Origin of the sequence: Lysinibacillus sp. NPDC093688, assembly GCF_050280145.1 — a bacterium.
Classification (GTDB): Bacteria; Bacillota; Bacilli; order Bacillales_A; family Planococcaceae; genus Lysinibacillus; species Lysinibacillus xylanilyticus_B.
Window position 1 is genome coordinate 104,574 of record NZ_JBNNUX010000009.1, and the last position, 47,761, is coordinate 152,334.

The following is a 47,761-nucleotide window of genomic DNA, read 5'->3' on the forward strand; positions in this document are numbered from 1 at the left end:
TCAGTCACTTTGGCTCTTCTATCCGTCGCTTCGCCTTTTCTTTCCGTCGCTCCGACTTCTTTCCATCGCTAGTGCTTTGCCATCCGTCGCTTTGACGGTTCTATCCGTCGCTTTGCCTCTTCTATCCGTCGCTTCGCCGGTTCTTTCCGTCACTTTGCCTCTTCCATCCGTCGCTTTGACTCTTCTATCCGTCGCTTTGCCTCTTCTTTCCGTCACTTCGCCTTTTCTATCCGTCGCTCTGATTTCTTTCAGTCACTTTGGCTCTTCTATCCGTCGCTTCGCCTTTTCTTTCCGTCGCTCCGACTTCTTTCCATCGCTAGTGCTTTGCCATCCGTCGCTTTGACTCTTCTATCCTTCGCTTTGCCTCTTCTTTCCGTCACTTCGCCTTTTCCACCCGTCGCTCTGACTTCTATCCGTCACTTTGCCGGTTCCATCCGTCACTTTGGCTCTTCCATCCGTCGCTCTGACTTCTATCCGTCACTTTGCTGGTTCCATCCGTCACTTCGTCTCTTCCATCCGTCACCCCAAGCTATCTATCCACCCCTGTTTGTTTGCTTTAAAAAAACAGCAACCAAAACGGCTGCTGCTTCATTTTAAACGGCAATTGGTGCTTTAATTGTTGGGTGTGGATCATAGCCCTCAATTGAAAGATCTTCGAGCTCTATGTCGAAAATTGACGCTTTATATGGATTGATTTTTAAGGTTGGTAGGTCCTTAAGTTCGCGTGAAAGCTGTTCTTTTACTTGCTCCACGTGATTTGAATATATATGAGCATCCCCAATGCTATGAATAAATTCGCCTACCTCTAAACCACATTCGTGTGCAATTAAATGTGTCAGTAATGCATATGAGGCAATATTAAATGGGCAGCCTAGTAATGTATCGAGGCTTCTTTGCATTAGCTGACAGCTCAATTTACCATTTGCGACATAAAATTGGAACATTACGTGACACGGAGGTAGTGCAGCTTTACTGCCCTTCGCTCCTGCATTAATAACATCTTCTGGATTCCATGCATTGACAATAATGCGTCGTGAATCTGGATTGTGCTTGATTTGATGGATTATATCTTGCAATTGATCGATGCTTTCCCCTGTTGATGTTGTCCAATTACGCCATTGCTTGCCGTAAACATTTCCAAGTTCGCCGTATTTACTTGCAAATTCATCATCTGTTAATACACGCTCACAAAATGAAGCTAATTCTTTTTGATAGTCAGCATTGAAAGATTCGTCCGCTAAGCAACGACGACCAAAGTCTGTCATATCGGGACCTGAATATTCATCAGACTCAACCCATTTTTTAAAAGCCCATTCATCCCAAATGTGATTATTGTTTTGCAGTAGATAGCGAATATTTGTATCCCCTTTAATAAACCAAAGTAGCTCACTTGCTACAAGTTTGAATGGTACACGTTTCGTCGTTAAAAGAGGAAAGCCTTCGCTTAAATCAAATCGCATTTGATAGCCAAATACACTATATGTACCTGTTCCTGTACGATCTTCCTTTTTAACACCATTATCTAATATATGTTGTAATAAATTTAAGTACGCGATTTCTGGATGCGCCATGTTCACCAACAGCTCCTTCAAGTATGCTGTTGACCATTATATCATCTAATAACTACATGTGAATGCCAAAAAATAAAAACAATATTTACCGGTCTGAGCTAAAGGTATTGTGTTCTAGCTCCCTTGCGATTTCACTCTCCGTCGTGACAAAAAACATTGGCAACAAAATAATATTAAATAAAACGGGGGCAATAATAAACAAAAGATCAACCATTGGGTTAAAATAGAGACCAAACGCAGTCAGTAACCCTGACATGATTAGAAAAACAATTTGCACACCGATAATTATGAATGGAATGATTTGATACATATAATTAAGCTTTCGGAACTGATGCATGTTTTCTGGGTTTTTAATAATTCTCTTTTTTAAACGCCTCGATAATATGAAACAGGCAATAAGCTGCGCCAAAATAAAGCTAAAATAAATAACAATATATAGTACCATTTGCCTTTTCATAACCGAGCCATTAAAATGGCCTACTCGCTGATGTAGTAGCTCGTTGACCTCACCCTCATACACATATTCCTGCTCACTAAAATAAGTAGGCGGTTCCACAAAGCCGAGAGTTGCCAAATCCATTGAGTTGGCTTGCCAGTCGATTAGTTTGCTGGCCATAATCCGTAATTGAATGGCATCGTTTTCGCCAAACATCCCTATTAAAAATGTATATGGAATCGCTACCTTTATTCCCCCATCTTGTTTTTCATTAATTAAATCTTTAATCGAAAAAATATACGCAACTTCTGTCTGGTGGGCTTCATAACGAGCATCCTCGATCTTCCAATGACTCGCTAAGGAGGATTCAATTTTATTCATCATTTCAATATACGGCGTATCATTATGTAAATTCTTTGGAATCTTATAAACAAAACGATTGTCACCCCCAATAATGGAAATATCTACTTTTACCGCATCATTCTCAAAGTTCTTAGCGATTGTTGTCATTGGGTACGACATTATGACGACTAGAAAAAGGACAAGTGACAATCCTTTCTTTGTCATGCAACGCTCCCCCTTTTCGTCACATATGATAGATTTACACTATCATAGGCTATACCGAAAAAACTACTTCGTTATTCCGAAAAAGCTATAGTGGTTTTCCGAAACAACTTTTTCGGTATTCCAAAATTACCAAAAATTATGGATAATATAGTAGTACTTAAGATTGAAATGGGGCATTTTTATCATGCAAATAATTGAGAGAAAACGATGAGTAAATGGACATATAGTATTTTCATAACCTACCTACTCCTCGGTATTTATGTACTTGTAGTCGCATCGAAAATACCTTATATCGGCATTTTGGTAGACACAACTAGCGACCAACTTGTCATGACCGAGTTCTATTATCCAAATTGGGCACAGCAAAATAATATCGAAAAAGGTGATCTACTACTGACAATCGATGGCAAGTCCGTTAGTTCTAATCAAATCGATTCTTACGTTCGTTGTGCAAAAGAACTAACATTTATGAAACCTAATGGGGATGTTCATGCTGTTTCAATTAAGCATAAAGATATTCCGGAAGAATTTTATTTGCAAATTATTTTTCCACTTTTTTATTTTGTTCTATCTTTTGGCGTTGCTAACTATTTATGGCGAAGAAATAAGGATAATCCACTAACTAGTCTACTTACATTATTTTTATTAACCTGTTCATTGGCTTATGTAAGCACGGGAGCTTCAGTTAGAGGAAGTCTAATTGGATCATTAGTAATAGGGACCGGTATCGTTTTATGTATAGTGCTTTTCATCCACTTTTTACAATTTTATTTCCGCTACCAACGTATAGAATGGCCCTACATTAATACCAAGTGGCTATATGTAACGCTACTATTTATCCCTTGCTCTGAGTTCATTATAAATGTGAATTCTGACTTTGGTACGAAAGCAGCATTAATTAACTTAGGAATGTTTGCTGTACTAGTTCTCTATGCCATCTATATTTTATTAACGAGTTATATACGAACTAAACTGGAAAAAATCCGTTTAATCACTATTGCATTTATCACGCCTTTCTTGCCGTTTTTACTGTTTTTCGTCATACCTGTATTATTAGGGCAGAACCCTATTTTACATGCCGAAGTAGCCGCCTTATTTTTATTGTTTATTCCTTTTTCTTTTATCTTCATTCAAGTGAATGAACGATTATTCGATATTGAATATCAATTATCTCGTTTACGTTATTATTCAACACTTGCTTTTTTTAGTGCATTACTATTAACTACGGGTATTACCATCCTGTTAATTGACAAATTATCGATTGTTAAAATTACGAGTGTCTTTATACTAGTATTCCTCGTCATCATTGCTAGTTTCTATATAAAAGAGCAGCTTGATTTTAAATATCGAAAGATTATTTTTTCATCCACTGGCAATTATGTACATAATTTATATGCTGCGGTTAATCGTATGGGTAAAGCAAAAAATCAGCAAGAATTACTGGATCAATTTAAGTATGAAATAACAGAAAAGCTTGGTACAACAGCCTTTACGATTACAAAAATAAAAGAAGATGCGCATGTCACTTGTGATGAAGTCAACATAGGGAATCACCTATTATTACATGATACAGGCGAAGAAAAAATCATGTTAACCATTAGACATGTATTACAAAAAGAAGAGCTTCTTTGGCTAGAGTTACTCGCCCTCTATGTCTCGATGTTTATTGATAATTTAAAGCTCATTGAAGATTTAGTATGTGAAATAAAGCTTATGAAGGATCACAATGATACACAGCTTCCTTGGCTCGACAAATTATTATGGAATATCATCGAAAAGGAGAAAAGTATTTTAGCACAGGAATTACATGATACTATTTTGCAAGAGCAACTTCATTTAGCGAGAGAGTTAGATGTACTTGCTAGCTCGCCTATTATAAAAAAAGAAAAGGTATTAAATATTCGTGAGCAGTTGCTGGATGCATCGAAGGACTTACGTGAGTATTGTGAGAATTTAAGCCCTCCTTTGCTAGACACATTTGGGCTACAAATCGCCTTAAAGAAACTAATGCAAAAGGTAAAAATACGAGCAGACTTTTTGTTAAAAGCTCAAATAGAACGTGTCCAATTTCAAGATGTAACTTTACATTTAGTCGTCTATCGCCTAGTGCAGGAGCTCTTAAATAATGCCATTAAGCATGCTGGGGCAACCGAAGTTTCACTAAAACTACTAGCGATAGATCGTGGCTTCATCCTCCAATACGATGATAATGGTATTGGCTGTAATATTGAAGGTTTAATGCACTCTTCAGCTTCTATGGGCATTAATGGTATTCGAGAACGAGTCCGTGCTTTTAATGGGGATATCACGATAACCTCCAATTTAAATGAAGGAATGCATATATTTATTCAAATACAAGAGGACGTGGATTCAGATGATTAATATTCTTATTATAGATGACCATCCTGTCGTTTTAGATGGTACAAAAACGTTATTACAAGATTTAACAAATGTCCATATAGACACGGAACAGGATAGCGTCGCTGTTCTGTCGAGAATGGATGCTCAATCTTTTCAATTATTTTTGATCGATATTAATATGAAGCCCATCAATGGTATTCAGCTTGCAGAAATGATTAAGAAAAAGCAACCAGAAGCACTTATTTTACTCTATACAGGATATGAGGTTTCCGATTATTACGAACTACTTATCGAGAAAAAAATCGATGGACTATTATCCAAACTTGCCACGAAACAGCAAGTGATTCAAACCATTGAAGCTGCACTAAGGGGCGAGATCCTACTATCAGCTGATTTTTTAGATTTCGTACAGCAGCGGACCAATCTTCCAAATATGCAGCAAGATGTTTTACTAAGTGACAAGGAGCAAGAGATTTTACAGCTTGTTGCACAAGGTTGTACAAATAAAGCAATTGCTTCAGCCATTGGGGTTACACAGCGCACTGTTGAAAATTATTTATCTAAACTTTTTGTCAAACTAAACGTAGAATCACGTGCAGAGGCTGTAATTGTCGCTAAAGAAAAAGCATGGTTAAAATAGAGGTAATGTAAATTTTATATTACTAAATTCGGAATATACTGGATAAATGTCTGGAACTGTTATATAATAAAAACAATAATTACATTACTTCATCTTAGCCGCTAAAAACACGTATTCAAAAGTATTACGAGCTATTGAGTATGTGAATTTTTTTGCAAGCGATCGAAGCAATATGATTGTTTAATTTTTTTGGGAGGTTTTTCACATGACACAAGGTACAGTAAAATGGTTTAACGCAGAAAAAGGTTTTGGTTTTATCGAGGTAGAAGGTGGAAATGATGTATTTGTACATTTCTCTGCTATTCAAACAGATGGCTTTAAAACTTTAGATGAAGGCCAAAAAGTAGAGTTCGGCGTTGAAGAAGGTAATCGCGGACCTCAGGCTACTAATGTTGTAAAGCTTTAATTTATAGCTTTAACATGTAGAGTGCAAAATTCAAGAGACATCCAAATTGCGGATGTCTCTTTTTTAGTTAACTATATTCAGCTTAGGAAATTAGCAAGCTCTCTTACGCGTAAGAATGTAAACCTGCAATTACTAAATTAACAAACACTTGATTAAACACGATAATTCCAAATCCAATAATCGCTAACCAAGCTGTCTTTTCCCCTTCCCAGCCTTTTGAAAGTCGGAAATGAAGGAAAGCGGCATAAAATAAAAATGTAATAAGTGCCCACACTTCTTTAGGATCCCAACCCCAATACCTACTCCAAGCAATCTGTGCCCAAATCATAGCAAACAACAGACCTCCTAGGGCAAATAATGGGAAACCTATGACAACAGCTCGATATGTAATTTCATCCATTAATGCTGGCTGTACACGGTTTGTTAATGGCTTTAACAAAACAATTAATCGTTTTCTCGTAATGAGTACAATCACCCCATATAAAATCGTGCCAACGATAAATGACCAAACAATCGTGTTCAATTTCTTCGCATCTAGCTTATTAGTAATCTGCAAAACGCCAACCTGATCCCCACTAGCTGTTACTGCACCTTTATTGACAATCAATGGCGTCATCGTATATTCGGCTGTTTCTTTCTTTTCTAGCTTATTTTCAAATTGAACCTCGATTTTATCCCCTGCTAAGTTAAAATAAGTGCCAACCCCAATAAAGCCAATCACGACAATTAAACAATACATAACAAATTCCAAGGCAACTGTACTCTTCGAAAACTTAGAAACATCTAATGTTCTTAACAAATAAATAATACCTGTTGCAAATGAGACCGATAAAACAGCACTTGAAAATGCAACTGTCATAACATGAATCGTTAACCAATTACTTTGCAATGATGGAACAAGCGGTGAAACCGTTTTTGTAAAAACGCTTCCATAACCGAGAATAATTAATGACACAGGAATCGTAAACAAGCCTACAACAATTTGCTTATATAAAAAATGAATAATCAGATAGCTACCAGTAAGCATGATGCCAAAGAACGTCATAAACTCATACATATTACTTACAGGTGCATGATCAACAGCAATCCATCTTAAAATGAAATAAACTAGCTGTAAAGCAAATGCAATATATGTAAGTAGAAGACCGACTTTTCCAAACATCTTTCCTTTGGATTTCACGGCAAGTCCAATCGGTATAATGGCGATTAGTAGTAAAATAAATGCCACGAACAATGAATTACTACTTAAACTTAATAATGTTTCTTTACTCAATGTAAAATCCTCCAAAATATTTTTTTGCGAATCTCCATAACGTGAGGTTGATTTCCGTTCCGACTGGGCGCTTTCCTGGGGGCGTCGGGCCAACACTATGTTGGTCACGAAGGCGTTATCACAGGACGTGATGCTTTTAGCCTTCGTTCCTCTACCCGCTTCACTCGCGTAGCTCGCTCCAGGGTCTCGGGCCAACACGATGTTGGTCACGAAGGCGTTATCACAGGATCTGATGGTTTTAGCCTTCGTTCCCCTATCGCTGATCCCCAAGGAGTCGCCCAGCCTCCACTCCAATCAACTTAATAAATGGTATTGCACTCCCTCCATTTTGTGATGATCCATTTTTTGAGGAAACTATCTAGTAGCTTCCAATAAAAATAACGTTATTCATCAAAATAAGTGCCATCATTTCCCTTTAAATGATTTTATTTTTTCAGAATTGTTACAGTTACGTGACATAAAGTAGAGAAGAGATCTCTTAAAGACGCCCTCATATCAAAAAAACAAGCCACCTATATTAACGAAAAGACGGCACGACTATACCCATATCTTACCATCGCTTGGGATATAAGTATATTTTCTCAGCCGTTTTCTTAAAGATTGTTGCTAAACTAAATCTTGATGGACAACAAAAAAAACAGAGTTAATCTACAAAAATGCGTAGAAATAAACTCTGTTTTTTTATAGTTCGAAAATCGAATCTTCTACTAGTAGAATTCTTTACAATCTTTCCTTTACCCTAACAAGATCTATTCTTTTAAATGTGTTGAGGCATACCAAAAGACACCCTCTTATTCAAGAAAAGCGCCCTTTAATTGGATAAGACATCTGAAATTTTATCCACAATTATTATTAATTACAGTAACTTCTCAGGTTTTTTACATTATTTATTGCTCAAACCTTATTCAGTATTACATTGTTAATCCATTACTCCCCCTTATATCACTCTGATAGTGCAAAGTAGCCAATCCGAATAAGATCCCTGCGATCAAAAACCAAGGTTCGAAAAGTAAAAGGTCAGTTAGGATCAAATATTCGAAGTCTACAGTTGCCCATGCAGAGAAATCAAAGAACTCTAAACGAATAATGCCAGCCAAGAAGAGCCCCTTTGTAACATAGCCATATACAACATGCATGCACGGAAGTATACAAGCAGTCCAACCCATAACAAGCATTAACCATCGTGGGATACTTTTCCCCCAAGTATGAACCAGTAAAAACGCAAGTATTGCAGCTACTAACAACATTGCAGATGCTCCCCAGTTTACTGCTTCCCACATCGCCTCCTCTTTCCAAACCCCAGGCATCCATGCCATTCCTCCAAATCCCTAATAAATGTGAATCGGAATATACAAGAGCGACCAGATACATGCGGCATAACCAGCCCATTTCATTTGACTAATCTTCATTTCCTTTTACCCCTCATCATTATATGCAGCAATATATATGACTTTTTCTTTATATTCAGTTCTTGTGGGAATTAATCGGTTTTTAAACATTCAAATAGTCATTCATCAAGATATTTTTTAATAATACGAGCAAGTAAATAGCTTTTCATAGTTGCAAGTCTCGCAGCAGAAACTTTACTACGAGACTTGTCTTGCTTCTATTTATATTTCACATAAATGATTTCTGGGTCTCCCTCGTCTAAGTTTTCAATAAACCCACTTTTTATAAATCCTGCCGTTTCAAATACCTTATGCATACTAATATTGGATTGGTTAGTAGAAGAAAAAATTTTGGGTGCCGCTGCCATTTCTACATAAAAAGCTAGCAGTGCTGTTGCAACGCCCTTTCTTCTCTCAGAGGGCTTAACAATAACTAATGAGATGAAGCAGTTTTCAAAAAAGTCCTTCGTAAAAATAAGAAAACCAGTAATCTCTTTTTCTGTTTGTTGAATAATACAACGTTTTTCATTAATGGCTGTACGCAAATATTCGCTTCTCGAATAATCTCCAATTACGTTTCGATCAATCGCACATATTTCGTTGCAATGCTTCATACTTGCTTCCAGCAATTGTGTCATTCTGTTCACCTCATTCTTTATACGCAAAATTAAGTAGCTTCATCAAAGGACAAGCACAGCATTTTCTAATCAAGTTTTTCTCTGTTACTTTAACTTAAGTAATAACTCATCACCTTAATCTTAGTTCTGAGCCCTGTTGCCAGCCTTCCTTCGTCGACAAATCCGCATTTTTTATAAAGTGACTGTGCGGCAGTATTCGGTAGATTAACCCCTAACACAAGCTCATTAATGGTTGGAAAATGCGTCAGAACAAAGTCCGGCAAAAGCTGTAATGCCGCTTTCGCATAGCCTTTACCTTGTTCATAGAAATCTGTTGAAAAAGCCCGGATTAAAATCGCTTGTTCATTAGAGGAATATGGCGTAACGCCCTCTTTTTCATGCAGCACGAAGAATGTCACGAGCTTATCTTCATCTAATACAAGAATAGCGTGACGATTAATATCCTGTTTCACTAGTTCAATGCTCTCTTTCGGAGACATCGTATAGCGAAGCTGCTCCTCTGTGATCGTATATCGTTCAATTAAGTGATCATCTTTTTTTTCATAAAATTTTAATCTCATCATAGCTCCCCTTTCATCTTGAGTCGTCGTTCCACCTTGGCGTAATTGTAACTGTCGCATTGCTTTTGCTACACACGACATTCGCCACTGACGATTCACTTTTGCACTGATAAACAATGCGTTCGGAATTTGACATTTCATATATAGATTGAAAGTACGCATTTAGTACCCCGTTTATTCCCATTATAATATATTGAAAAAATAGAAAATATAATGTATTCTAACATGATTTAGAAAATTATTTTAGAGAAGGTGATCATATTGGAACTATTAGAGAGGGCTCAAAAACGAAAAGAAACAGCCTTGCTCATTTTAGAAGAATTGGAGCTGATAGAAAAATGGAATACCATTGGAGAAGCTTATGTTGTCGGAGCTACAGCATACGATTTACTAGTGGATCAAGATATCGATATCGAAACATTTTGTGTTCGCCCTAATGCAGCAGAAGCTATGACGATATTATCTGATTTAACTAGCAATCCGAAAGTTTTAGAATTAAAGTATCGTAATTATTTAGAAACACCATTTAATGGTATCTATTTTAAAATACAATATGAGCAAATGCCATCAGAAATTTGGAATATTGATATGTGGCTGTTTTCAGAAACACGGAATGGCCCTCTATCAAGAGATTTAGTATCGTTAATGAACGATTCCTTAACAAATGAAAGTCGGAAGTATATTTTAAATATTAAAGAAGAACTTCTAAAAAAATCTATAACGCTTCCTTCGATTTATGTATATGAAGCAGTGTTAGACTACGATATTCAATGCACAGAGAATTTTCTAAATTGGATGGAGCAACAAGATGTAGACATTCAGACAAATTGGCGCCCTTCAAAAAAATATAATTAAATAGATTTATCACCAAAAGTTGGGGATACATTTATTAAAACGTATGCCATGTATAGTAATCGGAACGGAAATCACCCCATCGTTACGGAGATAAGCTTTAAAAATATTTATTTCCACTTATCACCAAAAATGCTACTATAAAGTTATCTAAACTTAAGGGGTTGTGAATATGAGTGCGAAAAGTGCAGTTGATTTTTGTTTATACAACAAATAACACAAGGGATGTAACCTCTAACTGCAGCTCTTAAACAAGGGAGAAAACAAAAAAATGGAAAACTATTTTAAAGAATTTCTTACAGGACAAGCTATTACTTTAAAGCAAATGGCTTCCTCCGACTTAGAAACATTTGTAAAAATTGAAAGTGAACACAAGACGTTGTTACTGGCTAATGACGACATTCCCTTTCCAAATACCTTTGAGGATCATTCTTCATTCTTTCAAAGTATTAGTGGAAAAAAAGAGGAGTTTTTTTTCGGTATATTCGAAAAGTCGTCAAATGAACTTATCGGTTCTTGCGGTGTCTATGGAATCAACTGGAAAAACAGTACTTGCTTTGTAGGCATTTCAATTGGCGAACAATGGCATGGTAAAGGCCTTGGAACGGATGCAATGAATACTCTTATTCACTTTATTTTTAACTATATTTCCATTAATAAAATCAAACTTCAAGTTTTCAGCTTTAATAAAGGAGCAATTCGTTCTTATGAAAAGTGTGGCTTTACACAAGAAGGTAGTTTACGAAATGAACTTTTCCGCTTCGGTCAATTTCATGATGTCTTGCTATTCGGTTTATTACGAGAAGAATGGACTCAATTGGAAAAACAATCTTCTATAGGGCTAGAAGTACTTTGATTTTCACGATAAATCACAAAAATTCTCGATAAAATGAAGCAAGGGGCTGCCAATTGACAGCCCCCCTTCTATTTTCCATCCCCTAATCTTTCCAAGTTCTTTGTACATCACTTAACACGAAATGCTGCAATGTAAGTTGATGAACATCAGGCATTGAAAGTCCCTTCCAAAATGAATAATTATATTGTGCATCAAAATATTGCATCATTAAGACCATTATATTGCCATGTGTACCAATCACTATATTGTCATTTGGATGTGCAAGGATAATTTTTTGTAAGGTAGTAATAGCTCGTTCCTTGGCGACTTCATTTGATTCCCCACCCTCAAATGCGAATTTCGGATGACTCCATACTTGATGAATCGCAGTGTCAAAGTCCAGTAGATTCCCATTAGATAGGTTTCTTTCTTTTAAAGAATCTATCGTATTTATTTCTAGCTTATGTTCTTGTGCTATACCTGCCACCGTCTGAACAGATCTTTTATAAGGACTTGAATATATAGCATGGATTATTTTATTGGTAAATAATTTTGTCACACGATCCCGATCCTCAAAACCTTTATCAGAAAGCGGGCGATTGTACTCATCAGCTGTATAGTAAGAATGCGCGTGTCTTACAAAGTATATTACGGTCATAATTGTTTCCTCTATTTTTCTTCAGATTTTGCTTTCTTTTCTTTTATATAATTATATAAATCAACCTTCCACATACCATCCTCTTTTAGTAAAGCAAATATCTTACGATAGTGAGAGCTTCCGAAAATTATATCCAATTGAACAATTGCTATACTTTCTGTACTAGTTTCTCTATCTAATAAAATATCATTGTAGTATCGGTATATTAAATAATCCTGTATTTGTTCATCTAATAAATAGTTTATATACTCATCAATAAACGTTTGTTTATCTGGAAGCTCATTGTTATTGTAGGTAATTGCATAGAGTTTATCGAAATTATGCTCATATATTAAATTCATCATAATTAACACCATTTCCTCTGGTGTAAAAGTCTTTAAACTATTCATATTCTCATTGCTTAAGAATTCTTCATATAAAACTCGTTTTTCCTCTGGCAATTCCTCTAAATATGTAAAATCATACTCCCTATCAATGACTGGAGGAGTCGATTTACAATCTTCCACATGTTGAACGTTATGATTAGTAACCGATGTTGTTCCTGGTGATTCTCCTAATTTTGACTTCTCTTCTGAACATGCTATTAACATTAAATTTGAAACGACAATAACGATTAGTATTGGCAACTTTAACTTCAACATTGTATACCTCCCCCTATCATTTAATAGATTCACATACTACTTCTTCCATCATTCTATATATTTCGAAAATTCTCAACATTTAAACCAGAAAGAAATCTCTTCAATATCAAACAACAAAAAAGTATATTTGATAAATTGTGACAAGAAAATAAAGACCATAAAAATTCTCGTCGATACCTGCATAAATTTTCATAGTACAAAAGACGCTAATCTATTAAATATCACCTTAAACATTTTCTGAAATCTAGTCAAAAAAAAACACTAATATTCTAATATTAAGGGTAAAAAACACACCAATAATACAATAAAAGTAATTTATATAGGCATAAATATTCAACACTATTATTCTGTATTTATTTCCATCATGTAAGAATTAATATTTTTTTCTATGACTAAATTACGAATTTCTCAAGCTATACACAATATGACATATTTTTCATTTTAGGTGAGATACAATGAAAAAGTTGAATCGAGGTCAATGTATTTCAAGAATAATATGAAGAAAAAAATTTAGGGGGAAAAGATTTTGGTTAATATATCGTTTAAACAATTCTTGAAGATGGAGATTGAAAATAAAAGGAAAGATATGTATAAAAAGGCTATGGATTTAGGTTTCACCCATCCCAGTGTGGTAGATTGTAGCCAAGAATTAGATGTCCTACTAAATAAATATTCAAAAGCAATCCATAAAGCAAGCTAAAATGATTTCCGATGATTCGCCTAGTTTTATCCTGTATTAAATTCCGGTTATAAAGCCTATTGCTGTTGAGAAGATATGTATAAATATCATATAAATGGGCTATCTTTTTGATGACAGGAAAAAGGAGGCTTAATCATGCAGGTATTTATTTTATCATTGATCGCTTCAAGCTTTTTACTACAGCAGCCTCAAGATTCAGTTGAAAACAAAGCACCGATTCTTTGCATACCTTCTGGAACTACATCTTATAAATACCCTAATAATCAATATCAAGCATTTCGTACTGAGAATGATTTTTACCATCAATTAGATAGGACAATCTATGAGGAATATAACAATGCTACCTTGAACATTCGTCAAAGAATAGCCTTTAAGGACTTTTCGAAGGCTGAGGAAACATTTAATCTAAAAACAAATTTTATACGTAAAAAAACAGACCTCTCTCAACATACTTTTATTCATCCCAATCGACAAGTATATTTTTTAGCATCCTTTAAGCAATTGAATCAGGAGTCTTATCATAAATACCTGGTCATTGACGCGGAGACACAAACAATCCTTTTAGGAAATAGTAATTACCAAAGTAATACCATCAAATAATTGTATTTCGATTGTTGTTTAATTTATTGTATGCTTGAAAATTGATTAATAGTAGCAAATTCGAAGAAAAAACTAACATTTTTATGCAAATTCGGAAAATAATATATATTCTACGGCTGTTATAGCTCGACTCTTGGGAGTACTGACTTCTCCTAGAGTCGAGCTAAATTGTTTTATAGGACCTCGTTTAACTTCTTTCAGCAATCTTTTGTACTGAAAGCGAAACGACAAGTACAGGTAAAGAAGTCTCCCACCTCTATAAATGGTGAGATGAATGTGGATGTCCCCTTTTTAAGATAAGGCCTTTTGCTGTATTTCTTGCTTTATTTCCTCTATAAACTGCTGCAATGGTTTTTCAATTAATGCTTGCTGACCATATTTACGAACAGTGACATGTTGAGTATCCATTTCTTTATCACCAAGCACTACAACATAAGGTGTTTTTTTCATTTGAGCTTCACGAATTTTTTTACCTAGTTTTTCTTGTCGATCGTCAATACTTACACGGATTTGTTCATTTTGTAAAGCTTCAACAACATGCTGGACATATTCTCGATGCTTATCTGCAACCCCAATGACTTTTACTTGCTGAGGTGCAAGCCATGTTGGGAACGCCCCTCCAAAATGCTCAATCAATATGCCTAAAAAGCGATCAATAGAACCGAATACCGCTCGATGAATAACGACAGGTCTTACTTTTTCATTCTGTTCATTGACATATGTTAAGTCGAATTTTTCAGGTAGTTGGAAATCGAGCTGTACCGTTGCACATTGATGACTGCGATGAATGGCATCTTTTATATGAATATCAATTTTTGGTCCATAAAACGCTCCATCACCTTCATTTATTGTAAAAGGAAAGCCTAGATTCGTTAGTACGTTTTCTAACGCCGCTTCGGCTTGGTTCCAAAGCTCAAGTTCCCCCATATAATCAGCGGGACGTGTTGATAATTCAATATCGTATTGGAAGCCAAAAACTTGGTATACCTCATCAATAATCTTCAGGGCAAGCGCAATTTCATCTTCAATTTGCTGTGGAGTAACAAAAATATGTGCATCATCCTGACAAAACGTACGCACTCGTAAAAGTCCATTTAATGCACCACTAAATTCATGTCGATGAACTTGACCAAATTCAGCCATACGAATCGGTAAATCTCTATACGAATGTAAATCATTTTTAAAAATCAGCATATGTCCAGGGCAATTCATAGGCTTTAATGCAAAGCTTTGGTCGTCTACATTTGTAAAGTACATATTTTCTTTATAGTGATCCCAATGTCCTGACTGCTCCCATAAGCGCTGGTTCATCATCAATGGTGTCCGTACTTCTTGGTAATCAAATTTTGCTTGTAAATGACGTAAATAAGACTCCAATTCGTTGCGGATAATTTGACCATTTGCTAAATAAAATGGCATCCCTGGTGCTTCCTCTGAAAACATAAATAACTCTAGTTCTTTTCCTAGCTTTCGGTGATTCCGCTTCTCCGCCTCTTCTAGAAAAACAAAATATTCCTCAAGCTCTTTTTTTGAGGCAAAGGCTACACCGTATATACGCTGAAGCATTTGATTATTGCTATCTCCACGCCAGTAAGCACCTGACACATTCATTAATTTAAAGTGTTGCAGTTTCCCTGTAGAAGGTACATGTGGCCCACGACAAAGATCATAAAAATCTCCTTGTTCATAAACTGTTACTACTTCATTTTCAGGAATATCCTTTAATAACTCTAGCTTTAGCGCATCATGAGCAAATAACTGTTGTGCCTCAGCTCTTGTTACTTCTTTGCGCTTTATTTGTATATTTTCTTGAACAATTTGTTTCATCATTTTTTCAATTCGTTGTAAATCACTAGGCGCAAAGGAATGCGCAATGTCGATATCATAGTAATACCCATTTTCTATAACTGGTCCGACCCCAAATTGAGCAGCAGGGTATAAACGCTTAATTGCTTGGGCTAATAAATGGGCTGTTGAATGACGAATTACCTGAATTCCTTCTTTTGTGCTTGCATCGTATATGGAAATTTGTGAATCCTCCAAAATCGAGCGCGTCAAATCAATGATGGTTCCGTTCACACTCCCTACGATTGCTTTTTTACGTAAAGCGGGGCTAATCGCTTGTGCAATGTCGGTTAGTGTAACACCTTTTGAAAATGCTTGTTGTTTACCATCTGGAAATTGAATGTTAATTACTTGATTTGACATGTTCTCTACTCCTTTTTTATCAATTATGCCTCGGCATAATTGCGTCCGGAATCGGCTTTGTGCTTGCACAAAGAACTCCTTTCCGATTCCGTGACATCCGCCTGAGGCTTTAACTTCTTTCAGCAGGTGTTTGGACATCCGTTGAAAAGTAACTTAAATCCGCATTCATCTCACCACCTATAGAGGTGGGAGACTTCTGCTGAAAGAAGTTAAAAATAAAAAAAACACATATTCGCCCCATAAGGGACGAGCATGTGTTGATTACCCGTGGTTCCACCCAAATTCCCACTAGATGCACTAGTGGCTCATTGAAATGCAGTAACGTTGCAAGTACGGTGCAAGTTTCCAAGCACTGCTCAAAGGTAGTAAGTTTTACTAGCTGCATTAGGAAGCTTTCAGCTTAGGCCTCCCTCTCTGTAAATCGCTTATCAAAACTCGTGTCCTTCTCTTCGCCAATTTCATTGCTTTGTGAAATTGTTACTTACTATAACGAATGTTTCATTACTTGTCAATATTTGAAAATTTTCCGCGAAACAATTTAATGGATCATCACCATAACGTGTGGTTGATTTCCATTCCGACTGGGCGCTTTGTTGTTGCTGTCGCTACGCTTTCGCACACTGTGGGCGTCTAGCCTCCACTCTAATTAACTAATATACATGGCATATGTTTTAACAAAGATGTCATTCAAAACTTTTGGTGATGTGTGAATAAAAGTTATTTTTATAGCTTATGCATAGTAGGAAATTAGCTATCTGGAGTCGCTACTCTCAGTGAAAAATCAACTGTTCCTTATCACAGTGTGTGTCGACAAGCTGAAACCAAACTAGAATTTAAGGTTATAACAATAACGATTCAATTAATTTCATAAGATGTTGCTTTGTCTGGCTCATATAGTTTCTTTTTTTAGAAGGTATTAATATTCCTATAGGCATTTGAGGATCAAATCCCTTAACCTTTAATGTAAGTTATCAATCCTTCTTGAAAACTGTTACTCTGCTTGAATAGTGATTATCCGTGTAAACCCTCCTCACGTCATAAATTGGGTGAACCAGGCAATATATTTTGCCCCTGGAATAAATAAAAGCTGCGCCAAAAATGTGCCTAGTAACCTTGAACCCATCATCATTACAGACGCTTGTTTTAGGCTTAAGTAGCTACCTCTTTGATTAATAACATCATCTGCAAGAACGGAAATTTTAGGGTCAATAAATATGATGAGTAACATCGTTGCTATCCCATTAATAAGTCCTGATGCCATCACAGCAGTTGTTGCTCTTTCTGGAACTAATAAAGAGGCGTAAAGTGCAGACAAGACACCAATTGTATAGATGGCCGTTATTACGACATTCACAATAAATAATTTAAGTGGGATATCACGCCAGCTAATCCCCTTTAAGTATGACAAGCTTGGCAAATGAATGTGTTTTATTCCACGTTTAAAATACTCTATACTAAAACCTTTTTTGAATAACGCTGGAATGGAACCTTTTTCCTCAGATAAATGAATAATGCCCCTTGAAAATATCGCGATAAAAGTCGGCAATAGTAGAATGCCTACCAATGTACCTAGTGAAGCTGCCCCAATAAGCACTCTGAATTGCTGCTCCACAAACGCTAACGCGTTTTCTTTCGGCGCTGTGTCAGTCAAACTTCCAGTAAAAGGCTGCTGCATCATATTTGCCAACCTCGAAACCATGACCATTACATTGAACAAGGATAGTGCAGAGGCTAATAATTTTACACGTGCACCTGATAATCGAACTGCATACGCAAGTGTCTCTATCGAATGAATGATGAGAATAAATAAAGCAATCATGATCAATTTATTTGTTAAAATATCCAAAGTTTTTACCTTCTTTTCGATTATTGATTAGGCATCGTTTGATCCAAGGTTGTCCCATTATCATAAGAAATACAACCAAGAGAAATACAACCAAGACACTCTTTCCCTTTAATATTTTACGAAATTCACTTTAATAGGTTCCGTTATTTCCTACCAAATAAAAAAGCTATTCATCAGGCCTTTCCTCCTAACGAATAGCTTTTTTGTATTTTTTGATGAACTGCAAAGTCATTATTCCAGCTAGTTGAATCAGATAGTTGATAGGTCACCATATTAGCAGTAACAGCAAGAATAACACCTGCTCTAGATTTATCTGTCGAAATAAAATCCTCTAAAACTAATACAACATACCCCTCACCCCGTCCCAGATGATCAATAACATTTGTAGCGTTTATTTCGAAAGTTGTATAGGTTGTCTCATTTGTAGCAGGGAGTAATCGTTGCTCCTGATAGACCCCATTTTCCTTTAAATTATAGCAAACAGGCATCCATCCTTTTGACCAATCAATACTGCCTATTATTTCTTTATTACGCTGTGCTAGTTTGCCAATTGAAAATGTAAAATATATCTTCATAATAGCTTGACCTATTTCATTTTCCCCTTCACATACAGCAGTTACTTCTAGCTTAACATCCTCCTTAGAATGCTTCCGAATAACCACTAAAGTCACAGTGAAAATACAGATAACAAGTACTATACTAACGACGAGAAATCCCATTTAGTCCCTCCTAACATTGCAATGGCTATTACTATAAGATTACCATCCTTTAGGAGCCGTAGTATTTTTTCATCAAACAATCTTATGAAATGACATAGGTATAAAGGATAAGACAAATAACGAGTATATACTGACTTAGCCATTAAAACCACTACACCGCATTTACAGGCAGTAATAAGCAAAGCGGTGGATACAAGTATCCCAGCCAAAATTAGTGAAAGGTCAACTGCCTTTGAAAGCACCATTGGTGAAGACTAAAAATCAGTGGGGTAAGAAACCCCCACTGATTATAGTTTCACTTTACTTTGCCGCTTGTAATTCAGCTGTTAAAGTAAATGGTATTTTTAAATAATCGTACTTAATCGTTATTTTGTTAATAGAAGGTGCTTCAACCTTTACTGCATAATGCTGAGGCTGCTTTCCAATGGCCTGGCGATCTATGTATTGACTAGGAAAAATAGTTACTTGCCGTAATTTATGATAGGTAATATTCGGATTACCTACCAGCTTCGTTTCTGCTTCAATCGGTTCAGATTTACTCACGACAAGCTCGGCATTTTCAGGTACTTTATCATTAACGAGAATTTGTTGAAGCTCTATCTCACGCAATCCTTTATTTTCTATTTCTACGATTCTTATAGTTGAATTATCTGTAGGATTCGTAAAGCTGTTCATGACGAGCGGTGGATTGCTTTTTAAATAAATGATGAAAGCGGCTCCCACCACTAGAACGCTAAATAATAATACAAATAGTAATTTTTTCATGTCATTCCTCACTTTCTTGCTACTTATCAAGTATAGCGAGAAATCGTAGGTTATGTAACCTTGAAAATAAAAACAACCTGACTCATTAAAAGCCAGATTGTTTTGCTAACCGTATTTCATCACGTATTGGAATCCCATCATTTCCGATTAAAGGAATTTCAGGTTTATAAACTCTTGCTTGTTCGACCGCGTTTTGTATAATTTCGACTAAGTAATAACCTCTTTTTTGATAGAATCTTAACTTCTTTCAGCTGAAGTATCCCACCTCTATAGGTGGTGAGATGAATGCGGGTTTAAGTTATTTTTCAGCGGTTGTCCAAACATCCGCTGAAAGAAGTTAAAGCCTCCGGCGGATGTCACGGAATCGGAAAGGAGTTCTTTGTGCAAGCACAAAGCCGATTCCGGACGCAATTATGCCAAGGCATAATTGATCGCGTGTAAATTATCATTTGTCGTTATAAGGGTAATGATCTTACAGCCTTGTTCGAAAGCATTTTCCTCAACTGCTTGTACTAGCAATGAACCTATTCCCTTTCCTTCTACAATACTATCAAGGGAAATAATTTCACATTCTACCTCACGAATACTATACGTCACAAGACCTAAAATCATATTTTGTTCATCTACATAGACAAACCCCTCTAATTTACTACAGTCATAAATCCCACTGGAAATGACCATTTCTGTACTTCCCCAATGCTCTTTAAAAAACTGCACCACATCTTGTTGGGGTAATTGCTGAATAGGAATCACTGTCATCTATCATTCTCCTAAATTGAAAAATTAAACATACTAGCTATGGCTTTTTGAACAACTAGAAATACTGCCCACGAAATGACACCAAGTCCAATAGCAAAAACGATATGGATCGATGATTTCATCGCCATATAAATAACAAATAGCATCACCATTGTCGCTGGTAGTCCAACGATTACACCAACTGTAAACCGCTGAATATGCTCACTCGATTCACTTTGCACAGTAAGCCAAATGATGCTTAAAATACTGACAAGTGGTAGTGCTGCGATAATGCCACCATAGCTAGGAAATCTTCTAGCAATCTCTGTCACAATACCAATAACGGCTGCCGAGCATAGAATTTTTACAAATGTGTACATTATTTAGCCACCTCGCTTAATAAACGAAATGCCTGTAAAACTATTTGTTGATCTTCTTCTGAAAGCTGGTTTAGTGCATGTTGCAGTTTCTTATCATCTAATTCTGTGTTTTTCTTTAAAACACGAAGTCCATCAGCCGTTAAATGAATATGGACTTTACGTTGATCGTCGAGAGCCCGCTCCTTTTTCACCCAGCCATTACGCTCCAGCTTTTTGATATGCTCAGACGCTGTATTTTGAGAAATATTCAGTAACCCTGCAATATCACGCACAGTTACTTCATCTTCCTTTTGAATCATCTGTAAAATACGTACGCTCTGATGCGAAATTGAATCTTCATGCGTTGTATGTAGATGGTAAAAAATCGATGTAAAATAGTTATTTATTTCTGTAATCATTAAATGTACTCCTTTATTATATCGTTTCAAACGATTATATCGTAACTGACGATATATCAAAAGAGAATTCTTCCATCTTGATAAAGATTTTTAACACACGAATAATTTGGTAGGCAATTCAGCATAAGGCTTTAACCATTTCGGATAAATAATCGGGATTGCTGTTGAAAGAAATAACGTTCCATTCACGTAAAAACATCCAATAAGGAAGATCCCCCCATACTAAACTAAATGGGCTGTCCACTGGCAGCCCATTTACTAGTTTTATCGAGAAGAATCTTATATTTATCGAGAGTCTAAAATAATTTATCTTAACTTTTTTGTGATTTACCAAGAAACTCAAAGAATCTTCACAAACACACCCTGTTGAAATTTTTCATTAGCAGCTACATTCATTTTTCTAACATCTTCAGATAATTCACTAGCCCTTAATAATCTATTGTGAAGGTAAAGCAAAGGATCGATAAGTCGAGTTTTATTCTTTTGATGAATATCAAATTCTTTCTGATCCACCCCCACTTTTACATCTGAATGAAGCTGTTTTAAAAGGCTCTGCACTTGCCTATCATTAGAGTATTTTATCCGTTCGATTAGTTCATGATCTTCCTTAAGAAAATCAGCAAGTGTAATGATCTTTTTCTCTAAAGATAACTTTAGCGTTTGAGCCAATTTATAATAGGCATAAATATTTAACGGATCCATAAAGAAATCAAGAACTTCTTGATAATATGTTTTGACAAACCATTCTGCAAGTTCAATACTTTGAAGGCACATCTTCCCTTGATAAACAATTATATCATTTAAAAATTTTTGTATTTCTTCTAGTGAGGCTTGTCCGTATACATACATATCCCTTAACGTATAATCTACTCGATCTGCACATAATTCAGGAGCTGGTTGTTCAAGTAAATTCCATGTCGCAGTATTTAAAAGTAGATGCTCATAATTGTAGTCATACTTTTTAAGAATAATAGGAATTTCTGATTTCCTGATTACATCCATAAATATTTCTTCATGATAATCTTCCGCTTTATTATCTAGGACGAAATCAATGACATGCGAAAAAGCTGTATGTGAAACATCGTGCAATAACCCTGCAATCTGCTCCTCTAAAGAACCACCGACCTGCTTAATTAACAGCATGACACCAACTGAATGCTCAAAACGTGTTACATTCCATTTGCTATTTACAAGATAACTTGCCCCACCTTGATGAATACCCTTCAACCTTTGCATCGGTTTACTCAAAATAAGTTCCTCTAACACATCATCTATCTCGAATTCACCATATATATAATCAGAAATAATCATTTAATCATCTTCCTACTTAAAATTCGAAAGTACAAACACCCCACCACAATGTGTGATCGGGTAAAATTCTAATTGGCATACTCCTTTTAATAAAGAACTCATTTCCTCATGGACAAAGTAAAATTCATCATCATCCCAATAGCCAATACTTTCTTCACGACATTTTTCAAGTTGGGCCTTTGTTTCAAACGCGATATCCCCGATAAAAATCTTACCTTCAGGTGTTAGCTGCTGCAATAACGCAGTAATGTATTGCACCTTCATCTCATCAGTAAAATGATGTAGCGCATAGGTGCTAATAATGGCGTCATATTTTTGTTGAAGGAGCGCTACTGGCAACCCATTTGACAAATCCCACTCCAATAAGTTTGCATTCGGCATTTTTTCTTTAGCGATATCGATCATTTTTGAGGAGAAATCGAATCCATTGATTATATGCCCATTGTCATAAAGCTTTTCCGTTAACACCCCGGTGCCAAATCCAATGTCTAAAACAGTTGATTTCGGTATGTGCATAACCTCGTTAAAAATCGTATTTAATACTGCTTTATATCCTGCAAATGGATATTGGTTGCTTTCTTCACTTAGCTGAACCGTTTTATCGTAACCATCAGCCCATAAATTAAATCCTTGTTGATTTAGCATAATAGTCCTCCTAGATTTTCAATAGAATAAGAGTTTGGAAGGTCTATTAGTACTAAGCACACCGTGTTAGTTACTAACAATCCCTCTCCAAACATATAAATTTTCATGACCGATAACCTGTTTCATAAAAATTCCCCCTTTCAGAAATTCAAGCTTATCACCATAGCGTGGGGTTGATTTCCGTTCCGACTGGGCGCTTTCCTGGGGGCGTCCGATGAGCCGCTTCGCTACGCTCCAGGGTCTCGGGCCAACACGAAGTTGGTCACGAAGGCGTTATCACAGGATGTGATGCTTTTAGCCTTCGTTCCTCTATTGCTAATCCCCAAGGAGTCGCCCAGTCTCCACTACAATCAACCTATATACATTGCATGCGTTTTATCAAAATGTCATCATCCACAACTCTCTAAAATAAGATAATATTAAACTATTATACCAGATATTACATATTAAAGTAAGTGAATTTTCTAACTTTATCTTATTCCTAAAAAATGTTATAATAAGGATAGTTTTCTTTTCAAGGAGGAATCGAAATGGACGCATTCTTTTGTAATGCTTGCTCTAGACCAAACACTTTACAGGTCAAAGAGGTCTAGAAAAGTTAACGCATATAACATAGATTGAAGGATCTCTTTAGGCCAGTAACCTTTATTAAAAAAGCCTACTATTCAGGAGTGAATTCAAATGGAAAAACAAACAATTCAGCCGTTTTTAACGGTTGCAAACTATCATTTACTTGAGCAGCAAATGAAAAAAATTATACAAACACTTGCAACGACAAATGATAAAAGCGTAATCCTTGCCGTACATGGTATTGTTGAAAGCGAAATTACAGCTAAATTATCGCTGTCCACTGCAGAAACTCAGCTAATTGAACAGCTTTTTAAAGTGACAGATCGTGCACAGGGTGAAGTGTATTTAGAGCAATTAAAACAATACGTTATCCCATTCAGAGCAGTCACTGCAAGCACACTGAAGAGCCTATTTAAAAAGGAAAAAAAGCTCAAGCTACCGAAGCTTGAAGACATGGATTTTCAGCAGATTTGTTATTTAGCTTGGGATGATCCTGGTACACATCGAAAATATGTCGTGCTGGAACAAAATGAACAGCTAAAAGCGATTAAAGGAACTTTCTCTAACAATACAATGAAAGGAATATGTGCACTATGTAACCGCCACTCTGATGTTGGCTTATTTACTACGTCTGTAAAAGGGCAAGTCGTTGGAACGTTCACAAATTATAGTAATTACATTTGCGCAGATAGCCAAACATGCAATCGACATGTAACGGATATAGAAAAAACAAAAGCGTTTTTCGAGCGCATCACTCAGTAATAAAAATAAGCCTTCTCCATTACGGGGAAGGCTTTTTGGATAGTCTTTATTCATATCGAAGCTGATTGTGTTTTACTTTTATTATCAACGAAGCAAAAATAACAAAGCCAAGCAATCAATTATACCTCGGCTTAAATTTTAATTGAGGGTGAGTATAAACTCCTGTACGTCTTTGTTACGTGCATTAGAAAAACCGATATCCTCGCCTGAAATCGTAAATCCACATATCTTTAAAACCTTAAGAGATCCCACATTGTCTTTAGCAGCACGAGCATAAAGGGGACGAATAGTGACATGCTTTAGAAATTCCTGTAAAGCTTTGGTTGCGATCCCTTTTCCCCAATATTCATTTCCAATCCAATAGCTAACTTCTGATTCTCCGAACTGTTCAAAGCATAGAACATGTCCAACTACGTTATTTTCGACTATAATCGTTTGCTTAATAATATCTTGATTAGTAAGAATTTTGTTCCAGTGTATAATGAAGCTATCCCAATTGCCGGGGTCCTTTCTAGTAAAGGCAGCCAAACAGTTGGCTTCAACGTTTTGTTGATGCTCAAAAAAAATAGGCAGATCATCTTCAACTACATTTCGAAGTATAAGATTTCGATTACTCATCATACTCCCCCTTTTACTATTTATGTTCCACATTACCAAACATACGTTCCCTTTTCAACTCCAACAATTCTTTTAATGTATGTTTCCCCCTGTTTTTTAATTTCCGCTTCTAAGTCTATGTAATACTCTCCTTGTTACCATATAGTTAAGAAATATATTATTAAAAGGAATACCTTTCTACATCAATCGTTCGACTGAAAAAATGAAGGTTTTCTAGTTTATCTCTTACTTTTTTCACTAACTAATCATCAATAAATGAAACCGAGTACATGCTTCTATCGCAAGCAGTACTCAGTTTATGATTTATTTATAAAATCTAACGTTCCTAAAGGATAACCTTCATATCACCATAATGGAATACCATGGAAGGATCAGCAGCAGTAAGGCCAGGATTTGTAGGACTAGTAAGGCCGGATCCGCCAACCACTTCGATTTCAAGTTTTCCAAGTAATGGGCGTTCTCCTACTAAATAATCGCCTGTAGATTTAACATGAAGGTTTCCATTTACAAGAGAACTAATATCGAATTCCAATCGAGTACAACTCCTTGGTGGTATAACAGTTGACGGAAGACCTTCTAGAAAAGGTTTTTCTTTCTGATTAGTTATAAAAGGAAGTGTTATCCCTTCAGATGAAAGCTGTAAAGAAGGGCAATATTCAATCACAACATTAGCCTCTAGTGGTTTGCTTGTAGGATTTTTAATAAGAATCACAAGTCGATTATTAGGCTGTCCAAATGCAGCATCCAATGGAACGAGAAATGGTCCTGTGGTAATCGTATACTTTCTATTTTGACTTGTTGATGTTTGGTTTGACATAGAATCACCCCCTAAAAAATATTACTTTCTGTATATTTTATTAAAATAAAAAAACAAATGTATAGACGGTTGTAGAAAGAGCACCACTTTATTCTTGTGTGTAAATATAGTGGATGGGAGCTTGCTTCTTAAATTTATATACTATTGAAACAGATGAAGCACACGCATCTTATTTAACTGATGAAATTTGAGGTACATTTTGAGAAACATCCTTTCCCATATCCTTCCTTCATCTATATTACAAACAAAAAACACTCGTATTTTAAACGAGTGTTTCGTGACTATTAGGTTACCATTTCGGTGATGTATATTTTTCTCCCAAATTAATTTGGTGTGATGGATACTCTATCTAAACTTACTTATAACATCGATCTATCAACGCAAAAATGGAACTATCAAAATCAAACTATGTAAAACAGGGATTAAAAAACTTTTATTTGGAGCTAAAAAAACCCATAGCTTCCTGTAAGGTGCTCCAACTATTCGCCTCTACTTTCCCTTTCGACAACATTTTCACATACTGATCAAGTCCACGTTCAGCATTAGCTATATCCGAACCGGACGCTATAAAAGCATTATTAAGCAAGAATGCTATGTCTGTTGCCTTATCTAAATCACCTGTCATTTGAGCAATAGACTGTACTACCAACAATGCCATCTACTCATTTAGTATTGAATTATATCTACAAACACACAAATAAAAAAACCCAATTTGAATAATCTACAGAAAACAAATTAGGAGGTATAGTTTTGAATCCACGTGAAAAAAATTATTCACGCGAACATTGTAAAAAATGTGGTATTCCATCAAGAGTAAGAATTCGGGAGGTTAAATAAATGAGTTCTTTTAGATTTCAATGCAGTGAAGTTCCTCAAGTTACACATTGCCCAACACCAATAGTACCTTCACCACCGCCACAGGAGTGTCCCTTGCAGTGTAACACATGCAATTGCGGCTTTAATAAATCTAAATTATTTTGTACGTCAGATAATGGAGTGCTTAATGTTGATGTTCTCCCAGGTGTAGATTTTTGGCAAACTGTCGCTACTTTGGAAATATGCCAAGAAAACTGTTCAGAAGTTCTACATGAAGTAACTGGACTTGTTTCGTTGCCATTCTTGAACACCTCTGCCACTCCTGATCACGAAACAATAATCTTCAATTTAACATTTCGCATTATCGATGAATTTGGAAAAGAAGTTTGCAGACATAATTTTAATTATGGTCAAGATGTAACCATCCCTCCTAATACCTCTATAACGATAGACCTTCCATTTCATTTCAAGTGTTGTGATAAACCTCGTCAATGCGAATGTAACACGACCTATCGACTTCAAGTATCTTCAACAAGTAGTATTGAAACGATCATTAGGGATGTTACTTGGGCAGCTATCGTATGGGAAAACTGTTAAGTACAGGATTCAATTAAATATCAATATTTTAAAACAAAAAAACACTCGTATTTTAAACGAGTGTTTTTTGTTTTTTAGGACAACCACTTCGGAGGTGTGTTTTTCTCCCAGTATATATCACCTAAGTTATTGTGTGCCATAAAGTCGTCCTCGGCACTGTGGTAGTGGAAGTTGTAATAATAGCCATCCTGTGGTCTTTTTTCTGTGCGGACATGGAAGCGAATTAAATCCATGCCTGTTTCATTGCTAGTAATATTAAAAATTTTCTCGCCATAGTTACCACTTGGCTTTTCTGAAATTGTTAAGGATGCTAATGATGCATCGTCTAAGCCTTCTACTGTCATTGCAATGGCTTCCTCCATTTTAGGGAAGATAATAGCGTCAAATTCATTACTAATTTTCGGGCCAATTTTTGTGCCGAATTTCACATAGGATTGCTCTTTCGCCGCATCAACGAGCAATGTACTGTAGTCAATAGGGTCTTCCTGTATTTCTGTTTGTTCTATCGGAAGAGCAGCCGCTTCTGCAGTGCTTGTCCCAGGTGATGGTCCGATAGATGCACGATTTGATGGATTATGATCAAATGCTTCCCATATTTCATGTGTTGGCGTAATTAATCCAAATGTTAAAAACGCAACCATAATAACGATACTTTTTTGAATCCATTTCTTCATTAATTAACACCTTCTCTTTATGTACAAATTGGTAAATCTATTACTAATATATACGCATAAGACCTATAAAAGGTTTCATAATTTTAAAATTCATTGTACAATATTTATGTATAAAGTAAAAACTTCACATCCTGGGAAGACGCTTGTATGACCATCATCCTGTTGCCCCAAACTAATTAATAGGGCATTTACTCGCAGTATGTAGGATAAATGTGTCGTTTTTTAAAAGGAGGTACAAAACATGAGCATGGATATCACAATGGGTATTGGTCTTTTATTAATGTTAGGTTATTTATCATCTTTATGCTTCACGGACTAATAAAATTACTTTGCAAAGTGCAATAATTAATTCCCACAAAGCCTACTACATCAATATTCTGTAGGCTTTTTTCTTTTTATCAACAATGCATATAAACACTTTAAATAACATAAAATTGGGGCTAATTTTCGGGGCTGATTTGGGGCTGATTTGGGCTAAATTCAGGACTTATTATTAACGCTTTGGTGGGCATGTTTGTATAGATGAAATAATTAGATTGGTGCTAATAAGCTTCAATCTTTTTTTGTTGTTCAATTATTAAAATAACTTAATTAATTGAAAGATAGTGCTGCTTAGCACAGTTAATTTACAAATATTTAAAAGCCCCCCACAGATAATTGTGGAAGGCGAGTAAGTTTAAATTATTCGTTATTCTGTTCTATATTTCTTTGTTGTAAATATAATTCTTGTTGATGTTTTTTCATCCTCACGTTATATATATTTCGGATAGATTGTTTCGGATGGGTTAACGGTATTCTCTTTTTAGCCGGTTTATTCTTATTTTCTTCACTACTCCTATTATAGTGATCCCACAATTTCTCCCAATCCTCAGGATATTCTTTTGTAAATAATTCTTCAAATTCCTCCGGAGTCAAATTGTAACCGTACTGAGGTAACACGAATTGATCTAAATACTATAGAAGCACTATGTATCGCTTTAGATTGCGACATCTCTGATTTAATCGAATACACACCATATAAAAAAGAGGACGCCCAATAATTCGGGTGTCCTTGATCTATATTTTATTTTCCTCATTCTTAATTGTTCTTTCCTTAATGTCCCTTGGTATTTTACTTTCTTCTCGCCAATGTAGATCCTGCTCCCGTTCCTAATAATACTACTGATCTTCAAGTTGCCATAAGTGGCGTATATGAAATCAGAATGGACATCTCAGCCTTTCTTCTTAACGATTCTAATGAAATTACCCCTGCGCATGTGTTTTTTTGTTTGTTCATCAATGATTCAACCCTTGCGACTGCTAGCATTTTTGAATCTGAAATCAGTGTCGATGCTTCAAGTTCAGTTGGCGGCGTTGTATTCTTAGAAATGGCTAACACAGTAGGAAGAACAATACAACTACGATTAAACAAAGATGATAGACTTAGTATCAGGGTCACTTCAAGCGATGGATCCGTCTTTTATAGACTTCCATCGTTGGTTGTTAATAAAATTGCTAATTGAAAATATACAGGCTGACTCTAGGGTGTTGGAGTCAGCTTGTATGCCGTTTAAACTGTACAGAAGATGAACCACTTACTGACCTGATATTTTATATTTAAATAGCTTTACCAATCGCTCTAAGTATCTCCAAAAACAATGGTGACATTTGAATCAGTACGTAACCTAATAACCTAATCCGGCATTCATAATCATGCTACATGCCTATTCACCATTCCACCCAATTATAGAAAGGCACAGGACATTCTCTATGCGGTTTATCCTCCAAAATTCATAGTTAAATGCATAATAAAAAGCCATACCCGATTGGATATGACTTAGCTAACATCTATTATTTTTTCTTGATAGTGTATACCTATTTTTAACATATTTATTTTTAAACATTTTTCTAACGCATCCTAAGATAAATATCGCAATCCCTTTTGAAAACTATACATATTATAGATTATAGAAAGGAGGGATATTTTATGGGATACTGCGGAGAATTTCGCGAAGAGCTTCGCGAAGAGCGTCGCGAACGAAACCCATTCGCTTTAGTCGTTGTTCTATTCATTCTTCTGATTATTGTCGGCACTAGTTTTATGAATAGATGTTATTAATATCCAATACCACCAATACCACATATAATGCTCATAACTATTGTAAGGTAATACTAATTTAACCTTACACCTCCAAATCATTATTAAGGGTCACTATCCTCCGGGTGATCCTTTTAAATTTTCCTATTTCAATTTCATGCTCAACCTCTCATGGCATAATAAAAAGCCGCAACTCATAATGAGTGAGTGTTCAGCAAAAGTTTAGAAATCAGAACTGGGGCTAAAAGTGGGGCTAATTAATTTAAAAAGTCGTGTAAACGTTGATAAATCAATACTTTTATCATTCATTTAATGTTACACGGACTAATTTAGTCACAATGCATATAGAACACAATTCGTATGTATAATGCCGTGTTATCAAGGTTTTTGCTATTATTTCTGAATTTCTTTTAATGCATATGATGTAAAAAAGATTGAGGCTAATCCGCTTTAATCTTTTTTATTTGGCAGTACAATAAAAGCACCCACTTGTTTAGTGGATGCTTTTTATCATCTATTTAACAATATGAAAGTGCTACTTTTTGTTTAGCTATAGTAATTTTATATGTTGAACTATCCCACTTTCGCTTAGAAGAGGATGTCTTCTGTCGGAAAATGATAAATCTTTCTTTGGTTGAAAGTTCTATTTTACTTTCATCTCTCTAATTCAAAGATTTTTCTATCATTGTATTTTCACTTTCAAAAGGGTCATTCTTTTTGTACAAATCCATATAATGAACAATTTTATCATAGTAGTTTTTCTTGCTAAACCTTTTTAAATCTCCTATAACATAAAATTCTTTTTTCGCCCTTGTTGCAGCTACATTCAATAAATTCGGTTTTGAACACGTCCAATTAGCAGCTCCTTCAGTCTGTTCATCAGTTCCTGTTACAAAATAAACAATATCTGCCTCTTTTCCTTGGAAGGTGTGAACTGTTCCAACGGCTTCATCTAACCATTCACTCAAATTGGGAACTTGCAGTGGTTTTAGTTTTAGATGAATAGCCTTTTTTAATCCATCCTTTACCGCTGTAAAAGGTGTGATGACAAACAAGTTAGGCAATCCGTTTCTTTCTGTGTATTTATCAAAAATAACTTGTGCCACATACTCCCCTTGCTTTTTCACATATTGAGCAGTGCTTACTTTTCCAACACAGTCAATCCATCCACTATAACCGACTTTATCTGTATCGGCTAATACCATTTTGTTATCATAAGCAATATCGTTAGCTATCGAAAACATTGGATTTAAACAACGGCGATGCACCCATAACGGAATACCAATCCATTGACTTCTATCTTCGTCTTTAAAAGTGCCGTACGGATTCGCTATATCTGCAATACTTTGAACAGATGCTGTGTAACCTATATAGTGCTGTTCGAGAGCAAAACACTTCCGAATATCCATTAATAATGTTTCATCCACAGTCACTACAGGTTCAATTTGTATTGGGTCACCTACGATAACAGCTTTTTTTGATCGCCACAGTGCCCCTACTGCTAGTTGAGGGCTAGCTTGTCCAGCCTCATCGATAAATAGATGAGAAATAAAATCTTGCTCGATTCCTTTATACATATTTGCAAAGCTTGCAAAAGTAGTGCTAATTAAGGGTGTTACTAGATGAATCACATGCCAAAAATTTTTCAGATATTTTCTATGTTCACTACTATTCAAGTTTAGGGCTTTTCGATTAGCAAAAAGCCTTAATGAACTACTAACAATCTGATGATTTTTTATTAAAAATAATTTATGAATTTTCATAGCCTTCAGAAAAAGTAAGCCACGCTCATAGTTTAGTTTATCCGTTTGCCAAATCACCTTTTGTTGCCTGTAATCATTATTACTGAATTCCCAATATTCGTCTGTTGACAATTCTAATTCTTCTTGCGAATATTCAGCTTTAAATTTCTCACTTGCTTGGAGGATATTTTCTTTTTGATCTTTCAATAGTCCTTGATATTTACTTATTTTTAAAGCTATTCGTTCCGATTCAATTAAATCTTGTTCAATTTGTTTTTGCTGTTGCCTTAAATTTTTTTCATTTTGATTTTTTGTACCTAAAATTCGAAAGAAGAAATTAGGCTTTTTCAAAGAATTTAATTCACCCGCTATTTCCTCTTGCTGTACTTGAAGTAGTGATAGATTGATTGTTATCCTTGATTGGTCTTGCTCCAATGTTTTAAATTCTTCTTCTAATTTTTGCAGTTCTCTATCTAATTCGATATATTTTTGTAAATCATCTTTTTTCTGTTCAATTGAACGAAGCAGAGTATTAAATTCTTCCACAGCTTTTTGCCAATCATCTGTAGAAAGCATTTCATTATCTCTCTGTAATTGTTTCACAAATGACAAATCTCCATCATCTTTTAGCAAACCCCAAATAAAATTATCAATATTTTTTGATTTACCAAATATACCTGAAAATAGCCCCCAAGTTTCATCCGCATAATTGATTAGCTTTTTAGCCGTCGAAGGATAATAGTCTAGCTCTTCAAGATACTCAGCTATTTTCTGATCATATTCATTTTTTATTCCTGGTTTAATAATTCCCGCATCATTTTTTTCAGGTTTAACAATTTCCTTTCTTTTAGGTAAATCTTTAGATATATTTTCAACAGCCCCATTATTACTTGACGCAACAACGATAGAGTAACTTTTTAAATTTTCATTCATTTCATAAACTTTGTTTTTAAAGCCGTTTAATTCAAATATTCCTATCTTCCTAAAAGCGGTTGTCGGATCTGAAAAAGCAGTCATTTCAACCGCACGTTGGACAACTATATCCGCAAATACATCTTTCAATAACGTCGTTTTCCCTGTACCTGGAGGGCCATTAACTGAATGAAGCCTTTCATCACCATTAATGATTCTGTTTACAGCTACTTGTTGCATTAGTGAAAGTCTGTGCGCAACAGGAGATGGCCATCTTCCTAAAGGTAAATTTTTAGGTTGCAAAATTTGTTCTATTAACGCCCTATTGTTGTCAATATCAATCTGTTTTTCACTACCTACAATAAAGTCTTTAAGTGTCGCATTGACTCCATTCTGTAAGACTCGTTCAATATCTTCAATAAAGAAACTATTTCGAGTCATCTGTTCATTTTTATTCTTATTATTTTTATTTAAAACTGTAATCTGTAATTGATGATAAGAATATTCAAAAGGTTTTCTAAAGTATTGATTGTATTGATGTTGTATATCATGAATCTTTTCTTCACTTACACCATCAGTAAATATCGCAATAGCTTCTTCCTCCATTTTTCTACAAACGACCTCATACTGTTCCAAATTTTTATCATAATTCGAACCATTCTCAAGCGCTTTGAGCAGATATTGAACAAAAGGAATAAATAAGGAGCCCTCTATGTATTTCCCTTCATAATTAACAGAGAAAGTATAACTGTATTTTAGGGAAGTGTCTTTAACATGTATTTCCTCATCACTATTAAAAATGGCTCTTACCTTCTCTGTCAACTGCCACTGTTCATAGCAATTCATGTAATATTGAAACTGTATACTATTTTTCTTATCATCATTCAATACATGTTTCTTCCAAGGTTTTTCCGACAGTTCAATAGGTGCTATCTTAGGAACTTTTTCCTGATGCAAAAATAATTTCCCTTCTAACGAACCCCCTAATTTTGGTAATTCCTTTGGCTGAATAGATTCAAGTATATACCACGATTCCAAAACTGTATTAATTTTACTAACCATATTCCACCATCCCTTCTAATTTATATATTAAAGAAGATTATATGTCGAAACAAGTCTGGTAATCATATAAAAACCTTTCCAACCCTAGCCTAACTCGTTTGAACATGAATGCTTTCTTATAGTTACCTTATTGGGCTACAATAAACAAGATGAAAACAGGGTCTTGTATGAACAATAAAATACAAAAGCGCTTGTAAACTAAATGAAAAAGTAATCTGTTTCCTTAAAACAAAGTAGACGGAATAACCACTACTTTGAATGAAAAAATAGTTTCATTAGCTAATGACGTTGATAGGGAGATTGGAGCTGGATTAGCTAGTTGTTGTTAAGAAAAAAGCAGAAATAACATCAGTTTCACCAAAGCGAAAAGAAACATGGGCTCATGAATATGTTAAAAGGGACTCGCCATTTTTGCTTAATGTTTCACGAACTAATAAATTTATTTTTAAGATGAAAGTCTAATTCTGCAGCTCACAGTCCCTTTCCTTACAACGAATGGAATAAGAAAAAGTGGATGATTTCCCCAAAACAAAAAAAGACTGTAGACTAAATTTATCTATAGTATCTACAGTCTAGAACGATACTTCTTATTCTTACTTTATAAGTATTCAAGCACGATTCCCGCTACTAATGTACGCGGTAAAATGGTTAAAATACCACTCTCTTTTCGCACTACCTCCCTATGTTCTTCATTGTATCCCATACAATCCAACACAATTAGATCAACTCGGTAATCTTGAAGATAATGTGCTGCTTCTTCAAAGTTGCCATAATCATATGGTGAAGCAACAGCAATCGTGATATCATCTGAAATATCTTTCCACTTTTTAAGCATAGTACTTCTCTGTTCTTCTAGCGGAATAATTAAACCTAACTTCGGTTGATCGGCCATCGCACTAATCATTTTTGTGACGATTCGATTCGGATAAAAAATGGGCTTTTCACATGTTAAAATCGGAAAATCATCTGTGCTTAATACGATAACCATATCCACCTCTTGTTCTAACTTTGATAATTCTATTTTTAACAATGGTAATAGTTTTCTTCTATCAATAATTATGGATCTGCCATCTCGTAATCGCGAAATAGATGTGTTCTTTTCATTTCTCGCTAAAACGGTTAGTAACTCCACTTCGTTTAAGGAATCCAACGCTCCTCTTTCCACAATATTAATCTCTTTATTAAATATTTCTGTAAATGTTGGTGTAATGTCTGAACGAGGCGATTGACCGATTGTCAAAATACCAACTTTATTCATTTAAAATCACCCCTAAAGGTTCTAGATATGTCATCGAACCGTATAGTTTATTCAAAAGCTTACATTCATCTTCATCTGAAAACTTAGCTGTATCCTCAAATAAATGTTCCAATTTTAAATGATTGAATAACATCAATAATGTCTGCTTTAACCTCATAGCTATTCCTCCGCAATTTTCTCCTATAATTTTAGTTCGCAACGTTTAGGTAGTACTTATTTCAACGCACGATAGTTGAAATATTCCGAATTCAGATCCTATGAAATGAACATATTACGAACAAATACTCATTGGTGGCAATCTCATTGTAACATTTGCACTACGTCAATATCGAAAACATACTCCAAATAATTCTAGAGTAAGAATATTAATAAACATTGTTACATAAGTTCAAATATATTAGAACAATTATTTGAAGAAATAATCAAAAAGAACTATAACAGATGTAACTGCTGGGAATTCATTACATAAAAAAGAGTAGACATAGTCTGTCTACTTCTGAAGGCTCTTCAATATATTTGTTCGATGATTCTATCCATCATTTTGGCTGTCCTATCCACGATTTTGGCCTTTCTATCCATCACTTTGGCTGTTCTATCCACGACTTCGGCCTTTCTATCCATCATTTGGCCTTTTGTATCCGCAGCTTTAGCTTTTCTATCCATCACTTCAGCGGTTCTATCCGTCGCTTCAGAAATATTCGATCTTCCCAATAAATTGGACAAGGGGCAGCCTCGCTTTTGCGAAGCCACCCCTTTAGTATTTAATAGGTAACATGTTTCGTAAATTGTAAAGTCTCAACCCAATCATCTGGGGAATATTATATTGAAACGTATATATTTCATCACCGCGGTAAAATTCCACCTGTGTGCCTTCTAACTTAAGCAACGCAAACCCAACCTTCTTTTGCGTCCTTGCAGCCCCAAAGCATGCGCCAGTGTGAATAAGTATCTTCAAAAACAAAAAGCAGAATTCCAGATTACGTAAATATGCCACCTAAAATAGCACGATTCATATTATAGCACACGGTTTTTAAAAAGTAAAGTTTCTATTTCAAGTTACCAAGGTATAACCGATGAACATTCAATTTGATACCCTTGTTGAGCAGACCACTTTAGTAAAGACTCCCAATAGTTCTCGCAAATCGCAATAATTTGTTTTGGGTCAGAGAGATTACCGGACATCACCAACTCGCATAAAACCTCAAATCCCTCAGGCTTATCTGTAAACGACAATGCTTCAGGTAATACTTGAGCAGAAGTTGTGAAAAATTGTTTATTGTGTAGTCCTAAAATCATCGCACCTGCTGTAGCAATTTCCATCGCCAAAATCGGTAAAAATGTTTGAGGACCTTGTATTTCAATATTTCTCATTTTGCCAATATACTCGTACATTTCTTCTACTAAAGTTCGACAGATTGCTTCTTTAAATATCGAGCTATCTACTGAACTAGCTTTTGCTTTTAGTTCAGCGAAAAAATCCCTCGGGTCATAAATAGGTAAAATGTTAAAAAATTGTCCATGCGTTAGTGGCCATCTTTCGTCAACGGTAGTCGCTTCTTCGATAATATGTTCTGCACTGTCAAAGTTCACTTCTGCCTTCCAATCTCCGGCTGTCCATTCATAGCAAAAGCCTTCATCTAAAGCGTTTAAAATACATTTTATTTCTATATCCGAAAATGGTCCATCTGTTTTTCGGGCTAATGAACCGTAAATCCCAATTGCTTGCACCTTCGAACCATATCTTTCTAAAACTTGGTTGGCAATGGAATATGCAATTTCCATTCTTTCTTCTCTCGTTACTTTATCCGGACCAATCATATTTATCTCTCCTTGTGAATGAATAGTTTAAATGAGCTATACAATTGGCCGTGGAGGACCACGAGCTTAACGAGGAATTTTATCTGCCTCCATGCGCAAAATCCCCTTTCCTTAATGGACACTCTGCTTTCTTTTTTCCAACAAATCAAAAATTTCGTCTATATCCATTTCAAACATAACAGAATCGTGTAATAGTGGCGCAAAATAATATGTAACTTTTTCTTCCCCGTATTCTTTCTCTAACCGCAACCACTTTTCAGTTGGCAGCAAACAAAAAGCCAACGTATCTCCGCCAAGCGAATCCATGTACCAACGAATTTGATATTTCGGAGCAATAAAGTCCTGCACAGTTTTCAAAGTTGTGTCCCTATCGGTTCTTTCTACATCATATGGGACCGCCTTCTTCACTTCATCTTTTATTAAGAAAATATCAACACACCTTGGCTTATCATTTTCAACTATTTCTACATTTATTTTATCTTCTCCAAGTAAGTAGTCGTTAAAATATTCAACAATAGATTCGTCAAAATCTTTCCAATCCACCCAAACTAATGCTTCGCTATCCCAAAAGCTTTCTTCTTCTGCCGATGGATTTTTCAAAAACAGCTCGACTTTCTCCTCTATTTGGCTCATACACATCCCCCTTAAATTTGATTGAATCAAAGATCTTTCAATTTCAAAAATTCAAGTAAAAGGTACCAGAACACTCCAATTTAAAAAAAATTTAACACTGCTTTATATTACCATATTTTGAAATTCTGATAAAAAAATAGAGGCCCGTTCACAATGAACAAGCCTCTTAAAACACTCAATCTTTACTTCCATCAACATCTAGAACACCATAATGAAACTTCGCAGTTGTTCTTGTTAATTGCTGAAATTGATATTTGGCAAACCATTCTGAGCGAAAATGAGCCTTTAACACTACTCGTTTTCTCGCCACGCGACTCGCCTCCGTTACCCATTCATCCGTTAATGTCACATGTTCCCCAGCTAAGCGTAATGCTTCAAAATTATTGGCTTCTTCAATAATTTCTTCAAACATCGGATCCATATAGACGACATCAAACGTATTGTCCGGCAAAGTTTTCAAATAACTAATTGCCTCAGCCTGCACCACTTCTATTTGGCGCATACATGCAGTTAACGGTAGCTCTGTCGTATCGTAGGATTTCATCCCCTGCTCAACAATAAATGCCACATTCGGATTCGCTTCGAGCCCAACGACTTGCCCCGCTTCGCCAACTGTATAAGCTGCCAGCATAGCATCAGCAGCAAGTCCCAATGTACAATCAAGTACCGAATCTCCTTTTTCAAGCTGTGCCGCTTCTAAAAAAGGCTCCGATTCCCCACGGGCAACACGCTTTAAGCGAAACGCCGCTGAATTCGGATGGAAGAAAAACGGCTCATTGGCACCAAAAGCATAATACTCAAAACGATTTTTCCCAGCAACAATTACATGTGCATGCAGTTCCTGTGAAATCTTCCGAACAGAACGCTTTTTTCTTGGCTCAAACGAAGCATCTAATTGTTCACACGCAAAAGCAGCGAGCGCCAACGATAAATCGTCTGGTCTGCCCGCTGTCGTAACAATAGTCTTTACTTCTCGCATGTTTGCTCTAAAACACCTGTTAAATGTGTAACAATTTGCTCCACAGGGAACCCTTCAATTTGTTCACGTGGAATAAAGTATGCCAATTCCCCATCCTTTAAAATCGCCATTGAAGGTGAACTTGGTGGTACATCCTCAAAAAAGCCACGCATCGCAACAGTCGCTTCAGGATCCTGACCCGCAAAAACAGTCACAAGATGATCAGGCTTAACCGCCTCCACTGCCTCACGAGCAGCCGGACGCGCCAACCCTGCCGCACAACCACAAACCGAGTTAATCACAACTAACGAAGTCCCCTTCGCCTCCGCCATAAACTCATTCACCGCGTCAGCAGTTGTAAGCTCCGTAAATCCAGCCTCCACTAGCTCCTCGCGCATCGGCTTCACTACCTGTTTCATATATTCATCGTAAGCGTTCATGCTTTTACCCTCTTTCATATGTATTCGCAAAGGTTATTATAGCAAGGTTTTTCATGAATGTACAAAGACTTGCCTTTTGACTGATTTCATGGGTTTTCGGGGGAAATGTGACTTTTTCATGATTTTGGTGACTTTTTTGTGTAACAGAGGTTCGTTTGATTAATGCTTGTTATACACCTATAAAATGGATTTTATCTGTACTAACAATTTAGCAGATACTAATTTAATAGGTATTAATTAGCATTTCCCTGTTTTTTACATGTACTTTTACCTCAAAATTACCTAAAATGGTAATGAGAGGAGAGATTTCTAGATGTCTGAAGAAAACGCAGTAAAAAACAAAAGTGCAGAACCTACCAAAAAAGGTGGTTGTTTAAAAGGTTGTCTAACACTATTCATCCTATTGGCAATACTTGGTGGTTTAATTAGCGCTTGTTTTGGTGGAGAGGATAAAGATTCTTCTAAACAAGCTACAAATATAAGTGAAGAGGCTGATAAAGGCAGTAAAGAAAAAACAAAAGAAGTTACAGCAGAAACTACAAAAGAAGCAAAATCTTCCGATGATAAACTTGCTAAACAAAAAGATTATTTTATTAAAAACACTCAACCAGCCATCGACGAGTGGACCAAATCGTATGATCAATTATGGAATACATATTGGAAACCAACTTTTGAAGCAATAGGCAATGGTAGTAAAGATGTATACACAGCTTATGATAATATGAAAGCCTTGAAGGCAGGATATATAGAGTTAACTCTCGAGAATTCTGTGCCAGTTGAAGGTTTAAGTAAGGAGCAGCGAAAAGAAGTTAAAGATGCTATGGATCAGTTAACATATGCAGCTGCTTCAAGACAAATGGCTGCTGAAAAGGCTATGAAAATGTTCGATGAAAGCAACTTTTCTCCTTCTCAGATGGATAAGATAAAATCTGATATTACAGCTTCTGATAGTCAATTATTACAAGGGATTGTCGGGATTACAACAATTAAACAAGAATTAGGCTTAATTGAAGAAGCAAAGAAATAAGTCCACTCAAATGAGTGGCTTTTTTCATGAAGATTTTTAGTAAAATAGTTAAATAAATAGAGAAACGTTCTCATCATTGCAGGAATCAAGCGCTCACTTGATATTATCGACTGATTGGCTAGTGTTCATCATTGTAGCGATCTATTTAGTAGACTTGGATTTTAATTCAATGAGTGTAATCAAGTGGATTGGCTTAACAGTTTCGAGATTATGGTTAGTATTATTTATCCTATAACACACATTCCTATCGAAAAGAGGCGACTAATTAAATGGCTGAGCAGAAAACATCTGAAGCGCAGAAACGTGCAACACAAGCATATCGAGAAAAAAATCGAGAAAAGACACGTAAACAGTCTGCAAAGAGTGCAGCTAAAACTTACATTAATAAATATTGCGAACTTGAAGATTTATCTGAATTAATGCAGCAAATAAATGCTCGAGAAAAAGAATTGCAAGGTGAATAAAAACCCAAAGACTAGGTACTCACTTAATTGAGCACCTGGTCCTTCCTATACTTTTGATTTAAATCATATTCTTTTTCACTTACTTTTTCCCGCCAAAATTTTCACCATAATTCGGTTGCAGTCCAATTAAAGTGTTTTCCTTTATTTGAACGTTCCTAATAAAAATTCATTCCATACAAGATTCTGAAATACATACATTATTTGCTTTCATACCATCATCAATAAATTTTTTAAATCTCGCTATTGCTACTTCCAACTTTTCGACGTGAGTCTGTCTTTCATTATCGGATGATGAACTTTGGAATGCTAAAGCCTCAATTAATACATTTGAGTTTAACTCTATAAATACATCTACATTTACTTGTTTATATAATAAAGCACTCTCAGTATCTGCATGATTATCCAATAAGTATAGAAGATTAGCATGATTCTCCACCATTTGCTCCTTTTTATCAATATCCTTTTCTGTTAAATAGCTCTTCTCAAAATCTAAAATAAATTGATAATTATCTATTAAATCTCCCGTCCCTAAAAAAAAGTCGTATTTATAGTTCCAAATTTCTTCACCCTGAGTTTTTACATGTGCATATAATAATAATGACGTAAGAGCAAATACAATGGCTAGTAACACTGTAAAGGTAAACCGCTTGTTCAATTTAACCACTCCTATCTTTTTCAAATGGACATTCCTGGGATACTCCATATTTTCTTAAATTACGATCTATTTTTATCGTGAATCTTGTGAAAAAGAACTTTATTCGTATCATTATAACAAAATTATACAAATATCCCATAATCATTTTCTTTCATTTTTTCTTCTTAATTTTCCTCACGTAATTGATTCGGTGATTAATAAACTTTATAAATTCCAATAGTATGAACAACCATTTGCAAGATTACATTAAGCCATATATTTATTTAGCCATCCAAACATCACCTCTAAAGGAATAATAAAAAGCCACAACTCATATTGAGTGTGACTTTGAAAATCCTGATTATAATTCTTCTAAATAGATTGTAACGATGATACTTCTTGGACTGTAAGTAAAAGCTCTTTCACTCACGGCCCTGTAATTACCATCAATATTAACTACATCACCAACGTTCGGAATCAATGCTGATAGAGATTCGTTGATGTCATACGTCATAATTACATCTCCGTTTTGTTCACAAAAATTTATATTAATCTGTTCTAAATTACTCCCCATCTTTTACCACCACCTTCTAGGTTAATCATAGACCGGAAATGGCTGACTGTGTAATAGGATTTTGATACACAATCGGAAAATTAACAAAGAAACAGCTAAAGTTCTTCAAACAAAATACAGACCTTATGATCTAAAAAATTATATAAACAGGGTACACTCTCCCCCTACTGGAGAGTTTATTCTTTTTACATACATAAAATAAATGGAGGGAATTACGATGTATCATCCAAGATTAAAAGGAAATTCTTATGAGGCAGGAAAGCATTATGCAGAAATTCTCTACAAAAACGGTTTTAGGTTTCCGAAAGTAACGGAAGAAAAATTAAAATTCGGAGAGTCTTGCAAACTTATTCTTACAGATTTTGATCCCAATATTGCGAAAGAGATACAAGGATTTGCCGAAGGTTGTCATTCTACTTTTGAAGAAGTAAGTTCGTTTCTCTTAAGTATTGGGGTATTCGAATTGGCAGGTCAATGTAGCATTTTCTCCGCCTTTAACGGAAAAGAAATGTTTATTGGCCGAAATTATGATATGCTCTTTAATCTAAAAAATATTACTGAGTCCTCACTTGTTTGTTTTGATAATAAAAATAAATACCTTGGTCAATCAGATTGCTTTATTGGAAAAGTTGATGGTATAAACGAACACGGTTTATTTGTAGGGATTTCATCCGTTCCTTATGATGGAATTAAACCAGGACTGAATTTTTATTTTGCTGTTAAATATATTTTAGAAAATTGTTGTACGGTAGAGGAAGGAATAGACGTGTTAAAAAGATTCCCGAGTTCGGTGGCTAATAACTATTTGTTAGCAGATCCCCTAGGGAATATGGCAGTTGTAGAGGTTACTCCTGATCGTTATCAAGTACGCCTTCCTATTAATAATTACATTCATTGTACAAACCATCATGAAAGTACATCTTTAACTGAAAGTTGGAATTGGAGCAAATCAAAAGAACGTTTTGAAACATTAGATACTCGTCTTAAACACAACGTACATAATATGGATCTTACCATTGCACAATCAATTATGTCAGAAACCAAGGGTCATGTTTGTTTAAATCTAAAAGAACAACGTTTTGGTACTCTTTTCTCTGTTATAGCAAACTTAAATACATTAGATATACTTAGAGCCGAAGGTCAACCAAACAGAGCAAAATATAAACAAGATCGACGATTAATAGATGCTGTTTTAAAAGATATCTAATTAAGATATTAATTTTAAATTTGAGATTTCAAAAAATAATGCACCTACAGATTAAGCACAAACAAATATAGACCGTTTGATAAATAAAAACAAAAAAAAACCAGCTCAAAATTAATTATCGATGAACGCCTCGACATTGTTTTATGACTTAAAAATAATTCTTCAACCTGTGTTTGATCCGAATGGAAATACAAAAGAGCCTAGGCTCAAAATGAATTGAGTACCTAGGCTTTGCTGTTAGCTGCTACGCTGTGCAATGATGATTTTTAGTCCTTCATAATCGCCACCTGTCAAAGTTCCTTGTTCAAATTTATCTAGCCATGACTTATCAATCAGCTTTTTATCTACAGATTGTTTGATGAAATCACGTACTGCCGCTTTTGTAGTTTCGTTTGTAAATCGCATTATGTCATCATCCTTATCTGTTTGTTGTTGTTGTTCCAAACCATTTTTAATATCTAACTTGAATTGTTCATCTGTGATTCCCATAGTTTGTAAATACGGAAATGGATCATTATGAGTTGTACCGCCTAAAGTATCTGCGACCCAACGATGCGACTTAATACCATTGCCACTACTATCAAGTACAATAGGTATACCAGCCTCTTTTGCAAGTTCTCTTAGTAACCAAATGTAAGCAACATAATCCTTTTTAAATTGTTCCTTATCATTTGTTCGTGCCAACTCTACTTGTGCATAGCTAAGTGGATTACCTTTAGGACCACAGCCATATTGCACACGATTAACTGGCGCGACTTGCACGATCCGTCCACCACCGCCTACCCAGTGAGAAGTAAAGGCAATGGCTTTATTTTGTTCCATAAATGCTAGTTCGTTTTCCAAAGCATTCGGTCCATCATTATTCGGATTGCCAGATTCATGAGCAATAACATATTTAACTGCAGTTAAAGCTAAGTTCGGCAATCCTGACATTAACTTTTTTTCTATAATATAAGTCATTTTCTCATTTCCCCTCTCGTCGGATTAAGCCTTTGTAAAAATCATTAAATGGATCTATCTTCTTGTCATCATCATTCAAGCAATTCCAAAAATCGCTTTCGTACAACTACGGAACTTTACCTTCTTAATCAATTATATTGACACTTAAAAATTAACGCTAAATTATATCTATTAACTTTGTACTATCTGATTTTAAAAAACGTTGTAACTATTCAATCATATCCTCATCCTCATTTTATTAATTGCAAAATAAAATCCCTCCACAATTATCTATAGAAGACATAAAAAATAACGCTAGCTTAATGCCGCGTTTACTTGTTTTCGTTATGTTGTTTCTCCATTTATACAACTCTATACAACCTCTTTTTATTTGCTGATATTTGTTCCTTTTCTATCACCCCTACCCATATGATAACTACCCCACTAGTATCATTGAACATATTACATTAAACCCCCAACCAGGGATTATTCATTTAAAATTTTTTTGATAAATATTGTGCAAATACAAAAAGCCCAGGCTCAAAATTTAATTGAGTTTCTGGGCTTTATTCATTTTGTAAATATTAAATTTCTATGGCTGATTTTCTATTTGTATGGTTACATACACTAACTGGCTTCGTAGCATGTCCATGGTCATCTGTACACCAAGACTGCGATTGGAATGCAAGGAATATGCCAACCCATCTGTTTTCTTCCTCAAAATGAATGAGTACACCACCATCTTGCCAGATCCCGTCGTCTCTCTTAAAATCCCTACTATTTCCTTGATTCATATGAATATCATGAATGCCTCTACCTGGAGAAAAGCCGAAATATTTATCTACTTTATCTTCAGTTTTAAATTTTTCTCCGTAGGCGTAAACTGTAGCTTTTTTAGTCATAGCCTCTTGCATATATTTATTCACTTTCTCATTTAAGTCATTGTCTGGCCCATTTTCTGTTGCAGGGAGAGGAATCATTTTTGAGGGATCAAATAAGCCACCACGAATATAATCTAATGCAATTTCACGATTTTCACTAGTTACTTCGGTAAATCCTTCTTCGTAATTAGGAATAATTGTTATTTGATTCGAGTTAAAATCTTCGCTCACAAAATACAGGACTTCTGATGGTTCTACCTTAGACGCAACATTGATGGCAATCCTATAATTCTCTTCACTTTTGTCCTTCTTTGTTGCCCGAATATGCACTTCGTAATGAGGGGTTTTGTCAAATGAATCCACAGGTCTCACGTCAACAACTTTACCTTTTAACACGCCGTATTTGAATAAGGGCATAGAACTATAACCTCCAATTTAATAGATTTTTTCCATTCTTATCTCACTAAGTGTCTAGTTTTACTACTAATTTTGTCAAAATGAAAAGTAACCCATTAACTAAAATCTTCATCTTTGATTAACGTATGGAAGTACCTAGTCTCAGTCATTTTTTACTTTACTAATTTTTTTCACTTACTCTATACTTATTCTATCATTCCTAAAAATGGAACTTCAATCATTTATTCACGTCAAATTTCGACGTCCGCACCGCCACTTTATTCGTTAAATTGTTCTTAAGAGATTGTTGACGCAGTGACTTACATTTTTACTGGTGAAAATATTCATTTCCAGTCAAGCTTTGTAAATCACTTATCAAGAACAAAATAAACGCTGAAAAACTTGTTGATTTTTCCTGTTTTTTGTATTATATTAACAATATCCATGTGCTGTTTAACAGGTAACTGTTAGGCAGCCTTTTTATTGCCGGCATGTAATAATTATTGGTACACCAATGCTATAATGATTAACCCACATATCACTTTATATTTTTGATCTCGGCCATCCTCTGGACCCACCTCTTATACCAATCATTGACGATAACTTTTTCATTTTGAACATTTGGCACCTTTAACTGTTGCAGGTAGCTCCACACTTCCATGTCATCAATTTAACATGCTTCTAAACTACGAATAATGTCATATACTCAGACACTCGCTACTATACTCTTCTATGATCAATTTAACTCCCACAGCACCGATAGCTGCTTGATTATTTTCATGAAATCCACCATATAAAGACACTATTCCACACATCTTGGCAGCCGCTACGTGATCGTGTTTAGCGATCTAGCATGTAGCCATGCTCCTTTTTCAGTCTAGAGATATAAAACAGATGCATATTTTAGACTACTTTCATCATTTTGATGAATGGCTTTGAATTGTTTTAACTTTCGTCAGTACTTCAGTTATTTGACTTGTTGTGAATACAGTGGTTTTCAAAGACGTTAATTTATATAAGGAGCTGTTAAGAATGTCTTCAAAAAAAGTATCTATCGGTCTTACACAATTTACAGACTTTACTTTCAAAGGCGTTACTGGTAAAACCTCAATGGTTAGACAAATAAAATATCAAGATGAATACAATCCAGCTTTTGATTACTGGAAACCTTTACGGGATGGTATTCGAAAATTTCACGAGAAAGAATTTAGTAACGATTACCTGCTTGAACTTGCTAACAATGCTTCTCAAACTAAACAAAAAAATTACATGGAAGCAGTCAAAGCACATCTAAAATTTATTAAAAATAAAGACATTGAATGGTTTGAACCAGGTAAATCCAATTGGTATAGCGACTATTTAACTGTTCGGTCATCACCAGAACTTGGATTAAAGATTGATGGTGTTCCACACTTAATCAAGTTATATTTCAAAGGGAAAGACGAACGAATTGACAAAAATAAATGTCGCTCATCTTTAACATTATTAAATCAATCAGATTTCACCATTGAGCATTCTCCTGATATAAAACCTGCTATTTTAAACGTTCAAAAAGGACGATTGATTTCAGAGGAACCCTCTACTGAAGATCATCTAATTGCACTTGAATCTGAAGCAGCTCAATTTATGGTCATCTGGAATAAAATTTAATGGAGTTTTTATTATTTTCGTTCATTCATTTTCAGTACAGCGAGTACTAAGGATATCTCAAAAAGGTCACTTTTAAATGAGTGGCCTTTTTTGTACCTTCCTTTCGATTCTTTTATCAAGGATTGATAAAATCCCTGTCTTTATTACCTTTTCGTTAGAATCACGAGATATCTGCTTTACGAGCTGTCACGTGTATAACATCTTGCATATAATTATGCCTAAAGAACTTACTGTTCCCATTTTCCGAATAGGTGTTTCCTTGTTTCAAACCTTTATTAATATTTTTTAGTATAAATAATCATTGTAGCCGGAATTGATATAACCATCACAGAAAATATAATAATTAAAAGTTGAACTCCACTCAAAATCCAAATATCCGAACTAATAAGTGAATATAAAACAAACAACATGATAAATAATACAAAATAATTTATATACATAGCTCTACCAACAATTTTTTCAGAACGTTCATCGTTCGGAAATATATGGGGAGCCACATATGCAAGCATAATTTGGCCAATTCCAATCGCTAATAATATATAACTTTCAGAAAAATAATTAGATGTAATCGCTGGAATGTTTATGTATATACCTATCACTGTACAAACAATACCCGAAAATAAATATGCAATACGACTGTTCCTACTAGTATTTAAAACCAAATTTTTTTCATAGTCAATTCTCCTCATAAATAAAGACATTTTCAATCTGACAATTGAATAATTTAGCCAACTTAAAAGCAAGAATAATTGAAGGACTATAGCGCTCTTTCTCCAAAGATATAATAGTTTGTCTAGAAACACCTATTTTCTTAGCTAAATCTTCTTGAGTTAAATCAAATTGTTCCCTCAATTGTTTAATATTATTTTTCAACTAAACCCCTCTTTATAATGTGAATTTCATTTAACGTAAAGTGTACTTTACATATTCATCAAAAATCAAGGAAAGTATATAGTGTTATTGCTGCATTTAAAAAGCTATCGCTTTGAATAAAGATTGATCAATAAAGTGTACCCTTTGTAAAGGACATTTTGAAAAAAGCTAGGCAACTTTTTGAAGCTGCTGTCTGTATTTTGCAGGCGGCAGCTTTTTCAAGTTC

At 35.2% G+C, this 47,761-nt stretch carries 51 protein-coding genes and 1 pseudogene; 15 read left to right on the plus strand and 37 right to left on the minus strand.

The features are described 5' to 3' along the window. Window positions 1-18: 18 nt before the first annotated feature. The 3 genes from ACQKN2_RS09880 to ACQKN2_RS09890 form a co-directional block, all read right to left on the minus strand. On the minus strand, window positions 19-216 hold the full coding sequence (locus ACQKN2_RS09880) for a hypothetical protein (RefSeq protein ID WP_427414820.1): 198 nt from the start codon (window positions 214-216) through the stop codon (window positions 19-21). 377 nt (window positions 217-593) lie between these two features. Continuing rightward, window positions 594-1,571, minus strand: coding sequence for a thymidylate synthase (locus ACQKN2_RS09885; RefSeq protein ID WP_427414821.1), 978 nt, complete (start codon window positions 1,569-1,571; stop codon window positions 594-596). An 85-nt stretch (window positions 1,572-1,656) separates the two neighbouring features. After that, a complete protein-coding gene (locus ACQKN2_RS09890) occupies window positions 1,657-2,574 on the minus strand; it encodes a hypothetical protein (protein WP_427414822.1) in 918 nt (305 codons plus the stop codon). Window positions 2,575-2,781: 207 nt separating this feature from the next. On the opposite strand from ACQKN2_RS09890, the gene ACQKN2_RS09895 reads away from it, so the two are divergent. The 3 genes from ACQKN2_RS09895 to ACQKN2_RS09905 all read left to right on the plus strand — a co-directional run bounded on the left by ACQKN2_RS09895 (window position 2,782) and on the right by ACQKN2_RS09905 (window position 5,981). Further along, the gene (locus ACQKN2_RS09895) at window positions 2,782-4,956 is read left to right on the plus strand and encodes a sensor histidine kinase (protein ID WP_427414823.1); all 2,175 of its coding nucleotides are present in this window, start codon (window positions 2,782-2,784) and stop codon (window positions 4,954-4,956) included. Beyond that, window positions 4,949-5,575 carry a response regulator gene (locus tag ACQKN2_RS09900; protein WP_427414824.1) on the plus strand — a complete coding sequence of 209 codons (627 nt, stop codon included), beginning with the start codon at window positions 4,949-4,951 and terminating at the stop codon, window positions 5,573-5,575. The genes ACQKN2_RS09895 and ACQKN2_RS09900 overlap by 8 nt, the downstream gene beginning before the upstream one ends. Window positions 5,576-5,780: 205 nt before the next feature. Further along, entirely contained in the window at window positions 5,781-5,981 is a 201-nt protein-coding gene (locus ACQKN2_RS09905) for a cold-shock protein (protein ID WP_049665562.1), read from the plus strand. 103 nt (window positions 5,982-6,084) lie between these two features. Here ACQKN2_RS09905 and ccsB read toward each other — a convergent pair whose 3' ends face one another. From ccsB to ACQKN2_RS09925, 4 genes are all read right to left on the minus strand, one after another. Further along, window positions 6,085-7,254, minus strand: coding sequence for a c-type cytochrome biogenesis protein CcsB (gene ccsB / locus ACQKN2_RS09910; protein WP_427414825.1), 1,170 nt, complete (start codon window positions 7,252-7,254; stop codon window positions 6,085-6,087). A 911-nt stretch (window positions 7,255-8,165) separates the two neighbouring features. Beyond that, window positions 8,166-8,561: a DUF3995 domain-containing protein gene (locus tag ACQKN2_RS09915; protein WP_427414826.1), complete on the minus strand. Its 396-nt coding sequence runs from the start codon at window positions 8,559-8,561 to the stop codon at window positions 8,166-8,168. 299 nt (window positions 8,562-8,860) lie between these two features. Then, complete coding sequence (locus ACQKN2_RS09920) at window positions 8,861-9,280, minus strand: GNAT family N-acetyltransferase (protein WP_427414827.1); 420 nt, start codon at window positions 9,278-9,280, stop codon at window positions 8,861-8,863. Between the two features lie 89 nt (window positions 9,281-9,369). Then, the gene (locus tag ACQKN2_RS09925; protein ID WP_427414867.1) at window positions 9,370-9,840 is read right to left on the minus strand and encodes a GNAT family N-acetyltransferase; all 471 of its coding nucleotides are present in this window, start codon (window positions 9,838-9,840) and stop codon (window positions 9,370-9,372) included. A gap of 261 nt (window positions 9,841-10,101) precedes the next feature. Here ACQKN2_RS09925 and ACQKN2_RS09930 point away from each other — a divergent pair, with 261 nt between their 5' ends. Both ACQKN2_RS09930 and ACQKN2_RS09935 read left to right on the plus strand, forming a co-directional pair. Beyond that, a complete protein-coding gene (locus tag ACQKN2_RS09930) occupies window positions 10,102-10,695 on the plus strand; it encodes a hypothetical protein (RefSeq protein ID WP_427414828.1) in 594 nt (197 codons plus the stop codon). A gap of 268 nt (window positions 10,696-10,963) precedes the next feature. Further along, window positions 10,964-11,548, plus strand: a complete 585-nt coding sequence (locus ACQKN2_RS09935) for a GNAT family N-acetyltransferase (protein ID WP_427414829.1) — start codon at window positions 10,964-10,966, stop codon at window positions 11,546-11,548. Between the two features lie 82 nt (window positions 11,549-11,630). On the opposite strand, the gene ACQKN2_RS09940 is transcribed toward ACQKN2_RS09935, so the two are convergent. Both ACQKN2_RS09940 and ACQKN2_RS09945 read right to left on the minus strand, forming a co-directional pair. After that, window positions 11,631-12,185, minus strand: a complete 555-nt coding sequence (locus ACQKN2_RS09940; protein ID WP_427414830.1) for a histidine phosphatase family protein — start codon at window positions 12,183-12,185, stop codon at window positions 11,631-11,633. 11 nt (window positions 12,186-12,196) lie between these two features. Continuing rightward, window positions 12,197-12,826, minus strand: a complete 630-nt coding sequence (locus tag ACQKN2_RS09945; protein WP_427414831.1) for a hypothetical protein — start codon at window positions 12,824-12,826, stop codon at window positions 12,197-12,199. Window positions 12,827-13,385: 559 nt separating this feature from the next. Here ACQKN2_RS09945 and ACQKN2_RS09950 point away from each other — a divergent pair. Together ACQKN2_RS09950 and ACQKN2_RS09955 are read left to right on the plus strand one after the other, a co-directional pair. Beyond that, window positions 13,386-13,526, plus strand: a complete 141-nt coding sequence (locus ACQKN2_RS09950; protein ID WP_427414868.1) for an aspartyl-phosphate phosphatase Spo0E family protein — start codon at window positions 13,386-13,388, stop codon at window positions 13,524-13,526. A 135-nt stretch (window positions 13,527-13,661) separates the two neighbouring features. Then, on the plus strand, window positions 13,662-14,126 hold the full coding sequence (locus tag ACQKN2_RS09955; RefSeq protein WP_427414832.1) for a hypothetical protein: 465 nt from the start codon (window positions 13,662-13,664) through the stop codon (window positions 14,124-14,126). A gap of 291 nt (window positions 14,127-14,417) precedes the next feature. Here ACQKN2_RS09955 and thrS read toward each other — a convergent pair whose 3' ends face one another. From thrS to ACQKN2_RS10005, 10 genes and pseudogenes are all read right to left on the minus strand, one after another. After that, window positions 14,418-16,334: a threonine--tRNA ligase gene (gene thrS / locus ACQKN2_RS09960; RefSeq protein ID WP_427414833.1), complete on the minus strand. Its 1,917-nt coding sequence runs from the start codon at window positions 16,332-16,334 to the stop codon at window positions 14,418-14,420. Window positions 16,335-17,173: 839 nt separating this feature from the next. Beyond that, window positions 17,174-17,302 (minus strand): annotated as a pseudogene (locus tag ACQKN2_RS09965) (LysR family transcriptional regulator); the annotation flags it as partial. A gap of 62 nt (window positions 17,303-17,364) precedes the next feature. Continuing rightward, window positions 17,365-18,153 (minus strand): lipid II flippase Amj family protein, encoded by a 789-nt coding sequence (locus ACQKN2_RS09970; RefSeq protein WP_427414869.1) that lies wholly within the window; start codon window positions 18,151-18,153, stop codon window positions 17,365-17,367. A gap of 200 nt (window positions 18,154-18,353) precedes the next feature. Continuing rightward, complete coding sequence (locus tag ACQKN2_RS09975; RefSeq protein ID WP_427414834.1) at window positions 18,354-18,899, minus strand: hypothetical protein; 546 nt, start codon at window positions 18,897-18,899, stop codon at window positions 18,354-18,356. A gap of 300 nt (window positions 18,900-19,199) precedes the next feature. Next, the gene (locus tag ACQKN2_RS09980) at window positions 19,200-19,664 is read right to left on the minus strand and encodes a hypothetical protein (protein ID WP_427414835.1); all 465 of its coding nucleotides are present in this window, start codon (window positions 19,662-19,664) and stop codon (window positions 19,200-19,202) included. A gap of 411 nt (window positions 19,665-20,075) precedes the next feature. After that, a complete protein-coding gene (locus tag ACQKN2_RS09985) occupies window positions 20,076-20,423 on the minus strand; it encodes a GNAT family N-acetyltransferase (protein WP_427414836.1) in 348 nt (115 codons plus the stop codon). A gap of 11 nt (window positions 20,424-20,434) precedes the next feature. Then, the gene (locus tag ACQKN2_RS09990; protein ID WP_323650141.1) at window positions 20,435-20,782 is read right to left on the minus strand and encodes a DUF3147 family protein; all 348 of its coding nucleotides are present in this window, start codon (window positions 20,780-20,782) and stop codon (window positions 20,435-20,437) included. After that, window positions 20,782-21,180, minus strand: a complete 399-nt coding sequence (locus ACQKN2_RS09995; RefSeq protein WP_427414837.1) for a MarR family winged helix-turn-helix transcriptional regulator — start codon at window positions 21,178-21,180, stop codon at window positions 20,782-20,784. The genes ACQKN2_RS09990 and ACQKN2_RS09995 overlap by 1 nt, the downstream gene beginning before the upstream one ends. 339 nt (window positions 21,181-21,519) lie before the next feature. Continuing rightward, complete coding sequence (locus tag ACQKN2_RS10000) at window positions 21,520-22,491, minus strand: HD domain-containing protein (protein ID WP_427414838.1); 972 nt, start codon at window positions 22,489-22,491, stop codon at window positions 21,520-21,522. A 12-nt stretch (window positions 22,492-22,503) separates the two neighbouring features. Further along, window positions 22,504-23,136 (minus strand): class I SAM-dependent methyltransferase, encoded by a 633-nt coding sequence (locus ACQKN2_RS10005; protein ID WP_427414839.1) that lies wholly within the window; start codon window positions 23,134-23,136, stop codon window positions 22,504-22,506. Window positions 23,137-23,817: 681 nt separating this feature from the next. On the opposite strand from ACQKN2_RS10005, the gene ACQKN2_RS10010 reads away from it, so the two are divergent. Continuing rightward, window positions 23,818-24,468 carry a FusB/FusC family EF-G-binding protein gene (locus ACQKN2_RS10010; RefSeq protein ID WP_427414840.1) on the plus strand — a complete coding sequence of 217 codons (651 nt, stop codon included), beginning with the start codon at window positions 23,818-23,820 and terminating at the stop codon, window positions 24,466-24,468. 138 nt (window positions 24,469-24,606) lie between these two features. On the opposite strand, the gene ACQKN2_RS10015 is transcribed toward ACQKN2_RS10010, so the two are convergent. From ACQKN2_RS10015 to ACQKN2_RS10025, 3 genes are all read right to left on the minus strand, one after another. Beyond that, a complete protein-coding gene (locus tag ACQKN2_RS10015) occupies window positions 24,607-25,086 on the minus strand; it encodes a GNAT family N-acetyltransferase (RefSeq protein ID WP_427414841.1) in 480 nt (159 codons plus the stop codon). 325 nt (window positions 25,087-25,411) lie between these two features. Continuing rightward, complete coding sequence (locus ACQKN2_RS10020; protein ID WP_427414842.1) at window positions 25,412-25,903, minus strand: hypothetical protein; 492 nt, start codon at window positions 25,901-25,903, stop codon at window positions 25,412-25,414. Between the two features lie 433 nt (window positions 25,904-26,336). Then, complete coding sequence (locus ACQKN2_RS10025) at window positions 26,337-26,555, minus strand: tape measure protein (protein WP_427414843.1); 219 nt, start codon at window positions 26,553-26,555, stop codon at window positions 26,337-26,339. A 185-nt stretch (window positions 26,556-26,740) separates the two neighbouring features. On the opposite strand from ACQKN2_RS10025, the gene ACQKN2_RS10030 reads away from it, so the two are divergent. Then, window positions 26,741-27,316 carry a hypothetical protein gene (locus ACQKN2_RS10030; RefSeq protein WP_427414844.1) on the plus strand — a complete coding sequence of 192 codons (576 nt, stop codon included), beginning with the start codon at window positions 26,741-26,743 and terminating at the stop codon, window positions 27,314-27,316. A 74-nt stretch (window positions 27,317-27,390) separates the two neighbouring features. On the opposite strand, the gene ACQKN2_RS10035 is transcribed toward ACQKN2_RS10030, so the two are convergent. Beyond that, window positions 27,391-27,990 (minus strand): YpjP family protein, encoded by a 600-nt coding sequence (locus ACQKN2_RS10035; protein WP_427414845.1) that lies wholly within the window; start codon window positions 27,988-27,990, stop codon window positions 27,391-27,393. An 899-nt stretch (window positions 27,991-28,889) separates the two neighbouring features. Here ACQKN2_RS10035 and ACQKN2_RS10040 point away from each other — a divergent pair. Further along, entirely contained in the window at window positions 28,890-29,030 is a 141-nt protein-coding gene (locus ACQKN2_RS10040; RefSeq protein WP_427414870.1) for a helix-turn-helix domain-containing protein, read from the plus strand. A 926-nt stretch (window positions 29,031-29,956) separates the two neighbouring features. Continuing rightward, entirely contained in the window at window positions 29,957-30,088 is a 132-nt protein-coding gene (locus tag ACQKN2_RS10045) for a YjcZ family sporulation protein (protein ID WP_427414846.1), read from the plus strand. Window positions 30,089-30,729: 641 nt separating this feature from the next. On the opposite strand, the gene ACQKN2_RS10050 is transcribed toward ACQKN2_RS10045, so the two are convergent. The 8 genes from ACQKN2_RS10050 to ACQKN2_RS10085 all read right to left on the minus strand — a co-directional run bounded on the left by ACQKN2_RS10050 (window position 30,730) and on the right by ACQKN2_RS10085 (window position 38,890). Next, window positions 30,730-33,783, minus strand: a complete 3,054-nt coding sequence (locus ACQKN2_RS10050; RefSeq protein ID WP_427414847.1) for an AAA domain-containing protein — start codon at window positions 33,781-33,783, stop codon at window positions 30,730-30,732. A 598-nt stretch (window positions 33,784-34,381) separates the two neighbouring features. Next, a complete protein-coding gene (locus ACQKN2_RS10055) occupies window positions 34,382-35,041 on the minus strand; it encodes an AroM family protein (RefSeq protein WP_427414848.1) in 660 nt (219 codons plus the stop codon). Beyond that, the gene (locus tag ACQKN2_RS10060) at window positions 35,034-35,198 is read right to left on the minus strand and encodes a hypothetical protein (protein WP_427414849.1); all 165 of its coding nucleotides are present in this window, start codon (window positions 35,196-35,198) and stop codon (window positions 35,034-35,036) included. Before ACQKN2_RS10060 ends, ACQKN2_RS10055 begins: the two co-directional genes overlap by 8 nt. A 350-nt stretch (window positions 35,199-35,548) precedes the next feature. After that, complete coding sequence (locus tag ACQKN2_RS10065) at window positions 35,549-35,764, minus strand: hypothetical protein (RefSeq protein ID WP_427414850.1); 216 nt, start codon at window positions 35,762-35,764, stop codon at window positions 35,549-35,551. Between the two features lie 333 nt (window positions 35,765-36,097). Beyond that, window positions 36,098-36,859 (minus strand): ANT(4')-I family aminoglycoside nucleotidyltransferase, encoded by a 762-nt coding sequence (locus ACQKN2_RS10070; protein WP_427414851.1) that lies wholly within the window; start codon window positions 36,857-36,859, stop codon window positions 36,098-36,100. Window positions 36,860-36,970: 111 nt separating this feature from the next. Beyond that, entirely contained in the window at window positions 36,971-37,492 is a 522-nt protein-coding gene (locus tag ACQKN2_RS10075; protein ID WP_427414852.1) for a hypothetical protein, read from the minus strand. A 175-nt stretch (window positions 37,493-37,667) separates the two neighbouring features. Further along, complete coding sequence (locus ACQKN2_RS10080; protein ID WP_427414853.1) at window positions 37,668-38,471, minus strand: class I SAM-dependent methyltransferase; 804 nt, start codon at window positions 38,469-38,471, stop codon at window positions 37,668-37,670. Further along, window positions 38,459-38,890, minus strand: a complete 432-nt coding sequence (locus tag ACQKN2_RS10085) for a BrxA/BrxB family bacilliredoxin (protein WP_079560990.1) — start codon at window positions 38,888-38,890, stop codon at window positions 38,459-38,461. Before ACQKN2_RS10085 ends, ACQKN2_RS10080 begins: the two co-directional genes overlap by 13 nt. Window positions 38,891-39,203: 313 nt before the next feature. Here ACQKN2_RS10085 and ACQKN2_RS10090 point away from each other — a divergent pair, with 313 nt between their 5' ends. Then, entirely contained in the window at window positions 39,204-39,917 is a 714-nt protein-coding gene (locus tag ACQKN2_RS10090) for a hypothetical protein (RefSeq protein WP_427414854.1), read from the plus strand. Between the two features lie 269 nt (window positions 39,918-40,186). Next, the gene (locus ACQKN2_RS10095; protein WP_427414855.1) at window positions 40,187-40,381 is read left to right on the plus strand and encodes a hypothetical protein; all 195 of its coding nucleotides are present in this window, start codon (window positions 40,187-40,189) and stop codon (window positions 40,379-40,381) included. 166 nt (window positions 40,382-40,547) lie between these two features. Here the strand turns inward: ACQKN2_RS10095 and ACQKN2_RS10100 are convergent, their stop codons facing one another. Both ACQKN2_RS10100 and ACQKN2_RS10105 read right to left on the minus strand, forming a co-directional pair. Then, entirely contained in the window at window positions 40,548-41,036 is a 489-nt protein-coding gene (locus ACQKN2_RS10100) for a hypothetical protein (protein ID WP_427414856.1), read from the minus strand. 340 nt (window positions 41,037-41,376) lie between these two features. Then, window positions 41,377-41,529 (minus strand): hypothetical protein, encoded by a 153-nt coding sequence (locus ACQKN2_RS10105; protein WP_427414857.1) that lies wholly within the window; start codon window positions 41,527-41,529, stop codon window positions 41,377-41,379. Between the two features lie 277 nt (window positions 41,530-41,806). On the opposite strand from ACQKN2_RS10105, the gene ACQKN2_RS10110 reads away from it, so the two are divergent. Next, on the plus strand, window positions 41,807-42,796 hold the full coding sequence (locus ACQKN2_RS10110) for a C45 family autoproteolytic acyltransferase/hydolase (RefSeq protein ID WP_427414858.1): 990 nt from the start codon (window positions 41,807-41,809) through the stop codon (window positions 42,794-42,796). Window positions 42,797-43,033: 237 nt separating this feature from the next. Here the strand turns inward: ACQKN2_RS10110 and ACQKN2_RS10115 are convergent, their stop codons facing one another. Both ACQKN2_RS10115 and ACQKN2_RS10120 read right to left on the minus strand, forming a co-directional pair. After that, window positions 43,034-43,756 (minus strand): peptidoglycan recognition protein family protein, encoded by a 723-nt coding sequence (locus ACQKN2_RS10115; protein WP_427414859.1) that lies wholly within the window; start codon window positions 43,754-43,756, stop codon window positions 43,034-43,036. A 563-nt stretch (window positions 43,757-44,319) separates the two neighbouring features. Then, window positions 44,320-45,033, minus strand: a complete 714-nt coding sequence (locus ACQKN2_RS10120) for a DUF2278 family protein (protein ID WP_427414860.1) — start codon at window positions 45,031-45,033, stop codon at window positions 44,320-44,322. Window positions 45,034-46,044: 1,011 nt separating this feature from the next. Between ACQKN2_RS10120 and ACQKN2_RS10125 the strand changes: the two genes are divergently transcribed. After that, window positions 46,045-46,662, plus strand: a complete 618-nt coding sequence (locus tag ACQKN2_RS10125; RefSeq protein ID WP_427414861.1) for a hypothetical protein — start codon at window positions 46,045-46,047, stop codon at window positions 46,660-46,662. A 275-nt stretch (window positions 46,663-46,937) separates the two neighbouring features. On the opposite strand, the gene ACQKN2_RS10130 is transcribed toward ACQKN2_RS10125, so the two are convergent. Then, window positions 46,938-47,351, minus strand: a complete 414-nt coding sequence (locus ACQKN2_RS10130; RefSeq protein WP_427414862.1) for a hypothetical protein — start codon at window positions 47,349-47,351, stop codon at window positions 46,938-46,940. After that, on the minus strand, window positions 47,338-47,535 hold the full coding sequence (locus ACQKN2_RS10135) for a helix-turn-helix transcriptional regulator (protein ID WP_427414863.1): 198 nt from the start codon (window positions 47,533-47,535) through the stop codon (window positions 47,338-47,340). Before ACQKN2_RS10135 ends, ACQKN2_RS10130 begins: the two co-directional genes overlap by 14 nt. Window positions 47,536-47,761 lie beyond the last annotated feature (226 nt).

Excerpts from the sequence above, each read along its gene's own strand:
- ACQKN2_RS09970 (WP_427414869.1), bottom strand. The coding sequence starts at position 18,153 with ATGATTGCTTTATTTATTCTCATCATTCATTCGATAGAGACACTTGCG.
- ACQKN2_RS10110 (WP_427414858.1), top strand. The coding sequence starts at position 41,807 with ATGTATCATCCAAGATTAAAAGGAAATTCTTATGAGGCAGGAAAGCAT.
- ACQKN2_RS10105 (WP_427414857.1), bottom strand. The coding sequence starts at position 41,529 with ATGACGTATGACATCAACGAATCTCTATCAGCATTGATTCCGAACGTT.
- ACQKN2_RS09940 (WP_427414830.1), bottom strand. The coding sequence starts at position 12,185 with ATGACCGTAATATACTTTGTAAGACACGCGCATTCTTACTATACAGCT.
- ACQKN2_RS09925 (WP_427414867.1), bottom strand. The coding sequence starts at position 9,840 with ATGAGATTAAAATTTTATGAAAAAAAAGATGATCACTTAATTGAACGA.
- ACQKN2_RS09980 (WP_427414835.1), bottom strand. The coding sequence starts at position 19,664 with ATGAAAAAATTACTATTTGTATTATTATTTAGCGTTCTAGTGGTGGGA.
- ACQKN2_RS09985 (WP_427414836.1), bottom strand. The coding sequence starts at position 20,423 with ATGACAGTGATTCCTATTCAGCAATTACCCCAACAAGATGTGGTGCAG.
- ACQKN2_RS10020 (WP_427414842.1), bottom strand. The coding sequence starts at position 25,903 with ATGTCAAACCAAACATCAACAAGTCAAAATAGAAAGTATACGATTACC.
- ACQKN2_RS09935 (WP_427414829.1), top strand. The coding sequence starts at position 10,964 with ATGGAAAACTATTTTAAAGAATTTCTTACAGGACAAGCTATTACTTTA.
- ACQKN2_RS10085 (WP_079560990.1), bottom strand. The coding sequence starts at position 38,890 with ATGAACGCTTACGATGAATATATGAAACAGGTAGTGAAGCCGATGCGC.
- ACQKN2_RS09890 (WP_427414822.1), bottom strand. The coding sequence starts at position 2,574 with ATGACAAAGAAAGGATTGTCACTTGTCCTTTTTCTAGTCGTCATAATG.
- ACQKN2_RS09955 (WP_427414832.1), top strand. The coding sequence starts at position 13,662 with ATGCAGGTATTTATTTTATCATTGATCGCTTCAAGCTTTTTACTACAG.
- ACQKN2_RS09895 (WP_427414823.1), top strand. The coding sequence starts at position 2,782 with ATGAGTAAATGGACATATAGTATTTTCATAACCTACCTACTCCTCGGT.
- ACQKN2_RS10035 (WP_427414845.1), bottom strand. The coding sequence starts at position 27,990 with ATGAAGAAATGGATTCAAAAAAGTATCGTTATTATGGTTGCGTTTTTA.
- ACQKN2_RS10090 (WP_427414854.1), top strand. The coding sequence starts at position 39,204 with ATGTCTGAAGAAAACGCAGTAAAAAACAAAAGTGCAGAACCTACCAAA.
- ACQKN2_RS09995 (WP_427414837.1), bottom strand. The coding sequence starts at position 21,180 with ATGATTACAGAAATAAATAACTATTTTACATCGATTTTTTACCATCTA.
- thrS (WP_427414833.1), bottom strand. The coding sequence starts at position 16,334 with ATGTCAAATCAAGTAATTAACATTCAATTTCCAGATGGTAAACAACAA.
- ACQKN2_RS09900 (WP_427414824.1), top strand. The coding sequence starts at position 4,949 with ATGATTAATATTCTTATTATAGATGACCATCCTGTCGTTTTAGATGGT.
- ACQKN2_RS10010 (WP_427414840.1), top strand. The coding sequence starts at position 23,818 with ATGGAAAAACAAACAATTCAGCCGTTTTTAACGGTTGCAAACTATCAT.
- ACQKN2_RS10080 (WP_427414853.1), bottom strand. The coding sequence starts at position 38,471 with ATGCGAGAAGTAAAGACTATTGTTACGACAGCGGGCAGACCAGACGAT.
- ACQKN2_RS09920 (WP_427414827.1), bottom strand. The coding sequence starts at position 9,280 with ATGACACAATTGCTGGAAGCAAGTATGAAGCATTGCAACGAAATATGT.
- ACQKN2_RS10075 (WP_427414852.1), bottom strand. The coding sequence starts at position 37,492 with ATGAGCCAAATAGAGGAGAAAGTCGAGCTGTTTTTGAAAAATCCATCG.
- ACQKN2_RS10130 (WP_427414862.1), bottom strand. The coding sequence starts at position 47,351 with ATGAGGAGAATTGACTATGAAAAAAATTTGGTTTTAAATACTAGTAGG.
- ACQKN2_RS10125 (WP_427414861.1), top strand. The coding sequence starts at position 46,045 with ATGTCTTCAAAAAAAGTATCTATCGGTCTTACACAATTTACAGACTTT.
- ACQKN2_RS09990 (WP_323650141.1), bottom strand. The coding sequence starts at position 20,782 with ATGTACACATTTGTAAAAATTCTATGCTCGGCAGCCGTTATTGGTATT.
- ACQKN2_RS10000 (WP_427414838.1), bottom strand. The coding sequence starts at position 22,491 with ATGATTATTTCTGATTATATATATGGTGAATTCGAGATAGATGATGTG.
- ACQKN2_RS09975 (WP_427414834.1), bottom strand. The coding sequence starts at position 18,899 with ATGGGATTTCTCGTCGTTAGTATAGTACTTGTTATCTGTATTTTCACT.
- ACQKN2_RS10045 (WP_427414846.1), top strand. The coding sequence starts at position 29,957 with ATGGGATACTGCGGAGAATTTCGCGAAGAGCTTCGCGAAGAGCGTCGC.
- ACQKN2_RS09945 (WP_427414831.1), bottom strand. The coding sequence starts at position 12,826 with ATGTTGAAGTTAAAGTTGCCAATACTAATCGTTATTGTCGTTTCAAAT.
- ACQKN2_RS10005 (WP_427414839.1), bottom strand. The coding sequence starts at position 23,136 with ATGCTAAATCAACAAGGATTTAATTTATGGGCTGATGGTTACGATAAA.
- ACQKN2_RS10115 (WP_427414859.1), bottom strand. The coding sequence starts at position 43,756 with ATGACTTATATTATAGAAAAAAAGTTAATGTCAGGATTGCCGAACTTA.
- ACQKN2_RS10070 (WP_427414851.1), bottom strand. The coding sequence starts at position 36,859 with ATGATTGGTCCGGATAAAGTAACGAGAGAAGAAAGAATGGAAATTGCA.
- ACQKN2_RS09905 (WP_049665562.1), top strand. The coding sequence starts at position 5,781 with ATGACACAAGGTACAGTAAAATGGTTTAACGCAGAAAAAGGTTTTGGT.
- ACQKN2_RS10015 (WP_427414841.1), bottom strand. The coding sequence starts at position 25,086 with ATGAGTAATCGAAATCTTATACTTCGAAATGTAGTTGAAGATGATCTG.
- ACQKN2_RS10120 (WP_427414860.1), bottom strand. The coding sequence starts at position 45,033 with ATGCCCTTATTCAAATACGGCGTGTTAAAAGGTAAAGTTGTTGACGTG.
- ACQKN2_RS10095 (WP_427414855.1), top strand. The coding sequence starts at position 40,187 with ATGGCTGAGCAGAAAACATCTGAAGCGCAGAAACGTGCAACACAAGCA.
- ACQKN2_RS10055 (WP_427414848.1), bottom strand. The coding sequence starts at position 35,041 with ATGAATAAAGTTGGTATTTTGACAATCGGTCAATCGCCTCGTTCAGAC.
- ACQKN2_RS09915 (WP_427414826.1), bottom strand. The coding sequence starts at position 8,561 with ATGCCTGGGGTTTGGAAAGAGGAGGCGATGTGGGAAGCAGTAAACTGG.
- ACQKN2_RS09950 (WP_427414868.1), top strand. The coding sequence starts at position 13,386 with ATGGAGATTGAAAATAAAAGGAAAGATATGTATAAAAAGGCTATGGAT.
- ACQKN2_RS09885 (WP_427414821.1), bottom strand. The coding sequence starts at position 1,571 with ATGGCGCATCCAGAAATCGCGTACTTAAATTTATTACAACATATATTA.
- ACQKN2_RS10060 (WP_427414849.1), bottom strand. The coding sequence starts at position 35,198 with ATGAGGTTAAAGCAGACATTATTGATGTTATTCAATCATTTAAAATTG.
- ACQKN2_RS10050 (WP_427414847.1), bottom strand. The coding sequence starts at position 33,783 with ATGGTTAGTAAAATTAATACAGTTTTGGAATCGTGGTATATACTTGAA.
- ACQKN2_RS10030 (WP_427414844.1), top strand. The coding sequence starts at position 26,741 with ATGAGTTCTTTTAGATTTCAATGCAGTGAAGTTCCTCAAGTTACACAT.